General features: G+C 68.1%; 37 protein-coding genes and 4 pseudogenes. 18 read left to right on the forward strand and 23 right to left on the reverse strand.

Going from position 1 to position 46,065, the window contains the following annotated elements:
- The first annotated feature begins 72 nt into the window (after positions 1-72).
- Entirely contained in the window at positions 73-243 is a 171-nt protein-coding gene (locus ACYUD3_RS37790; RefSeq protein ID WP_470980807.1) for a hypothetical protein, read from the forward strand.
- Positions 244-445: 202 nt separating this feature from the next.
- Entirely contained in the window at positions 446-1,279 is an 834-nt protein-coding gene (locus ACYUD3_RS37795; RefSeq protein ID WP_470980810.1) for an SPDY domain-containing protein, read from the forward strand.
- A 68-nt stretch (positions 1,280-1,347) separates the two neighbouring features.
- Here ACYUD3_RS37795 and ACYUD3_RS37800 read toward each other — a convergent pair.
- The 3 genes and pseudogenes from ACYUD3_RS37800 to ACYUD3_RS37810 form a co-directional block, all read right to left on the reverse strand.
- Positions 1,348-2,763: pseudogene (locus tag ACYUD3_RS37800) on the reverse strand (IS701 family transposase).
- 205 nt (positions 2,764-2,968) lie between these two features.
- Positions 2,969-3,856 carry a DUF5655 domain-containing protein gene (locus ACYUD3_RS37805; RefSeq protein WP_470980894.1) on the reverse strand — a complete coding sequence of 296 codons (888 nt, stop codon included), beginning with the start codon at positions 3,854-3,856 and terminating at the stop codon, positions 2,969-2,971.
- A gap of 126 nt (positions 3,857-3,982) precedes the next feature.
- Positions 3,983-4,653 (reverse strand): annotated as a pseudogene (locus tag ACYUD3_RS37810) (transposase).
- A gap of 532 nt (positions 4,654-5,185) precedes the next feature.
- Between ACYUD3_RS37810 and ACYUD3_RS37815 the strand changes: the two are divergent.
- The gene (locus ACYUD3_RS37815) at positions 5,186-5,905 is read left to right on the forward strand and encodes a hypothetical protein (protein ID WP_470980813.1); all 720 of its coding nucleotides are present in this window, start codon (positions 5,186-5,188) and stop codon (positions 5,903-5,905) included.
- A gap of 189 nt (positions 5,906-6,094) precedes the next feature.
- On the opposite strand, the gene ACYUD3_RS37820 is transcribed toward ACYUD3_RS37815, so the two are convergent.
- Positions 6,095-8,398 carry an ATP-binding protein gene (locus ACYUD3_RS37820; protein WP_470980897.1) on the reverse strand — a complete coding sequence of 768 codons (2,304 nt, stop codon included), beginning with the start codon at positions 8,396-8,398 and terminating at the stop codon, positions 6,095-6,097.
- A 697-nt stretch (positions 8,399-9,095) separates the two neighbouring features.
- Here ACYUD3_RS37820 and ACYUD3_RS37825 point away from each other — a divergent pair.
- The gene (locus tag ACYUD3_RS37825) at positions 9,096-9,260 is read left to right on the forward strand and encodes a hypothetical protein (protein WP_470980815.1); all 165 of its coding nucleotides are present in this window, start codon (positions 9,096-9,098) and stop codon (positions 9,258-9,260) included.
- Between the two features lie 222 nt (positions 9,261-9,482).
- Here ACYUD3_RS37825 and ACYUD3_RS37830 read toward each other — a convergent pair whose 3' ends face one another.
- From ACYUD3_RS37830 to ACYUD3_RS37870, 9 genes are all read right to left on the reverse strand, one after another.
- Entirely contained in the window at positions 9,483-10,331 is an 849-nt protein-coding gene (locus ACYUD3_RS37830; protein ID WP_470980818.1) for a hypothetical protein, read from the reverse strand.
- A 427-nt stretch (positions 10,332-10,758) separates the two neighbouring features.
- Positions 10,759-11,121, reverse strand: coding sequence for a hypothetical protein (locus ACYUD3_RS37835; protein WP_470980821.1), 363 nt, complete (start codon positions 11,119-11,121; stop codon positions 10,759-10,761).
- A gap of 443 nt (positions 11,122-11,564) precedes the next feature.
- Entirely contained in the window at positions 11,565-12,002 is a 438-nt protein-coding gene (locus tag ACYUD3_RS37840; RefSeq protein ID WP_470980823.1) for a hypothetical protein, read from the reverse strand.
- A 434-nt stretch (positions 12,003-12,436) separates the two neighbouring features.
- A complete protein-coding gene (locus ACYUD3_RS37845) occupies positions 12,437-13,459 on the reverse strand; it encodes a zinc-dependent alcohol dehydrogenase family protein (protein ID WP_470980826.1) in 1,023 nt (340 codons plus the stop codon).
- 58 nt (positions 13,460-13,517) lie between these two features.
- Complete coding sequence (locus ACYUD3_RS37850) at positions 13,518-13,919, reverse strand: (R)-mandelonitrile lyase (RefSeq protein ID WP_470980829.1); 402 nt, start codon at positions 13,917-13,919, stop codon at positions 13,518-13,520.
- Positions 13,920-14,203: 284 nt separating this feature from the next.
- Complete coding sequence (locus ACYUD3_RS37855) at positions 14,204-14,608, reverse strand: cyclophilin-like fold protein (protein WP_470980832.1); 405 nt, start codon at positions 14,606-14,608, stop codon at positions 14,204-14,206.
- 95 nt (positions 14,609-14,703) lie between these two features.
- A complete protein-coding gene (locus ACYUD3_RS37860; RefSeq protein WP_470980834.1) occupies positions 14,704-15,621 on the reverse strand; it encodes an alpha/beta hydrolase in 918 nt (305 codons plus the stop codon).
- Positions 15,622-15,826: 205 nt separating this feature from the next.
- Complete coding sequence (locus ACYUD3_RS37865) at positions 15,827-16,243, reverse strand: (R)-mandelonitrile lyase (RefSeq protein ID WP_470980837.1); 417 nt, start codon at positions 16,241-16,243, stop codon at positions 15,827-15,829.
- A 129-nt stretch (positions 16,244-16,372) separates the two neighbouring features.
- Positions 16,373-16,717, reverse strand: a complete 345-nt coding sequence (locus ACYUD3_RS37870) for a carboxymuconolactone decarboxylase family protein (RefSeq protein ID WP_470980839.1) — start codon at positions 16,715-16,717, stop codon at positions 16,373-16,375.
- A gap of 191 nt (positions 16,718-16,908) precedes the next feature.
- Between ACYUD3_RS37870 and ACYUD3_RS37875 the strand changes: the two genes are divergently transcribed.
- Positions 16,909-17,766 carry a helix-turn-helix domain-containing protein gene (locus ACYUD3_RS37875; protein ID WP_470980842.1) on the forward strand — a complete coding sequence of 286 codons (858 nt, stop codon included), beginning with the start codon at positions 16,909-16,911 and terminating at the stop codon, positions 17,764-17,766.
- Between the two features lie 159 nt (positions 17,767-17,925).
- Positions 17,926-19,509 (forward strand): Na+/H+ antiporter, encoded by a 1,584-nt coding sequence (locus ACYUD3_RS37880; RefSeq protein WP_470980845.1) that lies wholly within the window; start codon positions 17,926-17,928, stop codon positions 19,507-19,509.
- Positions 19,510-19,529: 20 nt separating this feature from the next.
- Here the strand turns inward: ACYUD3_RS37880 and ACYUD3_RS37885 are convergent, their stop codons facing one another.
- The 3 genes from ACYUD3_RS37885 to ACYUD3_RS37895 all read right to left on the reverse strand — a co-directional run bounded on the left by ACYUD3_RS37885 (position 19,530) and on the right by ACYUD3_RS37895 (position 22,579).
- Entirely contained in the window at positions 19,530-20,438 is a 909-nt protein-coding gene (locus ACYUD3_RS37885) for an MBL fold metallo-hydrolase (protein ID WP_470980848.1), read from the reverse strand.
- Positions 20,439-20,550: 112 nt separating this feature from the next.
- A complete protein-coding gene (locus ACYUD3_RS37890; protein WP_470980850.1) occupies positions 20,551-21,402 on the reverse strand; it encodes an SDR family NAD(P)-dependent oxidoreductase in 852 nt (283 codons plus the stop codon).
- 598 nt (positions 21,403-22,000) lie between these two features.
- Positions 22,001-22,579 (reverse strand): TetR/AcrR family transcriptional regulator, encoded by a 579-nt coding sequence (locus ACYUD3_RS37895; RefSeq protein ID WP_470980853.1) that lies wholly within the window; start codon positions 22,577-22,579, stop codon positions 22,001-22,003.
- Positions 22,580-23,054: 475 nt separating this feature from the next.
- Here ACYUD3_RS37895 and ACYUD3_RS37900 point away from each other — a divergent pair, with 475 nt between their 5' ends.
- The 4 genes and pseudogenes from ACYUD3_RS37900 to ACYUD3_RS37915 all read left to right on the forward strand — a co-directional run bounded on the left by ACYUD3_RS37900 (position 23,055) and on the right by ACYUD3_RS37915 (position 26,486).
- On the forward strand, positions 23,055-23,828 hold the full coding sequence (locus ACYUD3_RS37900; RefSeq protein ID WP_470980856.1) for an NADPH-dependent F420 reductase: 774 nt from the start codon (positions 23,055-23,057) through the stop codon (positions 23,826-23,828).
- 29 nt (positions 23,829-23,857) lie between these two features.
- On the forward strand, positions 23,858-24,490 hold the full coding sequence (locus tag ACYUD3_RS37905; protein WP_470980857.1) for a carboxymuconolactone decarboxylase family protein: 633 nt from the start codon (positions 23,858-23,860) through the stop codon (positions 24,488-24,490).
- Between the two features lie 882 nt (positions 24,491-25,372).
- Positions 25,373-26,241 (forward strand): annotated as a pseudogene (locus ACYUD3_RS37910) (MFS transporter).
- Positions 26,214-26,486, forward strand: a complete 273-nt coding sequence (locus tag ACYUD3_RS37915; protein ID WP_470980860.1) for a hypothetical protein — start codon at positions 26,214-26,216, stop codon at positions 26,484-26,486. Before ACYUD3_RS37910 ends, ACYUD3_RS37915 begins: the two are co-directional and overlap by 28 nt.
- 299 nt (positions 26,487-26,785) lie before the next feature.
- Here the strand turns inward: ACYUD3_RS37915 and ACYUD3_RS37920 are convergent, their stop codons facing one another.
- Both ACYUD3_RS37920 and ACYUD3_RS37925 read right to left on the reverse strand, forming a co-directional pair.
- On the reverse strand, positions 26,786-27,610 hold the full coding sequence (locus ACYUD3_RS37920) for a hypothetical protein (RefSeq protein ID WP_470980863.1): 825 nt from the start codon (positions 27,608-27,610) through the stop codon (positions 26,786-26,788).
- A gap of 403 nt (positions 27,611-28,013) precedes the next feature.
- Positions 28,014-31,664 (reverse strand): nSTAND1 domain-containing NTPase, encoded by a 3,651-nt coding sequence (locus ACYUD3_RS37925; protein ID WP_470980866.1) that lies wholly within the window; start codon positions 31,662-31,664, stop codon positions 28,014-28,016.
- A 586-nt stretch (positions 31,665-32,250) separates the two neighbouring features.
- Between ACYUD3_RS37925 and ACYUD3_RS37930 the strand changes: the two genes are divergently transcribed.
- The 3 genes and pseudogenes from ACYUD3_RS37930 to ACYUD3_RS37940 form a co-directional block, all read left to right on the forward strand.
- Positions 32,251-33,174 carry a quinone oxidoreductase family protein gene (locus ACYUD3_RS37930; protein WP_470980868.1) on the forward strand — a complete coding sequence of 308 codons (924 nt, stop codon included), beginning with the start codon at positions 32,251-32,253 and terminating at the stop codon, positions 33,172-33,174.
- An 867-nt stretch (positions 33,175-34,041) separates the two neighbouring features.
- Positions 34,042-34,653, forward strand: coding sequence for a glycoside hydrolase family 3 C-terminal domain-containing protein (locus ACYUD3_RS37935; RefSeq protein ID WP_470980871.1), 612 nt, complete (start codon positions 34,042-34,044; stop codon positions 34,651-34,653).
- Positions 34,613-34,930 (forward strand): annotated as a pseudogene (locus ACYUD3_RS37940) (fibronectin type III-like domain-contianing protein); the annotation flags it as partial. The gene ACYUD3_RS37935 and the pseudogene ACYUD3_RS37940, both read left to right, overlap by 41 nt.
- A gap of 231 nt (positions 34,931-35,161) precedes the next feature.
- Here the strand turns inward: ACYUD3_RS37940 and ACYUD3_RS37945 are convergent.
- Together ACYUD3_RS37945 and ACYUD3_RS37950 are read right to left on the reverse strand one after the other, a co-directional pair.
- Entirely contained in the window at positions 35,162-35,941 is a 780-nt protein-coding gene (locus ACYUD3_RS37945) for a carboxymuconolactone decarboxylase family protein (protein WP_470980873.1), read from the reverse strand.
- Positions 35,938-36,525 (reverse strand): (R)-mandelonitrile lyase, encoded by a 588-nt coding sequence (locus ACYUD3_RS37950; RefSeq protein ID WP_470980876.1) that lies wholly within the window; start codon positions 36,523-36,525, stop codon positions 35,938-35,940. The genes ACYUD3_RS37945 and ACYUD3_RS37950 overlap by 4 nt, the downstream gene beginning before the upstream one ends.
- Before the next feature lie 352 nt (positions 36,526-36,877).
- On the opposite strand from ACYUD3_RS37950, the gene ACYUD3_RS37955 reads away from it, so the two are divergent.
- From ACYUD3_RS37955 to ACYUD3_RS37970, 4 genes are all read left to right on the forward strand, one after another.
- The gene (locus tag ACYUD3_RS37955; protein ID WP_470980878.1) at positions 36,878-37,495 is read left to right on the forward strand and encodes a (2Fe-2S)-binding protein; all 618 of its coding nucleotides are present in this window, start codon (positions 36,878-36,880) and stop codon (positions 37,493-37,495) included.
- A gap of 14 nt (positions 37,496-37,509) precedes the next feature.
- Positions 37,510-38,490: an FAD binding domain-containing protein gene (locus ACYUD3_RS37960; RefSeq protein ID WP_470980881.1), complete on the forward strand. Its 981-nt coding sequence runs from the start codon at positions 37,510-37,512 to the stop codon at positions 38,488-38,490.
- Positions 38,487-40,682, forward strand: coding sequence for a xanthine dehydrogenase family protein molybdopterin-binding subunit (locus ACYUD3_RS37965; protein WP_470980883.1), 2,196 nt, complete (start codon positions 38,487-38,489; stop codon positions 40,680-40,682). The genes ACYUD3_RS37960 and ACYUD3_RS37965 overlap by 4 nt, the downstream gene beginning before the upstream one ends.
- A gap of 210 nt (positions 40,683-40,892) precedes the next feature.
- Positions 40,893-41,438, forward strand: a complete 546-nt coding sequence (locus tag ACYUD3_RS37970; RefSeq protein ID WP_470980900.1) for a hypothetical protein — start codon at positions 40,893-40,895, stop codon at positions 41,436-41,438.
- Positions 41,439-41,765: 327 nt separating this feature from the next.
- Here the strand turns inward: ACYUD3_RS37970 and ACYUD3_RS37975 are convergent, their stop codons facing one another.
- From ACYUD3_RS37975 to ACYUD3_RS37985, 3 genes are all read right to left on the reverse strand, one after another.
- A complete protein-coding gene (locus ACYUD3_RS37975; RefSeq protein ID WP_470980886.1) occupies positions 41,766-42,143 on the reverse strand; it encodes a DUF2255 family protein in 378 nt (125 codons plus the stop codon).
- Positions 42,144-42,267: 124 nt separating this feature from the next.
- Entirely contained in the window at positions 42,268-43,128 is an 861-nt protein-coding gene (locus ACYUD3_RS37980; protein WP_470980902.1) for a helix-turn-helix domain-containing protein, read from the reverse strand.
- Between the two features lie 399 nt (positions 43,129-43,527).
- The gene (locus ACYUD3_RS37985; protein WP_470980889.1) at positions 43,528-44,925 is read right to left on the reverse strand and encodes an MFS transporter; all 1,398 of its coding nucleotides are present in this window, start codon (positions 44,923-44,925) and stop codon (positions 43,528-43,530) included.
- Between the two features lie 154 nt (positions 44,926-45,079).
- Here ACYUD3_RS37985 and ACYUD3_RS37990 point away from each other — a divergent pair, with 154 nt between their 5' ends.
- Entirely contained in the window at positions 45,080-45,943 is an 864-nt protein-coding gene (locus ACYUD3_RS37990) for a helix-turn-helix transcriptional regulator (RefSeq protein ID WP_470980892.1), read from the forward strand.
- Positions 45,944-46,065: the final 122 nt, after the last annotated feature.

Raw genomic sequence — 46,065 nt, forward strand, 5'->3', positions numbered from 1 at the left:
GCCATACCCGGTGTCTCTGGGCCTCTGGACCTTACGACGGCCCGTCTAACCCACGAACAAGGTAGGACCCGCATGATCCTGGAGGCAGCGGGCTGGAGCGCCGTCGACGACAACCTCCTGGTCCTGGCCCGCATCGACTACGAAGAACCCCACTGGGCCAAGGACACGGCCGAGCGCCTGTCCGCCAGGGGCATCACCGTCGAGGTCACTCCCCGGCTCCAGAAGGCCATGGACGAGGAATGAACCTGGGCCAGCCACCCGATGCCCTGGTGCACCCGCGACGACATCCGCGACGGCCGGCTCCTCATCCACGCCCACGCACACGACGGCCACACCACCGTCGCGGCCGGCACCTATCTCCACCGCGACGGCGCGTCCGTCCACCTCCACGGCGAGGACCACCTGCGCCAGATCGCCGACACCTTTCAGCTCCCCCGCCGCAGCCATGCTCGCCTTCGAGCGGACCCACGGCGCCGGGATGCGCCCCGGCCCGGCGCCCCTGACCGAAACCGAACGCGCCACCGCCCAAGCCCGCACCCCCTACACCGCCGAGGCCCCGCAGCAGGAGACCGTCCCGGTCCACCTCGCCGACGCCGGCGACCACGACGCCGTGCTCGACACCTTCTTCGACGCACACCCCGAGTGGTCGAGGTGGCGGACCTGGTCCGACGACACGACCCACGCCGTCCACGAGTCCCAGACCCTGCGCATCGAGTACGTCCACGACACACCCGCGCACGAGACGGCCTGGACCGTCGCCGCCTACGAGACACCCGTCTCCGACCGCACGTGGGTCCTCACCGCGACCCGCACCACCCCCGCCCCGCTGCTGGAGGAACTGCTCCACCACCTCGCCGACGGCGACGGCTGGAACACCACCCTGGACACACCGGTGGGCGAGAAGGAGATCTCCGCAGCCACCCGGCCTCTCACCGACGCAGGATGGAAGCACTCCGTGGACGGACGACGGATCAGCTGGACCTCCCCCGCCCAGGACACCGGCGTCCGCTTCGACGCCTTCTCCGCCCAGCACCCCGTCCACAACCTCGCCACCTGGACCATCTGGGCCGGACCCGACCCCGACCGGCCCACCTGGGCCGTCACCGCCTCCCCGCACACCCCGAGCTCCCTGCTGGCCGGCCTCTCCCTGACCCTCGCCCACGAAACCAGCACACGCCAGCCCACCACCCCGCACACCACACACAGGACAAACCCCACCAGCCTCCCTCCGGCCGCCCCGACGACCACGGGCAGCCCCACCGCCGGCCGTTCACGCTGACCACCAGCACATGAAAAGGCGGGGCAACCTAGCGGTGGTTTGTTGACGGCGGATCGGGGCGGTAGAGGTCAAGAGGTCTGCCGGTGGCGACGGCGTCGATCAGGGCCTGGAGTTCGCTGGGTGGAGGCTGGGCTGTCCAGGCTCGCCAGCAACGTTGCAGCATGTTCCAGGGCACCAGCCAGCCACGGACGGCCCGGATCGCGCGGGGCCAGCAGGGCAGTTGGGGCGGATGATGTTCTGTCCCACCCCCTCTCTGCCGCTCTTGACGGCGTGTCAGGTTCAGGTGTCGGGTCGACCGACGCCGGTGGCGGTGGGGCGAACCAGGTGTTCCAGCAGAAGCTGAATGCGCAGTTGACCAGGGTCTGATGGCGGCGGATGGCGGTGTCGGAGCGGACCTGGAAGTCGGCCCAGCCGAGTTCGTCCTTGACCTGCTTGTAGCTCTGCTCGACCCAGTGCCGCAGCCCGTAGATCCGCACGATCTCGGCGAGGTCGGCGGGCAGGTAGGGCGAGTCGGCGACGCGCGGGGAGCCGGGTCGGGGCAGGTCCGTGGCCAGATACCAGGTCGCCTTCGCCGGCAGGGTGGCTGGGTCGGTGGTGGCCACAACCAGGCGGACGTTCCCGTCCGGGCCCCACCAGCCAAGCCGGGCTTCAGCGGCCCACCAGGTGGCAGTGTGTCCGTCGCGGAAGGTGCGCTCGATGCGTGTCCAGTCACCTGGGCGGTCGGCATCGGTCCAGGTCAGAGCGTGAGCGACGTCGACGGGGGTGTAGGCGTCGGTGCCGTAGGACCAGGTGCCGTGCCGGGGTTTGAGGGCCATCACGAACGCCAGGCCGGCTGCGTGCAGGCCGGCACGGAAGCTGTCGTGGTCGCCGTAGGCGCAGTCGGCGGCCACCGCCCTGAAGACGAGACCGGCGGCCTTGGCCTGGGCGGCCAGGGCCACCGCGATCTGCAGCTTGGACTGGAAGCCCGGGTCCTTCTTCCCCTGCGGGAAGTGATGGGCAGGGGTGTAGGGGCGGGCGTGCACGGGGTAGTAGACGCGCTCGTCCGCCCAGCAGGTGGTCACGGTGACCACACCCCGGTCGATCTTCCCGACCGAGCCCAGGTACCGCTTGCCCACGTGCGCGGTCGCCGTCCCCGACTTGCGGTCCCCGGAATCATCGATCACCAGCACCCCGCTCCCGTGTGGCGCGGTGGCCGGATCGGCCAGCAGCAGCTCCAGGCGGCGCCCGTTGACCTGGTGGTTGTCCCAGGTCGACTCCGAGAGGAAGAACTGCAGCCGCTGCACCGCCGCATGCTGGGCACCGACCACCGGCTCGGTGCCGACGAGGCAGGTCAGCGTCTTGTTCCGGTCCCGTGGAAGCAGCAGCCCGGCCAGATATTCGCGAAACCCACGCCGCTGCGCCAGGGTCTCGAAGAGATCATCGAAGCGGGCGGCTTAGGCTTCCAGCGGACCGGGGGCGGGCGGGCATGGCAGCCGCTTCGTCATCTGAGGCTCCACGAAGGCGAGTTGGAACTCTCACTTCCGACTACTACCGCCCCGATCCGCCGTCAACAAACCACCGCTAGCGGGGGATCGCCGGTTGGCCAAACCGGCGATCCCCCGCATCATTGGCAGTCCACCGCCGCACCCGGCCCACACGTCGAAAGGCAGCATCCCACGACCGGAAAGACGCCCGGAGACCATCCCCGGATCACGCCGCCGCATAGCCGGCCCGGAACAGATCCCGCGCCCGCTCCACATCACGCGCCGTACGCAACTGCACCTCCAGATCACCCGTCCCGTGATGACCGAGACCGGACACGTCACGCGTGAACCCCGTGACGAGATCGACCTCCGCAGGGTCGACCCTCAGGTAGACCAGCAGCTTGCTGCGCTGCGGCGGACACAGGCAGGCGAAGTTCCGCAGCCTCCGATAGGCCCGGTACTGCTTCCGCTCGACGCGGTTCACCCCGCCCCCGAGCCCGAGCAGAACCTCGTCGACCGCACCCGCCAGCTCCACCATCGACGCGCCTCGGACATCGGCCACCGCCACCCGCCCAGGAGCCCAACGCGCCAGCCGGACGCCGCCGCTCACCGACGCCACGGTCTCCAGTCCCAGGAGGTCATCGCCGAAGAGCCGGTAGCGGACCAGGTCGATCGACCGCCGGTGCTCACGTACGGCATGCACGTCGTAGCGCGTGAAGTCCCCGGCGACGCAGATCAACCGAGGGCCGCTCCACAAGACCTGGGACGCTGCCGTCGCCCCGAGCCGGTCGCGGACCAGGCGCTCGAACTCGGACCGATGGTCCATCAACCACGAGAGATAGAAAAGGCCCTGGTTGATGACCCCGGCGTCGACACCACGCTTGTACTCGACAATCACGGGCGACCCGTTCTCATCCAGCCCCAGCGAATCGATCCGGCCCCCATGAACCGGCCCGGTACCGTACTCACTCGCCAGGAACCGAACACCCAACAAGGTCTCCATGTCCGCCTCGACAAGACCTTGCACATCTGCCTCGACATCAGCAAGACGCGGCACGACCTCGGTCATGCCGCCTTTCACCATGCTCGTACGGAACAACTTCAGACCAACCACCCCCGCTATGGCATCGGAGACCAACAACGCCATGCGGGCAAGAAGTTATTTCCGCAACAGCCGTCAATCACGTGAAAACGCGTACTGGCTGAGCGTTTGGTCCGGTGGTTCGCGTTTTGTCCCGGGTCAGGTTCCGCGCCAGTTCAGGGTGGCTTCGCCGGTGAGTCTGCGGGTCATGAGGCCGGTCATCACGAGGTGGATCACGGCTTCAGAGCGGTGTGGGTGTGTCTCGTGGTCGCGAGCGAGGCAGCGGCGGTGCATGAGCCGGCCGATGCTGCGTTCGATGGTCCATCGTCTCGGGGTGATCGTGAACCCGTGGGTGCCGGACGGGCGTTGGACGGGTGGACGTCAATGCCAGGGCGGGCGCCGTGGTCGATGGCGGTGGTGCGGTAGCCCGCGTCCGCCCAGGCCTTCGTGATGTGCGGGTGCGCGGCAGCGATGCGGGACGGCAAGGTCACGTCGGCGGCGGTGACCAGCACGGTCAGCAGCAGGCCGAGGGGGTCGCAGCCGGGGTGGCGCTTGCGCCCGATGATCCGTTCGCGGACCAGGCGCCGCGGCAGGCCGGTGAGTTGCTCATACTGCCACTTGGCGAAGTACCCGTACACCGTGGCCCATGGGGCGGAGCCATGCGAGAAGCAGCGCCAGGGGATACCGGTGCGGTCCACTTACAGGATGGCGTTCGTGATCTGACGCAGGTCGCGCTCGGGAGGTCGGCCGATGTCCAGCGCGCGGGCGCGGTGCTGATCTCGCCAGGCCGCCAGGACGGGCTCGATCAGCTCCCACCGCGCGTCCGACAGGTCGCCGACACAGGGCGCGTGTGGGGAGCAGACAGAAGCAGCCGAAACGAAACGATTCGCAGGCGTCGCCTGGCGCCGCAGCACGCTCGCACTCTTTCGCCCTGCATGGGCTGAATCACCTACGGAGAACCACCGAAAGAGGCTGACCTGAGGCGGACTACCCAGGAATCACCCGTTTCCCGGAACCCGTAATTTCACGGTGGCGCGGAGATGGCCTCTCGGCAGAAACTGCACCCAGATCACCCCGAGGTGCACGGTCTGGTGCCGTAACAGGGAACTCCTCACACCTTGGGAGTGGCCCGTGCGCAGTCAGCAACCGGACACTGCTCGGCAGTTTCCGCTTTGACGCGCATGCCGTCCGGAAGCTTCGGACGGACTCCGGTCAGCACGATACGACACCGTTTCCGCGCTGACCGAAGGCTCAACAGGGTGAAGCCTTACACCACCCTTCCCCAGTACGGAGAAATTCGTGAAACAAAAATCAGTATCCGCGCGTCCTCTTGCCCGTCTGCGTCGAACGACGTTCGCCGGTATGTCGGTGTTGGCGGCCGGTGCTCTGCTCGGCATGGCCGCCACCAGCGCGAGCGCGGACACAGGGCCCACCGAGGAGCAGTTGCTCTCCCAGTGCGGCAAGGCGGACGTGTGCAAGTTCACCGCCAAGTCCCTCGACCAAGGCGCCGGTCCGGAGCACAACGTCGGCCCCACGATCATCAACTGCGGTGGCACCGTCAGCCGCACGTGGAGCTGGTCGGAGACCACGACGCAGAAGACGAACGCCGAGATCTCCGCCACCCTGGCCTCCGCGCTGTGGGAGCCGATCAACCTGTCGGCGACTGCCGCGTTCGGCAAGAGCTTCGAGAAGTCCCACACCGCGTCCGAGAGCATCACCCAGTCCATGACGCCCTTCACCATGGCATGGACGACACGGGCCACCGGGTTGCAGGTCATCGAGGGAGACTGGGAACTCCACTTCGGGAGCCGCTTCTTCGGCCACTTCATCTGGTACGACAAGGGCTACCAGAGCAAGGTCGAGGACCCGAACGGCGGGTTCGTCGCGCTGCACTACAGAACAATGACCGACGACGAAATCAACCAGCGCTGCCCCGGTGAGAAGCCGTCCGCGAACCGGGCGAGGTTCTCCAGCACCCGCTACCTCAAGGGCTCCGCGCAGGTGAGCACCAACCTCGGCGGCTGGGCCACCGTACGAGACCGAGGCGTCAGCTCCGGCGACACGGGCAGTTCCAGCGGCTGATCAAGCAGCTTCCGGACCCACCGCTCATACGGGACCGGCCCGAGAGGGAAAGAAACCGATCGGGCTGGTCCTGGACGGCAGCGACGCAGCTTCGAGGGAAGCCTGTGCGTCACGGGATTCGCCGGCCGCCGACACCACGCCCAAGCTCTTCCGAAGGGTCCGGCAGATGCTCATACAACAGCTGGGGTCCTATGCCGTCACGGATCCCGTTTGCCGGAGCACTGGACGAGGAGCATTCACCGGCTGGTTCGCCGTCCACCAGGAGGCGATCTGGGCACGGCTACAGAAACCCAGCTTGGCCAGGATGTTCTCGACGTGACCGTCGACCGTACGCGGTGACCGCGCGAGTTCGGACGCGATCTGCCGGTTGCGCAGACCCATGGCGACGAGTTCCGCCACCTCGCGCTCCCGGCGTGTGAGAAGGGCTTCGGAGGTGGCCGACGCAACCGGGTCCTGGGCAGGGTCCAGGGCGTACTGGATGGCCCGGCCGGGGCTGTCGTGCCGGTGGCCTTCTGCGAGTGCCTGAGCATAGGCCGGTCGACCCAGGGCATCGGCAGCCGTTCTCTCGCAGTGCGCATGCTGTTCGGCGATCCACGGGCCGAACACGGAGATGGAGGTGCCCGCGTTCCGCCACAGGACACCGGCTGCTCCAAGCAACCGGGCCGCTCGTGTGTATTCGCCGCCCGAGCCGGTTGCCCAGGCCAACAGCTCCAGCATCCGTGCGACCATCGCGTAATCGTTGAAGCCTCTCATGCTCTCCAGCGCGGAGCACGCGAACGTCTTGGCCGCCCCCCGGTCACCGTCAGCCCAGGCCTTATGGCCCAGCGCCATCAAGACCTGCGCGGTGCCCCACCGCTCCCCGCTCGCTGCGAAGACGGTGGTCACCTGTCTGCAAGACTCCGCCGCACGAGGATCTCCGGCATATGCCTGGACACAGGCCAGCGCAAGCAGCCAGGAGGTCGCCTCGCGCTCGTCCCCCAGCGCCGACAGAGCGGACCATGTCTCCTCGTACCGGGAGATACTCTCCTCCGGTCGCCCCCGGTAATGCGCTGACACGCCGCGGAAACCGCTCACTCGGGCGCGCTGGACCGGGTCACCCAGTTGCTCGGTCAGCTTGTCCGCCTCGTCCAGCCACTGGTCTGCCGCCACCAGATCACCTTGTGTCTGTGCCACCCAGACCGCGGCGAAGAGAGCCCGTACCCGCTCCGGCGTCGGCTCGGGCGGCCCCACCAGCGCGCGATCCAGCTGACGGCGTCCTTCGGTGAGGAAACCACCGACGCACCAGTGAAAGAGCAGCGCCCCGGCCAGCGCGAGCCTAGCCCTGGGATCGGCGTCGCAGTCCAGGGCCGCCAGCAGATCGGTATGGTCGGCGCGCAGCCGTGCCAGCGCCTCTACCTGGCCGGATCCGTGCCAGCACACGTCGATGCGCTGGGCCACGGTGAGGAAGAAATCACGGTGACGCCCCAGCAGCCGCCCCTCTTCTCCGGAGGCGGCGAGCGCTTCCCGCCCGTACCGCCGGACGCTTTCCAGCAGGCGGTAGCGCACCGTACCGTCAACGTCGCTGGTCAGGACCACGGACTGGCCGACCAGTCGATCCAGCAGATCCAGTACCTCGTGCTCCGCGATCCCGTCTCCTGCGCAGACGCCCTCGACCGCATCCAGCATGAATCCGCCGGCAAAGACCGACAGCCGGTTCCACAGCAGCTGCTCTACCGGGGTGCAGAGCCCGTAGCTCCATTCGATCGTCGCGCGAAGCGTGCGCTGGTGGGGCGGAACGGTCGGGCTGCCGCCGGTGAGCAGCCCGAAGCGGTTCTCCAGCCGTTGCGTGATCTGTTCCACAGTGAGTATGCGCAGGCGGGACGCCGCCAGCTCGATCGCCAGCGGCAACCCGTCCAGGTCGGCGCACAGCTGGGTGATCTCGGCCCGGTTCCGCTCGTCGACCTCGAAGCCGGAGCGGACAGCTGCCGCCCGGTCCTCCAGCAAGCCGGCCGCGTTCTCGGGAGACAGCGGGGAGACTGCGAAAAGGTGCTCGCCCGTGATGCCGAGTTTGTGGCGGCTGGTGGCCAGAACGTGCAGCCCTGGGGCGGCGCAGAGCAGAGTCTTTGCCAGTTCGGCGCAAGCGTCCACCAGGTGCTCGCAGTTGTCCAGCACGATCAGCGCCCGCCGCCCTGCCATGTACCCCGCGAGCTGTTCCAGGACGGGCCGGGCGCCCAGGTCCGGAGCGCCCAGTGCGGCTGCGGCCACACCGGCCACCGCCGCCGGCTCCCGCACCGGAGTCAGGTCCACCAGCCGCACCCCGTCCGGAAAGTGATGTGCCAAGACGGCCGTTGCCTCCAGCGCAAGCCGGGTCTTGCCGACCCCGCCCGGGCCAGTGAGTGTCACCAGCCGTGCCGTCCGCAGCAGACCGCAGATCTCGGCGACCTCGGGCTGGCGGCCGACGAAGCTGGTGAACAACGCGGGAAGGCTCCCCGCCTGTGGCGCCACGGCATCCATCACTTCTCACTCCCAACCGGTTTCCGGGCCGACGGACGGACCGGGACTGCCGGCGCGCTCTGGACCACGAGCCAGCCTGTCCAGACAGCACACAGGCACCGCGCGGTAGCGGCCCGATGGCCTCTGCCTGCTGCTTGAGCCGGCGATGCACCGTCCGCAGCCCCCTTCGCCCCTGTCGAAGACCGTCGACGGACGGGACCGGACTTGGGGCCCGTCCGTGCTCGGCAGATCCGGGGAACTGGATCGAGTGGCTCGGCTGCGGCTGCCGGACCATGCTCGCACCAGGGGCTGCGGGGCACAGGGTGCGAAGGTGGCACAGTTTTTCCCAGGTTCTACCGGTGAAGGAAAAATGACTGGACGGTCCAGCAGTTCCCACGGAGGCTGCCGTGCCGACTCGCAGAGAAACATCCGCACGGCCCTCGGGCGACGGCCGACCTGCGTGGGGAAGTCGGTCCTGCGGCAAGGCTTCGTCGACCAGACGCCCTGTCGAGCGAGTACGCCCGCTGGGGTCCCGGAAGATCCGACGAGCGTGGGGAACAACGGGGCAGGAAGAAATGCGCTTCCCGCCCCTGACGCGTCGTTGCCGACGACGGCGGTCAGTCCAACCGCAACTCGGCCGGCGTCAAGGAACCAGCGCCCATCGAGTTCCATCTGGACTCGTGCCGTGGTCGATCCCCTGGGGCCGTGAGGCCGACAGGTGGTACCCGTCGGCCTCACGGCCGACCATGCGTTCGTCTTCGGCTGCTACCGCCTGGCCAGGAACGGCACCACGTCGGCGGTACGGTCCATCCATGAGCAGACCGTCCGCGACGACAAGCCCGCCGGGATGCACCGGGTCGCCCACAAGGCGTGGAGCGGCTGAGGGAACATGCCGTGAGCCAAGGAAAGACACGTTGTAGCCCCTGCCGCAGCCGTGTATGAGCACCACCACTGCCGCGTCCTGGATACCGGCGGCCCCCTTAGACCCGGTGGCGGCCACTCCGTGTTCCGCTCGGAAACCTTGCCTTCACCGCGCCCTCCCCTTTGCGGGCCAAGTACCTCGGTCCTCAGGCCCTCCCTGAGCCCAGCTCCCAGCGCCAGCGGCTCAGCCGTTTCCGCTCCTGCAACGGTCGGCCGCGTTGCAACCTCGGCTGGGAGGGTTCACCGCGATGGGCGGAATGTGCAGCGGCGTGTTGAAGAGGGAGAAGTGAGCGGCTGAATCGGATGCGGCGTTGTAGTGGAAGTCCCGGTTGTAGTTCGGATTGGCCACCCAGCGGTCGTAGCGGAAGGTGACACTCTGCGGCTCAAGCAGCTGGCCGGCCGCCCTCCCTTCATTCTCGTAGATGTGGACGCCAGTGATCGCCTGGGGCGGAATCCTGTAGAAGAAGGCCCATTCATCCTGGACTGCGTACGTGCTGTGCAGGCTTTCGTCCCCTCGGATCTGGTCGGGAACATGCAGGATGAATTGCGCGAACTGCGGGTTGATCGTGTAGACGAAGGTCCTGGCGGTGACAACCGCGTGCTGGCAGCTCGACGTCAGGAACCATCCGACCCCCGGGAGGGACTGGCCGATCGACCACCCTGCTCCCTGGCAGCGCGGCTGGGCGGCGGCGTCCATGAGGAGGTGCTGTCCCCCTCCCCGTGCGAAGACCTCCGCCATGTCGCGCGAACCCGAGGTGGACACGTAGCCACTGTCCATCGCCGCACGGCCTCCGCGGACGTGGGTCACGAGGTTGTAGTCCGTTCCCCGGGCCGTGAAGCCGTTCGCGAAGATGTCGTTCGGGGTCCGCGTGTCTCCCCGGTACACGATGCCGGGCAACGACCCCTGGGACAGTGCGGCAGGGGGTTCATCCTGCGCGCTGGCGGTACCGGTGTTCGTCACGAGCGCCCCTGCGGCGATCATCGTCACCACAAGCAGCTGGAAAACGAAGAGTACCGGCTTCCAGCGAGGCATCCGTGATCCGGCCATGCGGCGCCGGGATGGGCCAGGCATGTATCCGGGCTGCGATACCGATGGCCGGGGTGCCCCCTGCTGGGGGCCCGCCGCTGTGTACGAGTGGAACATAGATGGTTCTCCAGTGCTCGGTCTGCCGGATTCCGGCTGGATATGACCGAGACTCGTGGCCTGGAAGTTGATCGGCAACCCTCTCTCATCAAAAAAATCAATTCTGTGAAGGGTCACCGGAACCTCCATCGCCGGATTCTCCTCGGACAGCGGGATCTTCCGCTGCCAACGAATGTGAGACAAGGCCGTTCGTGAGCAGCCAATTGAGTACAGGTGTCTGGCGGCAGTAGCCTGTACATGCGCCGGAGGGTCGGCCAGCGAATACGCTGGCCGACCCTCCGGCCTCACTGCATCGTGAGCTGGCTTTCCCGAAGACTCAGACGATGTTCCAGGGATTGGTGTTCGGGGCAACATACGAGTTCGTGCTCAGCGTCGACTGGGGACCGCAGCTGTTGTTGTGCCATTCGAAGCGGACGGTCTCACCAGTGTTCACGGCGAAGCTGCTGATCTGGAAGCTGCCGCCGGTGCTGAAGGAGTAGGGGCCACCGATCCGGCCCGAGCCGGACGAGGGCTCCGCCGTGATGTAGACGCAGTTCGCCCCGCGAGGAATGGCTGATGTGCTGACATTGATCTGGTTGATAGTCACGGCGGATGCCGGCGAAGTCGCCAGCATCACGGTGGAGACTCCCGCCAAGAAGGCGGCCGGAACAGTGCGGCGTGCGCAAGTGAACAAACTCATGGGAGTTTTCTCAAATCGTTTCTAAGAGATGTGGATTCTGCCGGACGGGACCGTCGTACAGCCGGTACGCGAGGCCGATGTCGATCCGGAGGTGCCAGGATTCCTTGTCCATGAACGCCCCCGGCAGAGATGGCAGACCGCCTCCGGGACATGGCAGCGCCTGTTGTGGTGGCCTCACGGATCGCGCAGGACGCCGCTGGCTCGGTCAACGGACCTGGCGGCGCCGAGACTCATTCGCCGACGGACATCGGGCGCAGAACACAGTGCAATGCGGCCGAGGTGAATCAGCAGGAGGCAGCGGGGGTGCCTAATACAGGAGTACCGATGACCAGCAGTAAAAAGGAGTTTCCAGGCAGCGCCTCAGGGGACTGCCAGCAGTGACATGACAAACGGGCCGTCGCCCGCCGAGAGCTGCTCGGCAGAGATCCGGCGATGCGGAGAAATCAGACGTGGCAATTGATCCAGGCGAACCTCTGGGTGTTGACCCAGAGCCGGACAGCGTCGCAGTTCAAGTTCCCCATATCGGCACGGTCACGATTCGCCTGGAACACGTAAGTGATGGATGCGGTGCGCGATCCCTGGCACTTCGAGTCGCTGAAGCCTGTCAGCGTGGTGCGTGACTCGGCGTCCATACGTCCGCTCGGCCGGGTTATTTCGCCGCTGACGGTGTAGCAGGCGGTGGGAAACTTCCCGTCCGGCGAGGAGACCTGCACACTGCCACCGCCGACGGAGCTGTTGGTTATCTCAACAGCCCAGCTGCTTGCGGCGGCGGCTGTGCCGGTACCTGCAATTGTGGCGCCGATGGCCGCCACTCCCGCCACGCCGACACAGAGGCCGACGCGGAATGCACGTTTGTGGGGGAAACGCGGGATGAATGACATGAAGGCGTCAGCCTTTCTGAGGTGTGGGGGATCTCAATGGGCGACATGGCCCGGGAACCTCTAACCGTTGTCGTCGTATCCGGCGCTTACCCGGATACGTCAGACCTCGGCCGCCCCTCAGGATTTTGATACCGGTCCTGCCGGGTACCGCTGGGTTCCTGGTGCCGACTCTACAACTTATTGCCACTTGCGGGCAACAAGTCCGTTGATGGCAAAAACCTTTGATCCGGCCTCGCGCTTCCACAAGCGTGCTCGTCCGCACCTTGATCAAGGCAAAAGCAGCAACGGGCGCTGTCGGCCCGTATCAGGTGGCATCCCGGAGGAGTTTCCGGGATGCCACCGAGCCGAGCTGTTCGGCTCCCGTCGTCCGTACCTGTAGCTGTACCTGCCACGATCCGGATGCACGGTGGGACGGGGCAGGCGCGACAGTCGTGTCAGGGGCGCAGCAGGGTCTTGATGGCGCGGCGTTCGTCCATGGCCTGGTAGCCCTTGGCCGCCTGTTCCAGGGGCAGGGTCAAGTCGAAGACCTTGCCCGGGTTGATCCGGCCGGTCAGCACTCGGTCGATCAGGTCGGGCAGGTAGGCGCGTACGGGCGCCGGGCCTCCGCGCAGGGCGACGTGGGAGTAGAACAGCTCCTCGCCGTCGACCGCCACGTCGTGCGGGACGCCGACGAAGCCGACATTGCCGCCGGGACGGGTGGAGTGCAGGGCCTGCCGCATCGACTGCGCCGTGCCGACGCACTCCAGGACGGCGTCCGCGCCGATGCCGCCGGTCATCTCCTTGATGCGGGCCACGCCCTCGTCACCGCGCTCGGCGACGATGTCGGTGGCGCCGAACTCGGTCGCCAGTTTCTGCCGGGGCTCGTGGCGCGACATGGCGATGATCCGCTCCGCGCCGAGTTCCCTGGCGGCGATGACCGCGGACAGGCCGACCGCGCCGTCGCCGACCACGGCGACGGTGTCACCGGGCTTGACTTCGGCGGCCTTGGCGGCGTACCAGCCTGTGCCCATGACGTCGGAGCAGGCTAGCAGGCTGGCGATGTGCTGCTCGTCGGGCTGGTCGGGGGTAGCGACCAGGGTGCCGTCGGCCAGTTGGATGCGGACGTACTCGGCCTGGCAGCCACCGGCGCCGACGAACTCGCGGTGCAGGCAGTTGCTCTGGTAGCCGTTGCGGCAATTCAGGCAGGTGTTGTCGGAGGCGAAAAAGGAGCCGACGACGAACTGGCCGGGCTTGATCCGCGAGACGTCGCTGCCGATCTCCTCGACGATGCCGACGTACTCGTGCCCGATCGGGGTGGGCCCGTTGACCGGGTTGATGCCCCGGTAGTCCCACAGGTCCGAGCCGCAGACGCAGGTGGCGACGGTGCGGATGACCGCATCGGTCGGGTCGATGATCTTCGGGATGTCGCGGTCTTCGACCCGCACGTCCCCGGGTGCGTGGAGAACAGCTCCTCGCATGGTGTTTCCTCACTGTCGTGCCGCCCGTGCGGGCGGCAGGGTGTCCGGGTCGGGCCGGTCAGGCGCGGGTACTGCGGCGGAGGCCGTCGTACTCGCTGTCGGTGACGTGGTCCAGCCAGGCGGTCTCGTCGGTCTCCCACAGGGCGAGGTGGGTCATGAACCGGTCCGGGGCGGCACCGTGCCAGTGCTCCTCGCCCGGCGGGGTCCAGATCACGTCACCGGGGTGGGCTTCGATGATCTCGCCGCCCCGGGACTGGATCAGGGCGATGCCCTCGACGATGTAGAGGGTCTGGCCAAGACTGTGGGCGTGCCAGGCGGTGCGTGCGCCGGGGGCAAAGTGAACCGCGTTCATGCGGGCCCGCGAGGGGTCCTCACCGCGGTAGATGACGTCGGCCCAGGCGTCGCCGGTGAACCACTCGGCCGGCAGCTTCATCGTCGGCTGCTTCTTCAGCAGTTCCATCGTGGCATCTCTCTTTCTGTTGTGCGTGTCTGGTGTTCCCGAAGGCCATGTATGCCGGGTTTCCCTGGAGGCTTCGCCGGTGGAAACGTCCAGCTCATCCTTCGCGATGGAAGCGTCCATACCCGCTAGGCCCGGGCGTGAGGGGATGAGCCGGACCTGGGTGAAGACCTGCCGGTGGTCCATTGCGGCCACCGCGACGGACTGTGCGCCGAACAGGCCAGCCTCCGGGTGCCCGACCGGGTCGTCCTCGACACTGCCGGATCCCCCGCCCGATAACCGGACGGTCACGTTCCTTCTGCCGCTACGGCTGACGCTGACGAGGCAACGGTGACGGTGATCGAGCTGCCCAGCGCGCGGACGGTCTCAAGGTGGCCGTCGTCGATACGGCCGATGACCATCACCCCGGTGTGCGTCCGGGAATGCTCCTCGCCGTCGAAGAGAACGGTGAACCAGCCGCCGAAGTAACCGATGTCGCCGTTCTTCCATCCGGCCTGCTGCTGGGTCTCGTCGGCTTCCAGCGGTGCGGCGGTACCGCAGTAGTCGTCGGCGTATCGCTGGAGGGTGATGGTGAAGGGCAACCCGTCTTTGAAGCGCCGGGCGGTGAGGGTGTTGTTCAGGGTGGCGGGGATCATCGTGGTGCCGACGGTCAGCGTGATCGGGACGCCGCCCTGTGCTGTGTGTTCTGGCATGTCATCCGGTTTCCCTCGGTGAGCGTCGTGGCGGCGAATGTGGACGGCCTGCAAGGCGAGCAGGCCGTCCGCACTGGGAGTTCACCCGCCAGGTTTCACAGCCCCAGGTGCTTGCCGAAGAACTCCGACAGCTTGGCCACCGCGGGGGTCACGTACGCGTCCTTGTCGTACAGGTCGATGTGGGACGCGCCCTCGATCCAGAACAGTTCCTTCGGCTCGCCGGCCCGCTCGATGGCCTCCTCGGTGAAGTAGCGGGTGTCGGCCTCGGTGCCGGCGATCATCAGAAGAGGGCGCGGGGAGATCCAGTCCTGGTGGGCGAAGGCGCTGTACTGGGCCACCACGTCCGCCCGGATCAAGGACCAGTTGGCGGAACGCGGGTGGTTGCCACGCGGCGTGCGGTAGTACTCGGAGCCCTCCCGGTACATGCTGCGCTCTGGGAACCCGGCGGCCTCGGCCTCGGTGGGCGGCACCAGGGTGAGGGTGAGGGCGCCTTCGCCGCGGGCCTCGGCGTTGCGCAGCACGCCGGCCTGGTTCAGCAGGAAGTCGCGGATCTCGGGGCCGTGTACCCGGCCCACGCCCTCGAACAGGCCGCTGCCGGTGTCGAAGGCGCTGACCGTGGCCACGGCCTTCATGCGGCGGTCGGTCTGCGCGGCGAAGGACAGGTAGCCGCCGGAGGCGCAGATACCGAGGCCGCCGATGCGTTCGGAGTCGACGTCGCTGCGGGAGGCGAGGTAGGAGACGGCTGCGCGGAAGTCCTCGGCACGCTGGAAGGGGTCCTCCAGGTTGCGCGGCTGGCCCTCGCTCTCACCCTGGTGGGCGGCGTCGAAGACGAGGGCGGCGAAGCCCTCGCGGGCCAGGCGCTCGGCGTAGACGGAGGCGGTCTGTTCCTTCACGCCGCCCCAGGGGTGGCCCACGACCACTGCGGGCAGCGGCTGCCCGGAGTAGGTGTCCGGTGCGAACAGTATGCCTGCGAGGTTCAGGCCCCTGCTGGGGAAGTTCACCTGGGTCTTCATGGGAGATCTCCGATTCGGTACGGTCTTGCGGGTTGTGTGCTGGTCGCGTCCAACGGCAGCGCCGGTCAGGTCACGGCTGCTCACCAGTTGACGGATTCGGGGTCATGGTGGTCGGAGACGGGGCTGGCGTCCGTGTACAGCGTCGCGATGTGAGCTATTCACGGAGGGCGTTGCAGGCCGGTCGGGCCGTGTCGGGAATCCCGGGTTATGACGACCGTCGGCCGTTGTACTCCTCGTCCGTGACGGGCTCGGCGAGCTCGATCTCCGGGCCTTCCTGACCATCGAGCAGGCCGTCCCAGATGGCCAGGTAGGTCAGGAAGCGGTCGGGGGCGGCGCCGTGCCAGTGCCATACCCCGGCGGGGCACCACACCGTGTCGCCGGGGCGCATGACGACGATCTCGCCGCCGCGGACCTGTGTCAGTCCGACGCCATCGGTCACGTGCATCAACTGGCCGTTGATGTGCCGGTGCCAGGTGGTGCGGGCCCCTGGCGAGAAGCGCACCGAATTGCAGCGGGCCTGCTGCGGTCCGTCGTACGGAGCGATGACGTCGAGCCAGACATCTCCGGTGAACCACTCGGCCGGGCCCTTGGCGGTCTCGGGCCTTTTCAGGATCTCTGACATGGGTGCCTTCTGGGGATGTGCGGTGCGAGCAAGGGGAGCCTCGACGCAGTCGCCGCCGACGGCGGACCGCGGTGAGGACTGCTCCAGCTCGGCGGTTCTCAAAGGGGTGAGCTGGTGAGTCTGGGGTGATCAGTTCCCGGACGGCGCCTCGGCGGCGGTCTCGGCGAGGATGCTCTTGAGGAGGGTGGCAGCGCTCATGGCGTTGGGCCAGCCGGCGTAGAAGGCCAGGTGTGTGACGGCCTCCACCAGCTCCTCCTTCGTGAGCCCGTTCTTCAGCGCGTTCTGCAAGTGGAAACCGAGCTGGTCGGTGCGGTACAGCGCCATCAGCGCGGTCACGGTGACCAGACTGCGGTCACGCTTGGACAGACCCGGGCGCTCCCAGACGTCACCGAAGAGGACGTCGTCGGTCAGGTCCGCCAGCTTCGGGGCGATATCGCCGATGAGCTGCTGCGCTGCGGACTGTGATGCTGCCATGGTGGGGCTCCTGCCGTGCAAGTAGCTGAGTGCGGTTGCGTTCCGGTGCTGGTCACAGACCGTCCGCCCCGCTCCGTCTACGTTCACACGCTTCCAGGCGTTCGCAAATGGGAAAGATTCATCCTGGGAGCCGATAACCGTAGGAGAAACTCTCCCACCCACCTCGCCGGACGCCGGTGCACACTGTCCTCATGACCAGCCACTCGCCGCTCAAGGAGCTGGGCGAGTTCCTCAAAGCCCGCCGTGGCGAACTCAGCCCCCGCACCGTCGGTCTGCCCGACACCCCGCGCCGCGTGCCGGGGCTGCGCCGAGAGGAAGTCGCCCAGCTGGCGTCCATCAGCATCGACTATTATGTCCGCCTCGAACAGGGCCGTATGCAGCCTTCCGGCCCTGTCCTGCAAGCGCTCGTGCGGGTCCTGCACCTCAGCGACGACCAGCGGGACTACGCCTTCGAACTGGCCGGAAGGGACGCCGCCCGACCCCGCAGACATGGCGTTCAGAGAGTGCAGCCCCAGCTGCAGCGGGTGCTCGCCGACCTCACGTCCACCCCGGCGGTCGTGCTGGGCCGCCGCTTGGATCTCCTCGCCTGGAACGCCCTCAGCGCCGCCCTGGTCACCGACTTCTCCCGGATTCCGGACAAGCACCGCAACTACGTACGAATCCTGTTCACCGACCAGGCGATGCGCACCCTGTACGCCGACTGGGAGAGCGTCGCCCGGCTCTGTGTGGCCATGCTGCGCATGGAAGCCGCCAAGTACCCTCGGGACGCGCGGCTGGCGGCCCTGGTCGGCGAGTTGTCCGTGCAGGATGAGGACTTCCGTACCTGGTGGAGCAGCCACCAGGTGACCGCCGGGAGCGTCGGTACGAAAACCCTGCACCATCCCGTCGTCGGAGAGCTGACCCTCGACTGGGACAGTCTCAGCCCCGGTACCGACCGTGACCAGCACCTCATTGTGTGGACCGCCGAGGTTGGGTCTCCGAGCCATGACGGACTGCGTCTACTCGCGTCCTGGGCTGCCAGCATTCAGCTCAGCGCCTCGGCCACCTGACCTGCCGCCCGGCACACATCGTCCGACGTGCCGTCTCCAGGACGCGGCCACATCCTGTTCCTCAAGGAAGCAGCACAGCGGTGGGCGGCCCGGTCATGCGGCCGGGCTGCCGCAGTGTCCTGGCCGACCTCTCCTTCTGACCTGTCTGGGAGAACCACCATGCTCGGACTCGAACTTGTCGTCGTCCTGGGTCTGGCGGTCCTGGCAGGCGAGGGCATCGGACACCGACTGGGCGTGGCACCGCCGGTGCTGCTGCTCGTCCTCGGCGCACTCCTCGGCTTCGTCCCCGCGCTGCGTGAGGTCCATCTGCCGCCCGAGGTGGTCCTGCTGCTCTTCCTGCCCGTCCTGCTGTACTGGGAGAGCCTGACCACCTCGCTGCGGGAGATCCGCCGGGACCTGCGCGGCATCCTGCTGCTCAGCACCGCCCTGGTCATCGCCACCGCCGCAGCCGTCGCAGCTGCGGCGCACGCCCTGGGCCTGCCCTGGGGACCGGCCTGGGTGCTCGGCGCGGCCGTCGCTCCCACCGACGCCACCGCTGTGGGTGTGCTCGCCCGGGCCCTGCCACGTCGTAACGTCACCATGCTGCGCGCGGAGAGTCTGGTCAACGACGGCACTGCGCTGGTTGTCTACGGGCTGGCCGTCGGCATCACGGTCGGTGGGGAGCACCTCACCGTCCCGCACGTCACCTGGCTCTTCCTTCTCTCCTACGCCGGCGGCGCGGCGGCCGGAGCAGTCGCCGCATGGCTGGGAGTCCGGGCACGCCGTCTCCTCGACGAACCGCTGCTGAGCAACGTGGCCATGATCCTGACCCCGCTCACGGCATTCCTGCTGGCGGAGGTGATCCACGCCTCGGGCGTGCTCGCGGTCGTCACGGCCGGTCTGATCATGAGTCAGGCCGGCCCGCGCACGGGAACGGCCGATGCTCGCCGCCAGGCGGAGAACGTCTGGTCGCTGGCGACCTTCCTGCTCAACAGCACCCTGTTCGTGCTCGTCGGCGTGGAGGCACAGTCGGCCGCACGCGGCCTGGACGGTGCCGACCTCACCCAGGCTCTGGCCGCCGTGGGGGTGGTCTCCGCGGTGGTGATCGCCGCACGCTTCGCCTTCCTGTTCACCGTGCCCTACCTGATCCGCCTGCTCGACCGCCGGCCCCAGCAGCGGCTCCGCCGCACGGGCTACCGGCCCCGGGTCGTCAGCGCCATGGCCGGATTCCGCGGCGCCGTCTCGCTGGCCCTGGCGCTGTCGGTACCCACCGCTCTCGACTCGGGCGCCCCCTTCCCCGACCGCGACACCATCGTCTTCGTCACCTCCGGAGTCATCGTCACCACTCTGGTGGTACAGGGCCTGCTCCTACCCGGTGTCGTGCGCTGGGCCCGCCTGCCGCACGACACGGCGGTGGAAGAGGAACAGCTCCTCGCCCAGACCACCGCGACCGAGGAGGCTCTCAAGGCACTCCCGATCGTGGCGGCCGACCTGGGCACCGACCTGGAAGTCGCAGAACGCATGCGGGAGGAGTACGAGGCTCACCTCCAGGTGCTGCGCGCGAACGGCGGGGAAGCCGATGCCGCGCAGGTGCTGCGTCATCACCAGCACTACACCGCCCTGCGCCTTGCCCTCCTCGACCGCAAACGCGCCACCGTGCTGCGCCTGCGCGACGAGCGTGCCATCGACGACACCGTGCTGCGCCAGGTACAGCGCCAGCTCGACTTCGAAGAAGTACGGCTGTCCCGGCTCCAGGCCGAGTGACGCGCCGGGCCCGTTCTCTCTCAGGAAGAGGATTCGGGAGTGCCGTAGAAGGCCAGGACGGTCGCTGCGATGAACTCCCCCCTGTCCCACGTCGTCCAGAGGGCACCCGCCTCGCTGCCGAGTCGCTGTACGGCCTCCTCGAAGGGCACACCGTCGGCCTTCAGCTCCGCGACGCGGTCGCGGACGAAAGCGAGGAAGGCCCGGTCCTCGTGAAGGACACTCACGTCGGTGACCTCACCGTGTCCGGGCACGACAGTCCGGGGAGCGAGAGTGAGCAGCTGGTCGAGGACCTCGATCCAGTGCTTGCCGTCCGCGTCGGTGTCGTGAGGGCCGTGCATCATGTACGGCACGATCGGGAACATCCGTGTCACCGCCAAGTCGCCGCTGAAGAGCACGTTCCCGTCGACCAGCACTGTCTGGTCTCCGTGGGTGTGCGCCGGGCCCCATTCGCGCAGTACCGCGGTGCGGCCTCCGAGGTCGAGGTGCAGCTCACCGTCGTAGGCGATGTCGGGGTCAACGAACTCGACGTCCGCGAGTTCGGCGGCGATGCTCTCGGCGAAGCCCTTGAACATGGCCAGGTCGTCGGCGCCCTTGCGCAGGAGTTCCCTGTGCTGTGTGCGGTTGTAGACGATCGTCGCCGAACCGCGGAACGCCTGTGCGCCGAACCCGTGCTCGGGGTGGTAGTGCGTGACGGTCAGATACAGCTGCCGGTCGCCGGCCAGGCGCCTGGCCTGGTCGAGGACGTAGGCGCCGTTGCGGGGGCCCATGCCCGTGTCGATCACGAGGGCGGCACGGTCGCCGACGACGATGCCGATGTTGGGGACAGCCGGGTTGCGCTGGTCGGGGATCACGAAGACGCCGTCGGTGACTTCACGGGGCTCTCCCTGCACGAGGGGTGCCGGGATCGCGCTGACGTCAGGAGTGGTCATGGAAGTTGCTCCGATCTGAGGAACTGCGTTTGCGTTGGCGGGTTGTGGTCTCGTCTCGGCCCGGGGCCCGGCGGCGTCCGAGGAAGGCTCATGCGTCGGCGGCGGGAAGGGGCTACAGGCCCGTCAGCTGGGCGGAACGGTCCCAAAGGCGCCGCGCCAGATCCAAGTCGCGGGCTTGCCCGGGGGCGGGGTCCTCACGTTTGAGGCGGTTGAAGTAGGCGCCGTTGACCGCCTGCGGGTCGGGCAGGGTGGCCAGCTGGAGCAGAGGTTCTGCGCCCTGCTCGGGGGTGTACAGCACGGCCCTGCCGAGGGGTGAACCCATGATCAGCCGGAAGAGGGCGCTGTCGCGGCCGATGTCGGTGGCGATCGCTCCGGGATGGAAGGACGAGGTGGTGACGCCCGTGCCCCGGGTGCGCCGCGCGAGTTCCTGCGTGAACAGGACCGTGGCGAGTTTGGAGGCCGCGTACTCCCGCTGGCTGCGGTAGCGGCGGCGGGTCCCGTCGAGGTCGTCCAGGTCCAGGCGCCCGCGCCGGTAGGTACTGCTGCCGGTGTTGATCACCCTGGCTCCGTCCGGAGCGGTGGCAAGCCTCGGCAGCAGCAGGTTGGTCAGCAGGAACGGTGCCAGGTGGTTGACCTGGAACGTCATCTCGTGACCGTCCGGGCTGAGCGTGTGTCTGGTGAGCATGCCGGCGGCGTTGTTGGCCAGGACGTCGATGTGCTCATAGGCGGTCAGCAGGTCGGCCGCGAGCCGCCGTACATCGTCCAGCCGGCCGTAGTCCACCAGGTGGGCCCGGGCCCCGATCTGCTTCGCGACGGCCTCGGTCTTCTCCGGTGACCGACCGACGACCGCGACGGTCGCCCCCAGCTCACCGAACCGGCGCGCCGCCGCTGCCCCGATCCCAGAACTGGCACCGGTGATCACGACCGTCTTGCCACGCAGGTGCTGAGCGTCGTTGTCCGGCATCGCTTTCGCTCTCATATCTGAGGTTCGGTTACACGGGACGGCTCAGGCCGGGCGGCGGCAAAGCGCCGGCGCCCTTTCCGTATCCCGCGCGGTGTGGGACGGACAGCGCCGCCAGAACACCTGTCACGGCGACCGCGGTGCGACCCAAACCCCCGTAGTGAAGGCAGGCGCTGCGGGAGACGCAGCGAGTGGTCCGGAATCGACCTTACAACTTTTTGCCTGAAATGGACAACAGGTCAGGCAATGGCGAAAACTGAAGTCTCTACCGTCGCGTCAGCAGTGAATGAAGCTGCACGACGGGAGCGCGCACGACGGCGAACGGGCCGGCCACCCCGTCGATCGAGACGAAAGGCGGATCCCGCACAAAGGGGTGTTGCGCCGCGAGGCGGTGGCCGTTTCGCGGCACCGGCCACTCCCTGCGGAGGAGAGGAGGGGAAATGCCTCGCGCTCGGGAAACGGACCGGGGGCACACCATGGGGCGACCGGCACGAGGTACTTCTGCCGCAGCCGACGAGGCACGCCCGCGGCACAGTCACGGGCTCATGGCAACGGCCGTCGCCATCACCTGCACGGCGGCCGGGAAGAGCGGGGTGGATGGTCAGCCGAGGCTGACTCCCTCGGCCGCGATCTGGAGCGCTGTGCTTGTGGCAGTCCACAGCACGTCGGTGCCGGGGCGCCCGGGAAGGCCGTCGGCCGGGTGCTGGGCCGCGTGCTCGGCAGCCACACACAGGGCTGCGATGATCATCGAGGCCCTGACCTTGATCTGAAAGTCGTCCACCGACGTGCCCGCACAGGCGGCGAGGACCTCAGCGATGGCCGGTTCGTGGTCGTGCTGGAATTGCAGCCAGACGGCACGCAGGCTCGGCTCCGTGCGGGTAAGGCGGACAAGGGTCAGCGTCATCCCCAGGTCCGCCGAGTATGCGCCGGACACGGAGTCCAGGGCTGCGAGTCTTTCGACGACCTGATCGATGGTGTCACCCGGCTGCCAGTCGCCCAGAACTCGCGTGACCTTGGCCAGGCCGGTAGTCAGCAGCGGCTGGACGCAGGATTCCTTGGTGGGGAAGTAGCGACGCAGAGTACGCGTCGAGATGCCCACTCCGTCGGCGATCTCATCGACGGACGTGGCCGCCACGCCCTTGTCGGTGAACAGCCGCACCGCCTCGTGCGCGATCTCCATACGGGTAGCGGACTTGCGCCGCTCGGTCAGCGGCGGGCGGCCCATTCTCCGATCCCCGACCCGCGCGATCCCGTCAGCAGTTCGCCCCTGCCCGTCACCCACTCGCGTTCCTTCCGTCGAACCACCTGCCCGTCGTTCCATGGTAGGGCTCTCCAAGATTTTTTGCCGTGAAGAGACTTACTGTCCATTCAAGGCAAAAAGTTGTAGGGTCGGCACCGGGTCGCCAGCTCCGCTCCTGGTTCCTCTTTGCCGAAGCGCGACAGACCGAGAGCGGAGACCCGGCACGGCAAGTGCCTGCGGCACGCGGCGGACGCGGCTACGCCGGCGAGCGAGCCCCGGCTGCGCGGACCACGACCCGGTGTCCAGGAGGCACCGATCGGGCGACGAGGGTCGCCCCGTCCGGCCCTGCCGGTCCCGCGAAATGCGGTCCCGGCCGCCGACGGATCGAGTCCCTAACGAATGGAGTCACCACCCCATGAGCAAGACTCTCGCACTGATCGGCAGCGGCATGATCGGGGCGACGGTCGCCCGCCTCGCTCTCGCAGCCGGCCTGAACGTCGTCCTGAGCAATTCCCGCGCTCCCGAGACGCTCGCCGGTCTTGTCACGGAGCTCGGCGAGCGGGCCCTGGCAGCCACCCCTACCGAAGCCGCCCAAGCGGGCGACCTGATCGTGGTCTCGATTCCACTCCTCACCTACGAGCAACTGCCCGCTGCGGCCCTCGCCGGCAAGACCGTCATCGACACCACCAACTACAACCTCGAACGCGACGGTGAGATCCCGGAACTGACCTCCGGCGAACTGGCCTCCGGCGCGCTCCTCCAGCGCCACCTGCCCGGCTCCCGGGTAGTGAAGGCATTCAACACCATCGTCTTCACCCACCTGCTCACCCTCGCCAGGCCCCCCGGAGCCGAAGACCGCAGCGCCCTGCCCATCGCAGGCGACGACACCGCCGCCAAAGCGGAGGTGCGCCAACTGCTGGACCTCCTCGGCTACGACGCGGTGGACATCGGCGGCCTCGCGGAGAGCTGGCGCTGCGACCCCGGAACCCCTGTCCACGTGCGTCCGTACCTACAGGACATCCCCCAGGGGATGAGCCCGGAAGCGGCCCGGCAATGGATCTTCCAGGCCCCTGGCGTGCCGGCATCTGCCGACCGCATCAAGGGCCTTGTCGACGCCGCCGTCCATGTACGGCCGAGCGACGTCTTCGAGAACCTCTTCGCCGCCCGTACCCGGCCAGCGGTTTCCTAATTTTCTGACCAAATACGGAGGAACACAAAATGCCGATGCAGCCTGCCGCTTCATCTGCGGAGTCGATTGCGCCGCGCATAGCACCGCTTCCCTATGATCAGTGGCCCCCCGAGATGAAAGAGAAGTTGGGGGCCGCTTACGAGACCGCCCGGAAAGAGGGCGGATTTCTCGGGACCACCGAAAATATGCCGCTGACTTTCTCCCGGCATCCGGATCTGTTCGCCTCTTGGCTTCCCCTGATGGGCTATCTCGCCTACCAAGGCTCGCTCCCGGCCCGTGCGCGGGAACTGGTCATCTCCCGTACGGGCTGGCTCGGACGGGCTCCGCTGGTCTGGCAGACCCATATCTATCCTGCCAGGCACACCGAGGGCGGTAAGGCGGGCGGGGTCCATTTCACCCGGGACGAGGTCGACCAGATCATCGTCGGTCCGAGCGACGAGCGGTGGCCGCCGCAGGAGGCGTCCCTGCTCGCGGGTGTCGACCAGTTCCACAGGCTCGGCGACATGGACGACGACACCTGGACGGAGTTGCGTCTGCACTACGACGAAAAGCAGATCTTTGAACTGATGTATCTCGTCACCAATTATCGAATGGTCGGCGATATCGTCCGGACCCTGCGTATCGACATCGGCTCCGACTTTCCCGGCCTCCGCCAGCGCTGAGGCACCCGCAGGGAATCAGCAGGGGGCTCGTCAGCAAGAAATGTGTGCGGGCATCGCGGGTGGATGATGTGCTATCAGTTCTACGGAAGGGGCACCCGCTGGTTCACCGAACTGGACAGTGCCCAGATCCATTTCACCTCTGAGAGCACGACAGGCCCCGTACTCTTCTGGCGTGGCACACCGACGCATCCGGGTCACAGTCGGTGTGCGACCCTGGGAAGAGGAAAATCCGTGGGAGGGTGGGAGGGATTCTCCCTCCCACGGACGTTGCCGGTGATGTAAAACTGCCGGTATGACGGCCGCAGTGGTCAACGTGAGGAGGCACGGCTTTCCGGGGCCGGCGGCGATCGCGTCTCCTGGTGCACTCCCCGTACTGAGTCGGCAGAAATCGTCGTGGGCTCAAATATCAGGCCCAGCTGTCCATATGGCGATGTGCTGGTCGGGGACCGCAGGGCGGAGTAGGATACCCCGATTCACCTCCAGGCCGCCGGCGCAGAACTGATTCAGGTCGATGCTGCCAAAAGCGGCGGACCACGCGGCGTGAACGTCCCGCCAACGCTGGAGGCAGGCGAGGTCGGCTGCTTGCTGTCCGGTCAGGCGGGGGCCGTCGGAATACCGGGGGGAATCTGCCGCCTGTCGTAGTCGGCGGTAATCGCGGCGAGCTGCGCGATCTGTTTCTGGCTCAGGTATGACATACGACGCTGGAAGGGAACCTGCGCCTCGGTGTTCTTGGCAGCCCGTGGTCCACGGCGCTGGCGCCGGCTGACCCATTCGCCTGGCCTCCTTCCACCCTCCGCTCGGCAGGAAAGCTTCATGCCTCCCTCTGGCAAGTCTCCGACCAGGCCGCCCGCAGCATCTGTCACGCCAGTGGCACAAGGCGTGATGAATCGTGGGCTGACTCTGCTGTTCTCCATCGCCGGCGGTGCGGCGGTCGCCAACCTCTACTGGGCACAGCCGCTCCTCGACTTCATCAGCCATGACCTGCACGCCTCTGCCACGGCCGCGGGCTGGCTGGTCACCGCCACGCAGATCGGCTATGCCGCCGGCGCGCTGCTGGTCGTACCGCTCGGCGACGTCCTGGACCGGCGCCGATTGTTCCGGCGATGCTGCTGTGCTCGACCGTCGCACTGGTGGCCTGCGGGCTCTCGCCATCGATCGGCGTCCTCATAGTCGCCATCGCGCTGCTCGGCGTTACGACCGTGTCCGGCCAGATCCTCACCCCGCTCGCCGGAGACCTCGCCGACGACGCAGAGCGCGGCCGCGTGGTCGGGACAGTCGTCTCCGGCCTCCTCATCGGCATCCTCACCTCCCGGACGATCAGCGGTCTCGTCGCCGACGCGGCCGGGTGGAGGGCGATCTACTTCGCCGCCGCCGCCATGGCCGTCCTCCTGCACCGCGCGATCCCGCCGCTGACACCCAAGGCGCACCTGTCCTATCCGCAACTGCTCGGCTCGGTCTGGCAGGTGATCCGGAAAGAACGGACGGTGCGCTGGACCCTGGTCCTCGGTGGCACCGCGTTCGCCGTGTTCACCATGTTCTGGACCGCCCTGACCTTCCTACTCAGCAGCCCGCCCTTCTCCTACCCGGTCTCCGCCATCGGCCTGTTCGGCCTCGTCGGGCTCGCCGGCGCCCTCGCCGCGCAGCGGGCTGGCCGCCTCCACGACCGGGGCTGGTCCCCGCACGCCACCGGATGGGGCTGGACCGGGTCCTGGTCGCGTTCATCGTGGCGGCGCTCGGCGGCCACTCCGTAGTCCTGATACTGGTTGCTGTCCTGCTGCTGGACATCGCTGTCCAAGGCGTGAACATCCTCAACCAGACCAGACTGTTCGCTGTCTCTCCACAGGCCCGCAGCAGGCTCAACACGGCCTTTGTGACCTGCAACTTCGTCGGTGGAGCTGTCGGCTCCACCGCCGCATCGTTGTTGTGGTCCGCCGGCGGCTGGACGGCCGTCACCCTCACCAGCGCCGGCCTCGGTTGCTTCGGCCTCGCCGTATAGGCCCTCGGCCGCCGAGGGCCGCTCGGGCCGAACACCGCCGGGTGAGCAAGCGTCTGCCGGTCACGCTGTCGCGCCGCGTCTGATGCATGAGAACTGCACCGAAAACCTTTCTGGGCAGCGGGCACGGCCCTTACCCGTCTGAAGTGACTCTTCTGTCCCCAGCCCGAGCAGCGCGACTAGGAACTCCCGGCCTGGCCGGCTACCTCGCTTCAGAAGAGTCACGCCCTACGAGGCTGGGGCACCCGAGTGATCGGACGCCCCAACCCCGTGTCCGCGTGCCTGAGCCGCGCGGTGCGTGGTCAGCAGCGGTCGCCGGCGTTGGTGTCGCGGTCGCGGCCGACGTAGTCGCCGGTCGGTTTTCCGTCGCTGCCAAGCACGTTGCCCACCGCGTCGTAGTAGGCGCCGTAGGACGTGATGTCGGTGTAGGCGCTGCCGCGTCCGCGCCAGTTGCTGACCGTGGTCTGATTCTTGCCGTCCCCGTTGCCCCACGTGTACGAGTCGATGTGGAAGACCGGGTTGCTGCGCACCGTGCGCATGGTCGGGCGCAGCGCGATCCAGCCCACCTTCTTCGTCGGCACGCTGATGCCTATGGTCTTGGACCAGCTGGAGGCCTTCGCGTACGACCAGGAGTGGCTGTAGCTCGCACCGGCCTGGAGGCTGAGGACATCCTTGATGACCGTCCAGTCGATGCCGCCAGAGATTTCCACGCTGTTGGTGGTCGTCGTGGTGGTGGAACCGCCCGTCTGGAGGTTCTGGTTCATCGTGGAGGCGGAGCTGCAGTTGGTCAGGGTGTCGCTGACTCTCCTCTCCGATCCCTTCCAGGTCCAGGAGGAGGACTGCGGGTAGAAGCAGGTGCCCTGGAAGCGCTCGACGGGGTAGGGCAGCTTGTCGGCGGGGATGCCGTGCGTGGAGTCCGCCGAGACCGCGCCCGTCTGCACGTTGATGAAGAAGTACTGCCTTGCCGTCGAGCCATGGCAGAGGGCGAGCAGCAGCTTGTCCGTGTTGAACGGCTCCTGGCCGCGGATGTTCGTCTCAGCTCCGGCCGGCGACACGAGGGCGGCGCCGGCGGCGAGGCTCAGCGCCCCGACGACCACTGCACGCCTGACGGTAGTGCGCTTTATCACGTAAGTACCTTTGCCTTCCCAGGACCGGCGTGGCGTCCGGAGTTTTCCGGGAGTCCCGCCGGCTTTCTCATCAGCGGACGACGCGCACCGGAGGAACTCACCGCCGGTACACAGCCGGTGGCGGTTCACCCAACCTCCGGCTGCGGCCCAATCTCAGCCCCCCGGAGTTGAACTGCAAGCCCAAATCATCGCGCCGATCAATTCGAAGGCGCAGGTCACGGGGTTCTTCTTCGCCGGGGTGTTCTTGCCGGGGCAGGGGCACGCCGCCGCAGCGCCTTCCCCGGACCGGAACGGGCATGGGGATTTGGTGCAGGTCACGGCAGTTACGGACCGGGGGCAACGATGATCGCGCCGCCCTCCGTATCTGTCTTGCCGGGCGGTCAGGGGAATCCCGCCCGTCGACTCACGGGCTCTTGCCGCCGCAGACCCGGCGGTACGGCGCGTCCGGCGCGTAGACATTCCACTGGGTCTGTGTCAGATCTGCGCCAGCACGGGCACAGACCTGTGTGACGGCTTTGCCGGGAGCGATGGTGTAGTGCTGAAGCGGGACGTGGGCGCTGCCCGCGTACAGGGTGCTGTTGTCGTCGCTGAAGGCGAGTGTGTCGATACGCTCGCCGGGTGTGGTGACGGGGCCGCCCAGCGGCTGCTGCGTGGCGGTGTCCCAGAGCTGGAGCGTGCCGGTATCCCCGCCGACGGCCAGCGTGCGTCCATCGCGGCTGACGGCGAGCGCGCTGACCCCTTCCGGGGTGTCGCCGAGGGGGGCGGGAAAGACGTTCCGCAGGACACCCGTGCGGTGGCGGAGCGTGCCGTCCCACAGCGCGACTCGACCGGTCTGGTCGCCTGCTGCGAGGCGGGAGCCGTCGCGGGTGAAGGCGAGCGCGCTGACCTGTTCTCCCTGGACGAGGCCCTGTCCGGTGACCGTCCCGGAGGGAAGGGAGGCGATGCTGCTGTCGCCGACGAGGAGGCGACCGTCGGGGCGGACGGCCAGGTGGATGCTGGTGAGACCAGTGAAGAGGGCTGTCCTGCGGCCGGAGGCGGTGTCCCAGGATTCGTCGGTCACCTCGCCTATGGCCGGAGTGCGACCGGAATACAAGGTGCGCCCGCCGGGGCCAGTCGCCAAGGAGATCACCTGTCCCGCGGACTGAGGCCCCGCCAGGTCCGGTACGGCGCGGCTGCGGTCGCGAGCCAGGTCCCAGACGACGAACCGCTGAGGCGAGGCGCCGTAGCCGGATGCCGTGACGCCGTACGTGAGCGTGCTGTCGTCCGGGCTGAAGGCGAGAAGGGCCAGAGTGTCCTGCGCGGCGACCGGATCGCTGGAGACGGGCGGGGGAGGGGACGGCAGCACACGGATCAGATGTCCGTCATCGGTGGCGCGAAGCTCGAAGCGGTAGCGGGCCCCGGTGCGTTCGGCCGTGGCGAAGGTACGGCCGTCCGGGCTGATCTGTACGGCATCCAGCGGGTGGCTGTGCCACGCAGGAGTGACAGCCGCCCCGAGGTCCAGACAGTGGACGGTGCCGCCTTCCAGGTAGCGCAGGACGGTGCGATGCCCGGGGTCCCAGGCAAGTCTGTACAGGTTCTGGTTGTTGAGGGGGTGGCGGAACACCGGAGCCGCGGGGTCCGACAGCCGCCACACTCTGATCTCTTCGGCGCCGGCAGTGGCGAGGAAGGTGCCGTCCGGGCTGAAGGCAGCGTCCTGTGCGCCGGATTCGTCGAACTCGGCGACCTGGCGGCCGGAGCCAGTGTCCCAGACGTGTACGCCCGAGGCCGAGACGACAGCGAGCCGTGTAGGGCCGAACACGAGGACCGTTCCCTCCTTGCACAGGCCGCGGGCCTGTTCCCAGGCACCGGACACGGTCCTGCTGTGGTCGGCGTCCCAGAGCTGCGGTGCCCCGCCTTCCGGGCAGACCGCCAGCAGCCGTCCGTCGGCGCTCAGGGCGGGGTGTACCGGACCGGGCGCGCGGCTCTCGAACAGCACCCTGCCGTTCTCGACAGACCGCAGCCGCACCCGGTCGTCGGTGAGGCCGTCCACGACGTAACGTCCGGCACCAATGCCGGTGTCGGAGGTGTTGGGGAGAGGATGCGGGTCGCCGGTCCACTGTCCGGTACTCCTGTCCCACAGCCGGACACCGGCGTTCCCGTCGATGGCCAGGAGCCGGGCGTCCGGGCCTGCCGCGATCACCTCTCCGGCCGGCAGCTGTCCAGAACCGGTGCGGCGGCCTCTGACCACGTCCCAGGTGCGCCAGGTACGGCCGTCGATGCTGAGCAGCGTGCGGCCGGAGTCGGCGAGGAAATGTGTCGGCTCGTCGCCCGGCACCGGGTCGGTGAAGACCGTCTGCTCCGGCTGGTCGAGGGAGCCGAGCAGGGCCCGGCGGGCCTCCGGCAGCGGCGAGACACTCCAGGCGGCGACGCCCAGCAGCAGCGCGGTGCGCGGGTCGGTCGTCCGCAGCGCGTCGGCGACCTCCGCGATCCGCCGGGCAGCGGCGTCGGTACGCTGACGCTGGTTGTCCCGGTGCTGCTGCCACGCTGCCAGCCCCGCCACCAGCGACACCGCCACTACAGCGGAGAGCGCGGCGACGAGCACCCGTGCCCTGCGGGTGATCCGCGAGGCCGCCCGGCGCTCCGTTTCGCGCGCGCGGAGCGCGGCACCGAGGAACTCCTGTTCCAGCCCTGTCAGTGCGGAACTCCCGCCACGCTTCGGACCACTGTCCTCGCCGTCGTGGATGTCGTCAGCGAAGAGCTCCTCCGCGTGGGCCAGGCGGGCGCCTCGGTACAGCGAGCCGGGGTCCCGTTCGTGCTCCGTCCAGGCAGATGCCGCCTCGGTCAGCCGCCGGTGCTGGCGCAGTTGCTCGCGGTCCTCCTCGATCCACCAGCGCAATCGCGGCCAGCAGGTGATCAGCGCCTCGTGTGCGAGCTGTACACCGTCTTCGTCGATAGTGAGAAGCCGGGCGTCGGCCAGTTGTTCCGCCACCAGGAACACGCCGGGATCCGTGTACGCGTCCAGTTCGGCCCGGGCGAGCGGGCGCCGGGTATCGGCGGTTCCCTGGCCCGGTTCGATGAGCCGGAGCAGCAGACGCCGGGCGGTGACCGCCTGTTCCGGGGACAACTGCCCGTACACCTCCTCGGCGGTCGCCGCGATGGCGCCCCGGACCCCTCCCGCCGCCTCGTACGCCGCCAGGGTCAGCAGCCGGCCGCGGCGGCGCTTCCACGTCTCCAACAGAGCGTGCGAAAGCATCGGCAATGCTCCGGGCTGGTCCCTGACCTCCTCCACGATCCGCGCGGTCAGGTCCCGCTCTACCAGAAGGCCGACGGCCTGGGCCGGGCCCACGACAGCTTCCCGCAACTCGTCCGCCGACATCGGACCGGCCAGAAGCGACGCGCCGGCCAGCGCATCCGCCAGACCCTGGTGTTCGGCACACCGGGCATAGAAGTCCGCCCGTACGGCGACGACCACCCGCAGTCGGCTGTCCGGGTTCCGGGCAGCCAGCAGCATGTCGATGAACCGGACGCGTTCCTCCCGGTCCCTGCACAGAGTGAAGACCTCCTCGAACTGGTCAACGAACATCCAGCTCTCCGGCCCGTCCTGCGCCGCGGCCAGCAGATGCCCGAACCTGGTCGCGGGCCGGGCGCCCGGGGTCAGAACCCGAACCACCGCCGGACGCCCCTGCCGCTCGATGTACTCCCGCAGGCGGGGGACCAGCCCGGCCCGCAGCAACGACGACTTACCGCTGCCCGAGGAGCCGAACATCACCGCGAAGCGGTGCCCACAGACCAGTTCCCGCAACGCCTCCACCAGCCGGTCACGCCCGAAGAACAGTTCACGGTCGTCCGGCTCGAACCGCGCAAGGCCCCGATACGGCGGCGCCGAATCATCCTCCGGCTCCTCCCGTACAGTGCCCGCGGCCTCCGCTTCGGCTTCTCTCCACCGAAGCTCCCACCCCGCCCACTCACCCCCGCACGCCCGAACATACCCCTGGACGACGGCGAGCGAAGGCGGCCATTTCCCCGCCGCCGCGCTGGACAACGTCGTAGCCGAGAAACCCGCCGATTCGGCCATCGCCCGGTACGAGGGGCTGCCCGCCGACTTTCGCAGCTCACGAAGTTCATGAGCCAGACGTTGTATGGGACCGGCCTCAGGGTCCACGGGCTTCTCGGGGCGCCCCACAGAACCACCACTCTCATCCACGCGGGGAATAAAAACGACGTTCGGGGCGTCAATATATGTTCCTCATAGATGCGGCGTAAACAGTTTCCGCCCAGAGTGTGGCGCTGATGACAGTGAAGACATGAATCCATGCCCAACAGCCCGGTGAGATCCAAACGAAGATTCACACCTGATCCGAAGATCTGGAGTTCTGGGTCCTCCCAGTCCGGACCCAGAGGTGCACGGCACTTCCGGGCCCGATGCGGACTTGGCCAAAGCTCTCCTCCAGCTTCCGAAACTCAGACCGGCCCCATATAGGAATCCCACCTCAATCGCAACCCATCCGGGGGGGGCGAGTTTCTTACCTGTTCACCCGCTCCCTGGATTCAGCGCGCCTCTTTGCGCCAGCGCACTGGCACGGAAAAGATACAGGGGCTCAAGAACGCAGAAATGCATGCCCGAGATCCCTAGGAGTAACTTTCCTATGAAGGCTGTAGGAGTGACTGAGTTCGGCGGCCCCGAAGTACTGCGGGTCCTGGAGCTGCCAGAGCCCGAAGCCGGTCCCGGCGAGATCCGCATCCGCGTATATGCGGCGGCCGTCAACCCGATTGACACACTGGTACGTCAGGGGCTGGTCTTCGTGTCCGATGCCGAGCCGCCGTACGTCCCCGGCATGGACGCGGCCGGCGTCATCGAGCAGATCGGCGATGGAGTCGAGACCGAACTCAGCGTCGGCGACCGTGTCATGGCCATCGCAGTCGTTTCCGGTACGCACGGTGCCTACGCGGAGCAACTCGTGATCCCCGCCGACTCGGTGGTCCGCGTCCCAGTCGGCCTCACCGACATCCAGGCGGCCACACTGCCCATGAACGGTTTGACCGCCCGTATGACATTGGACCTGCTTGAGCTTCCCGCCGGCGCCACGGTGGCCGTCACCGGAGCAGCCGGTGCCGTAGGGGGCTACGCCATCCAGTTGGCCAAGGCCGACGGGTACCGAGTGATCGCCGACGCGGCACCGAAGGACCAGCAACTCGTGAAAGACTTCGGCGCCGATGTCGTACTGCCCCGTGGAACCGACTTCCCGGAACTGGTCCGCAAGGAGGTACCCACCGGTGTCGACGGTCTCGTTGACACCGCAGGCATCGCCGCACTCGCCTCCCACGCAGTGCGTGACAACGGCCGAGTGGCGTCGACGGTCAGCGGCGTCCAAGTGCCGGATGACCGCGGCATCATGACCCGCATCACCTTCGTGCCGCAGTACGCACGTGAACACACCAAACTCGACCGGCTCCGGGAACTGGCCGAGGAAGGCCGTCTCATCCCGCGCGGGGTCGCACAGACGCTGCCGGCCGATCAGGCCTCCGAGGCGCACCGACTGCTGGAGGCGGGTAGCCTTCGCGGACGTGTGGTGCTCACCTTCTGAATCACAGTCGGCCAGCCCTCGAAGGCAGCGGAAGCGCCGCAAGAGTCCACGATGCCGTACCTTAGCCGTTCGCTCCGCAGATGGTCGGCAACCCGGTGACGCTCGGGGTGATCGGGTTGCCGGAATCTTGCGGGGACTCTTGCTCGCATCCTGTTCCTGAAGACGCTGCGCACCTACCGCAGAGCCGCCGCACCTGCCCGCATGCACCAGGACATCACCCGCAAGTAGCCGGTCGCGAACTGGCCGCCTCCGCCAGCAGGTCGCGCTTCAGCTCCACGGAAAAGTTCACGCCCCTCGTCGGGGTGGCACCGGTCGACCATTTGCTGCGGCGACGGATACAGAGAGCCAGGAAGACGCCACGCGACAGCGACCGGACAATGTCCGCGATCCCCGCAGAATGTGGTCATCGATCGGAAAGCGCCTTCAAGCGAGCCATAGTGCACGCGCCCAACCACTGCCGGAAGGCCGCAGTCGGCTGCCTGCCGACGACCAGACAGACAGGCCGGTCACGGTCCGGCGCCCGCACCGGCGGTGATCCGCTTCCAGCCGATGACGGCAGCGATGACGAGGGGGGTCGTCGGGGTCGGTGCTGTCGAAACCGCAGGCCGTCCCACGCCCTGCGGGGCCTGGGGTAGGGGTCGCTTTTGACTTTGGTGGTGCGGTCGAAGATGAGCGTGGAGCACCGGGTGGTGTCGTAGCGCGGCCAGGCCACGCCGGTGGAGGTGCCGGTGGCGGCGAAGGAGGTCCACAGCTGCTGGGCAGTGTCCGACAAGCGGGCGTTGGTGGATCGGTGCCGATGAAGTGCCGGGCCCGGTCGGTGGTGAGGGTGGTGGAGATGCCGCTGGCAACTATTTGGACGCGCCGCTGATGAAGGCCATCACGGATGGCAGCATCCCGCAGCGCGACGTCGACGCCTCCGTTACCCGCATCCTCACGCAGATGCACCACTTCGGGCTGCTGCGCTGTGCCGATATTAACGGGGCGCAGGACGGATACTCGCTGCGCAAGTGGCCCGAGCCGGCCGGACCCACGGGTGACCGGATCGCTCAGCAGGTCGCTGAGCAGGGTGCCGTGCTACTGAAGAACGAGCACGACACACCGCCGCTGAACCGCCGCTCGGTCAGCCTCGCTGTGATCAGTCAGCCGGCCGAGAAGCCGGCGATCGGCGGTGGGGGCAGCTCCGAGGTCAACCCGAACACCGTCACTGTCCCGCTCGGCGAGATTCGCAAGCGGGCCACCGGGCCGGTCGCCTACCGACCCGGCCTCGACCTGACCGGCTCTCGCATCGCTGCGGATGCCCTCGACCCGGCGTTCCCCCGGTCGCCAGCGACACCTCCGCTTACCCAGGGCGCGACGACGTGGTCACCTACCGCGAGAGGAACGATGTCGGCTACCGCTGGTACGACAAGACCGGCACGCGGCCCCTGTTCCCGTTCGGATACAGCCTGTCGTACACGTCGTTCGCCTACAGCCAGCTGAAGGCCCAGCCCACGAGAAACGGGCTGACCGTGACGCTGCGCGTGCGCAAAACCGGCGAGCGCACCGGGTCGGACACTCCGCGCAGGTCTACCTCGGCCCGGACGCCTCCTGGCACGGCAAGCAGCCCACCAAGGCACTGGCGGGCTGCACCAAGGTGACGCCGAAGCCAGGGCATCAGCGTACCGTCCGCATACACGTCGGTCAGGACAGCCTGTGGCACTGGAACACTGCCACACGCTGGTGGGATGCGGACAGCGGTACGCGCACCGTGCGGGCCGGTCCCTCGGCCATGCAGCTCCCGCTGCACACGCACGTCAAACTGCACCGACCTGACAGGGACGTGGTGCCGGTGGCGGTCGGCCGCCCCCGGCACCCACATATTTCGGCGCACCGGGGCAAGCAGTTGAAGTCCCCATCGTGCCGCACGTCGGCGCTGCGCGCAGCAGTGTGCCCTGGATCGTGGAGAAGGTGTCTCCTTCTCCACGATCCAGGGCCGCGCGCCAATCTGTCAGCGGGACTTCAGCACGTCGCTGATGACGGGCATGGCGGTGAACACCTTCGGCCAGCCGGTGAAGTACACCGCGTGGTGCAGCATGGCGTCGACCTGGTCGTCCGTGAGCCCGGCGTCCATCGCCTTGTTGAGGTGCACAACAATCTGGCCGCTCTGGCCGATCGCGATGAGCGCGACGACGGTGGCCAGGCTCCGGTCGCGCAGCTTGAGGTCCGGGCGCAGCCACAGGTCGTCGAAGAGCACCTTGTCGGTATCGTCCACGACGCCCTGGGACACGCTGCCGTACTGCTCCTGGACACGCTTCTCACGGGCCCGCTCGGCTTGCTGGTCCTGCGGGAGCAGTTCTGGATCGCGCTCGGGCAGTTGGTCGGCGTCGATCCGGTGCGCGGCGAACACCTTGGCGATCACTGGCACGGCGGTCTTGGCGTTCTGCCAGCCCGAGTAGAACGCGAGCTGGGTGACCGTCTCCGAAATTTCTGCCGCGGTCAGGCCGTCCTCCAGAGCGCGGTCGGTGTAGCGGCCGAGTTCCTGGGTCTGCCCGCTGGAGATGAGCACCGCGAGGGTAATGAGACCTCGGTCGCGGCGCGAGAGGCTGTCGTCGTTCCAGAGTTTCTGGACCTGCTCCTCGTCGTACTTGGCCAGGGCCGGGGAGACCGATTCGACCTGGTGCGAGCGGGGAGCGAGCTCCGAGGTGGTCTGTGCCTGGGCGGTGTAGCCGACCAGAAGGGTACCCGCAGCGAGTGTGCCGATGAGGGCGGGTGTCCTGGGCTTCCTCATGCCTGCCGCCCTCGCTTGTGGCCGTGGTACTGGTCGTCGCTGACGTGCTCCATCCATTCCTGCGTGACACCGTCCACCGCGTAGGTGACGACGAGGTGCGCCATCGCGCTGGTGCTGGTCGCCCCGTGCCAGTGCTTGACACCCGGCGCGAACCAGACGATGTCCCCCTCGTGGACGGTGATGCGCTTCTTGCCCCACTCCTGCACCCACCCGGTGCCCTTGGTGATGATCAGGCGCTGTCCTTCGGGATGGGTGTGCCAGGCAGTGCGGGCTCCGACAGCAAACCGTACGTCGGAGATGCGTTCGGCGTCCCCGTCACTGATGTACTGCGACTGGATCGACACCTTCCCGGTGAAGTTCTCCGGGGCACCCGGCACCGTCTCGCGGTCCGCGTCGCGGGAGACGACGATGCCCGGGCTCGGGGCCACGTTGACGGGCGCGGCCTTCGCGGATCCTGCGGCGGCACTGGTGGAGGCCGGTGCCGAGCCGGTGGAGCAGCCTATGAGAAGCAATGCGGAGCCCGCGACGCCGGCGAGCGCGGCCGCTCCGGTTCGTCGATACGCCTTGGCCATCGATACGTCCATTCTCTGCTGGGTTTCCGGGGTCAGGCGGCATGCTCGGAAAGTCGGCTCAGTCTGGGGATGGAACTCGGGACGAGCCGCCGCCTACGCCCACCGGGGCCATGCACGCGCCGAGCGGACGGTGCCTTGCACGCTGTCAGTGATCACTCAGACCCGTAAGGGACAGGCTCTCTCAGGGAGAAACCCTCCCTGTCTCCCCCGGGAAGGTTTCGGGCACAGTCGCCACAGCAGCGGGCATGCTGCACGGGACCGCACCGACACGGCAGCTCGCCTGTGAGCGTGCCCGGCGGTCACTTCCGCCTCGCTCTGCGGCCGTAATGAGAAATCCCGACGCTCTTGTCCAGGGGAGATTCCAATGAGCTCCGAGCCCGCCACCCCGCCCGGCACCGGCCGGCGACGCCCGACACGGCGCACGGTGCTGGCCACCGGCGCCGCCGCCGGGAGCGCGCTGACCGTGGCTGGCCTGCCCCAGCTGACCGCCGGCACCGCGCGGGCCGGGGAGCAGGCCCCCAGCAGCGAAGTGACGGTCACCGTCAACGGCACCCGGCACACGCTCACGGTGGACAACCGCACGTCCCTGCTGGACTTGCTGCGTGAGCACCTGCAGCTGACCGGTACCAAGAAGGGTTGCGATGCGGGAGCGTGCGGCGCGTGCACCGTCCTGGTTGACGAACGGCGCGTCAACAGCTGCCTCACCCTGGCCGTGCGCCTGGACGGGCGCGAGATCACGACCATCGAGGGCGTCGCCGAGGCAGACCAGCTGCACCCGCTCCAGCAGGCGTTCATCGACCAGGACGCCTTCCAGTGCGGCTACTGCACCCCCGGGCAGATCATGTCCGGCCTGGGCTGCCTACGAGAGGGCCGGGCCACGTCCGCCGACGACATCCGCGAGGCGATGAGCGGCAACATCTGCCGCTGCGGCTGCTACCCGAAGATCGTCCGCGCGGTCGAGCAGGCCGCCCGCCACACCTGAGCGAGGCCCACGCCATGTATCCCTTCACCTACCGCTCCGCCAGCACCGTTCCGGAGGCCGTGCACGCCGCAGAGCGCGGCGCACGATACATCGCCGGCGGTACCACGCTGGTCGACCTGATGCGCGAGAGCGTGGAACGGCCCGACACCCTCGTCGACATCAGTACTCTGCCCCTGGACAAGATCCATGCCGCCGACACCGGCGGGCTGCACATCGGCTCACTGGTCACCATGGCTGAGGCTGCCGCGCATCGCGCGGTGCGCGACCGCTATCCGGTGATCAGTCAGGCGCTGGAGGCCAGTGCCTCCGCGCAGCTGCGCAATATGGCCACGGTCGGCGGCAACCTGCTGCAGCGCACCCGCTGCTCCTACTTCCGGGACGTCAGCGCCGACTGCAACAAGCGCCGTCCCGGTTCGGGCTGCGCTGCTCGGGGCGGCGCCAACCGCGTGCACGCCGTCTTGGGCACATCCGACTCCTGTGTGGCCACCCACCCCTCCGACCTCGCGGTCGCCCTCGTGGCGCTCGACGCCGCCGTCCAGGTGCGCGGCCCCAGCGGTGAACGGCACTTCCCCTTCGCCGAGTTGCTGCTCAAACCCGGCAACACCCCGCACCGTGAGCACGCGCTGAAGCCGGCAGAGCTGATCACGGAAGTGGACGTGCCCGAGCATCCCAAGGGGCTGGTCTCCGGCTACCTCAAGGTCCGTGACCGGCAGAGCTACGAGTTCGCCCTGACCTCGGCCGCGGTCGCCCTGCACGTCACCGGCGGACGCATCACCACCGCCCGCGTAGCGGTCGGCGGCGTCGCCACCGTGCCCTGGCGGCTGGATGCCGTTGAAAACGCCCTCATCGGGCAGCGGCCCCGCCCCGGACTGTGGTCCGAAGCCGCCCGGCACTCCATCCAAGGCGCCCGCCCGCTTGCGCACAACCGCTTCAAACTCCCGCTGCTGACCCGCACTGTGGAACGGCAGCTGGCGGAGATCGGAGGCACGCTGTGAGCCAGCCGTCCGGCGCTGTCGGCGCCCGCGTCCCCCGCGTGGAGGGCCGCGCGAAAGTCACCGGCACTGCCACTTACAGCGCCGAACACGATGTCCCCGGCACCGTGCACGCCGTCATCGTGGACGCGGCCGTCGGCCGCGGGCTCATCACCGGCATCAACACCGGAGCCGCGCTCGCCCTGGACGGCGTCCTCACCGTCATCAGCCACCTCAACGCACCCCGCCTGCCCTACCGGGACAACGAGAGCAGCAACAATCCGCCCGGCGGCCGGCGTCTGCGGGCCTTCCAGGACGACACCGTCCACTTCCGCGGCCAGCCCGTCGCCGTCGCCGTGGCCACCACCCTGGAGCAAGCCCAGCACGCTGCCCGCCTGGTGCGGGTCTCCTACGACAGCCAACCCACCGAAACCGATCTGGAGCGGGGCACGCCCGGAAAGGCCACGACGTACCAGCGGGGCAACGCTGCCGACGCACTCGCCGACGCACCCGTACGGATCAAGGCCACCTATCAGCTGGCCCGCAACCACCACCATCCGATGGAACCGCACGCCACGATCGCGTCCTGGAAGAACGACGAGCTGACCGTACGGGACAAAACGCAATGGGTGGTCGGCGTCCAGACCGAACTCGCCGCCGTCTTCGGCCTCGAACTCGACCAGGTTCATGTCATCTCCCCGTACGTCGGGGGCGGTTTCGGCAGTGCGCTGCGCGCCTGGCCACATGTAGTGATCGCGGCGATCGCCGCCCGCGCCGTGAAACGTCCGGTCAAGGTCGTCCTCACCCGCAAGCAAATGGCCTTCGACACCGGCTACCGGCCTGCCTACCGCTACCGCCTGCACCTGGGCGCCACCCGACGGGGCCGCCTGCTCGCCGCCGATCACGACATCCTCGCCGAGACCTCCCGCTACGAGGACTTCACCGAGGCCGTACTCAGCAGCGGCCAGATGCTCTACACGACCCCGCACGTGCGCCAGAGCTACCGCAAGGTGCCGCTCGATGTGAGCACCCCGCTGTACATGCGCGGCCCCGGCTACGCCACCGCGGCGTTCGCCCTCGAATCCGCCGTCGACGAACTCGCCCACAAGCTCGGCATCGACCCCCTCGAACTGCGCCGGCGCAACGAACCGGACGCCGACCAGTCCAACGACCTGCTGTTCTCCACCCGGCGACTGGCCGACTGCTACACCACCGGCGCGAAGGAGTTCGGCTGGCACCGGCGCCCCACGAAGCCGGGCACCCGCCGTGAGGGCCACTGGCTGATCGGCATGGGCATGGCCGCCGGCGTCTACGACACGCTGCGCAATCGGGCCCAGGCCCTCATCCGGCTCGACGCCGACGGCAGCGCCCTCGTTGAGGCCGCCGCCAGCGACATGGGACCGGGCACCTACACCTCACTGTCCCAGGTCGCCGCTGATGCGCTCGGGCTGCCCCTGAAGCGCATCACCACCCGGCTCGGCGACTCCACCATGCCGCCCACCCCGCCGCACGGCGGCTCCCAGACCATGGCCAGCGTCGGATCCGCCGTCCAGGCCGGCTGCGACACCGTCCGCCGCACCGCCATCGATCTCGCCGTGAGCGACCCCGACTCCCCGCTTCACGGAGCCGACCCCGAGAAGGTCGTCGTACGCTCCGGCCGCCTCCATCTGCCCGGTCAGCCCGCCCGCAGCGAGACCTACCGACAGCTGCTGGAGCGCAACCGGCGCACCCACCTGGAGACCACGGGCACCTTCGCCCCACCCACCGGCGCCAAACGACACTCCATGTACGCCTACGCCGCCACCTTCGCCGAAGTCGCCGTCGACGCCCGCCTCGGGCGGGTACGGGTACGACGTCTGTTCGGTGTCTACGACGCGGGCCGCATCATCAGCCCCACCCTCGCCGACAGCCAAGCCATCGGCGGCATGATCGGCGGCATCGGCACCGCCCTGCTGGAACACTCCGTCACCGACCACCGCGACGGCCGCATCACCAACGCCAACCTCGCCGACTATCTCGTCCCGGTCAACGCCGACATCGAAGACCTGCAAGCGATCTTCCTCGACGGCAGCGACACCGTCGCCGACCCGATCGGCGTCAAGGGCCTGGGCGAAGTCGTGCACGTGGGTGTCGCCCCGGCCATAGCCAATGCCGTCTTCAACGCCACCGGACGCCGCATCCGGCAACTGCCCCTCACCCTCGACGCCCTCCTATAACCCCTGAACCCCTCCTGCCGACCGCGCCCGAAGCAGGGTCGGCAGAAGGCCCCGCGCACAAGAAGAGCCCAACATGCTGAACATCGCCGACACCCTCACCCACTGGTGCCGCACCTGCCGCACCTGCGCCGTTGCGACCATCACCACCGCCACCCCGGCAGCACCCCGCTGCCCGTGGGTACCTCCATGGCCGTCGACACCGACAGCAACGTGGCGGGCAGCATCTCCAGCGGCTGCGTGGACGGCACCGTCCACGACCTCTGCCCGCGCATGCTGGCGGAGAACGGTGCACCCGAGCGGACTCGCTTCGGCTCCTCCGATGCTGATGCCTGGGCCGCGGGACTGATGTGCGGTGGCAGCATCACCTTGTACGCACAGCACATCCACCCGGCCGACCACGATCATCTGGCCTTCGCCCTGGCCGCCGCTGCCGCCGAGCAGCCCGTTGTGCTCATACAGATCACCGAAGCCGACGCCCCAGTCCTGACGGGTCGGATTCCGCTGCTGCCCCAAGACGGAACTCCCGCCCAAAGCCCACCCGTTCCTGCATCACTGACGGCGCTCGCCGCAGCCGCCCACCGCATCGGCGCCAGCATCCTCGTCCAGAGAACCCCACGGGAGACGGCTGCGTGTCCGCCAGCGCTCTGGTGCGCACCTGCCGCCCGCACCGGACATGCTGATCTTCGGAGCGCTGGAATTCGCCGACGCACTCAGCCAGGCCGGCCACTTCCTGGGCTACTGCGTCACCGTGTGTGACGCCCACCATGTCGTCACCGACAGGCCGCACCGCCCGCTCGGCTACATCGGCGCCATGGGCTCACACCGCGCCCACGCACGCCGGCTCGAACTGCTACGCGCCCACGGCGTCAGCGACGGCGCCCTGACACGCCTGAACGCGCCAATCGCCCAGACGTCGGCGCCGCTATCCCGCAGGAGACTGCAGTCTCGATCACCGCCGAAATCCTGGCTCACACCCGCAAACAGCCGGGCACACCGCTCACGGACACCAGCGACCCCATCCGCCCGCGCGCCATCCAGGCAACGACCGTGCCCTGAGCCCACGGGCACAACCTGCGCGATGGACTACTGCGGGATCAACTTCAGCGTGGCCTGACGCGCAGCGTCGGCAACCATCGGATCCACATAGCGGGCCCCGTACCGGCCGTACTTGCTGCGGTAGGCGGTATCGATCTCGTCGTTAAGCGCCCGGTCGGGCTCATCAGCAAAGGCCACGTCCCTGTTCACTCCGCCCGAGGAAATGTGCCCCTGGTGCCGTTCCTGCGCGGCACGGAACCAGACCCCGCGCCGGCCTCGATGGGCACGGACATAGAGGTGGTCCCCAATCCTGACGACCCAGATCGGCGTCGGCGAGCGGTACCTGCCGTCCGCACGCAGCGGCGCAATCTCCAGTTCCTCGGCATCCCCGATCCGTGACAGCTCCGGGGCGCTCCAGTACGTCATACTCCTCGTCCCTTCATGATCACGGAGCGCACATCGCCCCTGCTTTGGTTCAGTGAGCCGGCACACCGCAGCCGTGGCGTGCGCAGACGGGCCAGACGGGTTCACGCGCGGCAGAGTGCCGCGGTCAGGCAGCGACGGGAGCAGCCTGAGCGGCCTCAGCCGACAGCTGCGACAGTTCTTGCAGTCGTCGGCCGGCGCTGCTGCCGGGCCGGGCGGTCCAGCTGACCAGCCGCTGGTCGGGATCGACGGTGCTGGCCAGGGTGCTGCTCTCCAGCTTCAGCGTGCCCACGATCGGATGCTCGATGGTGGTGCCGCGCACTTCGATAGCCACCTGGTACGACGACCACCACTCCCGGAAGGCGGCGTCGCGTTCGGTGAGTTCGCCTACCAGCGCCTGAAGGCGCGGACTACCCATGTGCACCGACACTTCCATGCGCAGCTGGGCGACCGCCTGTTGTGCCACGTCTTCCCAGTCGGCGTGCACCTTCCGCATCCGCGGGTCCAGGAAGATGAGCCGTACCCAGTTGCGTTCCCACCGCGGAACCCTCGCGAAGTCGGCGACCAGGACTGACGCCAGGTGATTCCAGGCCAGCACGTCCATATAACGGCCCAGCACGAGCGCCGGGATGGCAGTCAGACCGTCCAGCAGCTGCCGCAGCTGGGGCTGCACGGACTGAGCCCGAGGCCGTCGTTCCTCGGTACCTTGCTGGCTGAGCAGGCAGAAGACATAGTGGCGCTGCGCGTCGTCGAGCCGTAGCGCGGAGGCCACTGCGGCTAGGACGCTGGGGGTGACCGCGATACGTGCCTGCTCGATGCGGGTGTAGTAGTCCGTGCTGATGGAGGCCAACTCCGCGACCTCCTCGCGCCTCAGCCCTGACACGCGGCGCGGCTCGTCCCAGGCCGTAAGACCAACGGCTTCGGGGCGCAATGCGTTGCGGCGGGCCCGGAGGAAGGCTCCGAGTTCTCTGGCGCGTCCCCTAAGCATCAGCAGCCTCCCAGGAAGGAATACGTGCACGGCCGGCCCATTGCGGGATCGAGCGGGGGAAGAGTGCCATCTGTCCGACTGCCTTTCGTTCACAGGGCGAGCGATTCCATCGCGACCCCGCCGCATACTCACGATGTGCTCATAGCTATGCAACAGGGATCGGCACACGCTGGGGAGAGACTGTCGGGCGAGGTACTCGCAGGGGCTCCCCGAGCCTCTGCGCCACCCATAGGCTGGCAATTTTGCCGAGGTTAGAGATATTATTGATCATTTAATGACTATCGAGTCGTCAGCAGCGCAGCCGGGGCTACACCTCGCCGCTCTCGCGCCTGGAGGGCCCTTCCACCCCGGGCGCTCTATATCTTCAGTCGCTATGTGCGCCCTGGGCCAGCTCGGTGATCACACGTCGTGGCCTCCGGCGGCGCCGAGGCGTCCGGTGGCCAGGGCTGCCATGAGCGCGATGGCGGCGACCAGAGTGAGGCTGATGCGCAGCCCGTGCTGAAAGCCCGCCGAACTGGAGATCAGGGCGCCGAAGACGGCGACGGCCAGGGCGCCGCCGATCTGGCGGCTGGTGTTGAAAACGCCGCTGGCGGTGCCGGTCTGCTCGGCGGGCACGTGCTCCAGCAACAGGGCGGTGGTCGTGGGCATCACCAGCGGGCCGGCCATGCCCACGGGGATCAGCAGCAGCGCGCTCGCCCATATCGGGACCGAGGCAGGTACGAGCGCCAAGGCGATCGAGCCGACCGCGATCAGGACCAGTCCGGCGATCATCGGGACGCGAGGCCCGGTGCGCTCGGCGATGCGCGCGGAGAACGGCGTCAGCAGCGCGCTGAGCAGCATCATCGGCAGGAAGGCGACCCCGGCTTCGAGCGGGGACAGGCCGTGCTGCTGCTGGAAGTATAGGGAGAACAGGAACGGCAGTCCGTAGAAGCCGACCATGAACGCGAATCCGATACCGGTGGCGACGACCACGGTCGGCGAGCGGAACAGCGTGAGCGGCACCATCGGGTGGGTCACCTTGGCCTGCGCCGTCACAAAGGCGACCAGCGAGACGACAGCGATACCGAGCGAGGTCACTACCTGGGGGGCGGTGAATCCCGCGCCCCCGGCATCGATCACCCCGAACGTCAGACCGCCCATCGCCAGGATCGCAGTGACCTGTCCGATCCAGTCGAACGGAGCAGGGCGGGTCGGCGACGGCTGAGTGCGAGACAGCAGGAGCAAGGTGAGAATGCCGACTGGCACATTGATCCAGAAGATCATCCGCCACGACACCAGGCTCAGCACGCCGCCGAGCACGGGGCCCGCGGCAGCAGCCACTGCGCCGCCCATCGCCCACACCCCGACCGCACGCGCCCGGCGCGCCGGATCAGGAAACGCCTGACGCACCAGCGCCATCGACGTCGGCATGGTGACGGCCGCGCCGATCCCCTGCACCATGCGCGCCGCAATCAGCACCGGCAGGGACGGTGCCAGCCCGCACACCACCGAGGCGACGATGAACAGCCCCAGACCACCGGCGAACGCGCGGCGCGCCCCGATCCGGTCCGAGAGGGACCCGGCGGACAGCAACAGAGCCGCGAACATCAACGTGTAGGCGTCGACCACCCACTCCAGACCAGCGATCCCGCCGCCCAGCGCATCCCGGATCGAGGGAAGGGCAACATTCACGATCGTCGCGTCCAGCGTGATCACGAAGAAGCCCAGGACAGCAGCGGCCAGCGTCGCGGTGGCGTGCCGGTTGGTCTCAGGCGCGTCCGCCTTCGACGACCGATGCGGCGAAGCGGTGAGAGGCATGACGGTACGTGGTCCTTCCGGGGGACGGAGATGCCGACCCAGATGGCCCGGGCACCCATCCACAGAACCACGCACCCCATCTGACCTGGGAGTCCTTTTCCGGAGAGGTCCTGCCAGTGCCCCTCCCGACTGCAGCGTGTCCTAGGCTGAACACGTGCCAGCCGACACCGTCCGCGAAGACATCCGCCACTTCCTCACCAGCCGGCGGGCCCGCCTCACCCCGCAGCAGGCCGGCCTGCCCGACTTCGGCGGGCGCCGCCAGGTCAGCGGCCTGCGCCGCTCGGAGGTCGCCCAGCTCGCCGCGATCAGCGTCGAGTACTACATCCGCCTGGAACGCGGCAACGTCGGCGGCGTCTCCGAAGAAATCCTCGACAGCGTCGCCACCGCCCTCCAGCTCGACGACGTCGAACGCGCCCACCTGGCCGCCCTCATCCGCGCCGCGAACGCACCGCACCGCACCGCCGACCACGACGGCGGCACCTCACACGTACGCGACAGCGTCCAGCAGATCCTCGACGCCATGACCGGCGCCGCCGCCTTCGCACGCAACGCCCACCTCGACGTCCTTGCCACCAACCAGCTCGCCCGGGCGCTGTACCAAGAAGCACTCGACACCGACGACCAGCCGCCGAACCTAGCCCGCTTCGTCTTCCTCGACCACCGGGCCCGCCGCTTCTACCGCGACTGGCATCGCATCGCCCACGACGCCGTCGGCAGCCTGCGCACCCAAGCCGCCCGCGCGCCCGGCAACACCGACCTTGCCGACCTCATCGACGAACTCAGCACCGGCAGCACCGAGTTCGCCCTGCGCTGGGACGCACACGATGTCGAGTACTACCGCAGCGGACAGCAACGCTTCCACCACCCCGTCGTCGGGGACCTCGACCTCGACTACGACGCCCTCGAAATCCCCGCCGATCCGGGCCTGACCATCGTCACCTACACCCATGGCGCCACATCTCCCTACGCCACCGTGTTCTCCCAACTACGCGCATGCCTTCCGCAACGTGACACATAAGTGGTACCGATAAACCCACGCTGGAATGTGAGTAAACGTCAGAAGCGCGTCACTGAGCTTCTTCGAGTTGGCTACCGATCGGGTGACGGTCGGCGAAGCGCAACGAGCGAGGCCCCCGGGCT

Source organism: Streptomyces sp. AMJ-169 (genome assembly GCF_055597585.1).

What these genes read in the sequence shown, in the direction of transcription:
- ACYUD3_RS37790 (WP_470980807.1), top strand. Translation starts at nt 73, where the DNA reads ATGATCCTGGAGGCAGCGGGCTGGAGCGCCGTCGACGACAACCTCCTG.
- ACYUD3_RS37795 (WP_470980810.1), top strand. Translation starts at nt 446, where the DNA reads ATGCTCGCCTTCGAGCGGACCCACGGCGCCGGGATGCGCCCCGGCCCG.
- ACYUD3_RS37815 (WP_470980813.1), top strand. Translation starts at nt 5,186, where the DNA reads ATGTCGGTGTTGGCGGCCGGTGCTCTGCTCGGCATGGCCGCCACCAGC.
- ACYUD3_RS37820 (WP_470980897.1), bottom strand. Translation starts at nt 8,398, where the DNA reads ATGGATGCCGTGGCGCCACAGGCGGGGAGCCTTCCCGCGTTGTTCACC.
- ACYUD3_RS37830 (WP_470980818.1), bottom strand. Translation starts at nt 10,331, where the DNA reads ATGCCTCGCTGGAAGCCGGTACTCTTCGTTTTCCAGCTGCTTGTGGTG.
- ACYUD3_RS37835 (WP_470980821.1), bottom strand. Translation starts at nt 11,121, where the DNA reads ATGAGTTTGTTCACTTGCGCACGCCGCACTGTTCCGGCCGCCTTCTTG.
- ACYUD3_RS37840 (WP_470980823.1), bottom strand. Translation starts at nt 12,002, where the DNA reads ATGTCATTCATCCCGCGTTTCCCCCACAAACGTGCATTCCGCGTCGGC.
- ACYUD3_RS37845 (WP_470980826.1), bottom strand. Translation starts at nt 13,459, where the DNA reads ATGCGAGGAGCTGTTCTCCACGCACCCGGGGACGTGCGGGTCGAAGAC.
- ACYUD3_RS37850 (WP_470980829.1), bottom strand. Translation starts at nt 13,919, where the DNA reads ATGGAACTGCTGAAGAAGCAGCCGACGATGAAGCTGCCGGCCGAGTGG.
- ACYUD3_RS37855 (WP_470980832.1), bottom strand. Translation starts at nt 14,608, where the DNA reads ATGCCAGAACACACAGCACAGGGCGGCGTCCCGATCACGCTGACCGTC.
- ACYUD3_RS37860 (WP_470980834.1), bottom strand. Translation starts at nt 15,621, where the DNA reads ATGAAGACCCAGGTGAACTTCCCCAGCAGGGGCCTGAACCTCGCAGGC.
- ACYUD3_RS37865 (WP_470980837.1), bottom strand. Translation starts at nt 16,243, where the DNA reads ATGTCAGAGATCCTGAAAAGGCCCGAGACCGCCAAGGGCCCGGCCGAG.
- ACYUD3_RS37870 (WP_470980839.1), bottom strand. Translation starts at nt 16,717, where the DNA reads ATGGCAGCATCACAGTCCGCAGCGCAGCAGCTCATCGGCGATATCGCC.
- ACYUD3_RS37875 (WP_470980842.1), top strand. Translation starts at nt 16,909, where the DNA reads ATGACCAGCCACTCGCCGCTCAAGGAGCTGGGCGAGTTCCTCAAAGCC.
- ACYUD3_RS37880 (WP_470980845.1), top strand. Translation starts at nt 17,926, where the DNA reads ATGCTCGGACTCGAACTTGTCGTCGTCCTGGGTCTGGCGGTCCTGGCA.
- ACYUD3_RS37885 (WP_470980848.1), bottom strand. Translation starts at nt 20,438, where the DNA reads ATGACCACTCCTGACGTCAGCGCGATCCCGGCACCCCTCGTGCAGGGA.
- ACYUD3_RS37890 (WP_470980850.1), bottom strand. Translation starts at nt 21,402, where the DNA reads ATGCCGGACAACGACGCTCAGCACCTGCGTGGCAAGACGGTCGTGATC.
- ACYUD3_RS37895 (WP_470980853.1), bottom strand. Translation starts at nt 22,579, where the DNA reads ATGGAGATCGCGCACGAGGCGGTGCGGCTGTTCACCGACAAGGGCGTG.
- ACYUD3_RS37900 (WP_470980856.1), top strand. Translation starts at nt 23,055, where the DNA reads ATGAGCAAGACTCTCGCACTGATCGGCAGCGGCATGATCGGGGCGACG.
- ACYUD3_RS37905 (WP_470980857.1), top strand. Translation starts at nt 23,858, where the DNA reads ATGCCGATGCAGCCTGCCGCTTCATCTGCGGAGTCGATTGCGCCGCGC.
- ACYUD3_RS37925 (WP_470980866.1), bottom strand. Translation starts at nt 31,664, where the DNA reads ATGGCCGAATCGGCGGGTTTCTCGGCTACGACGTTGTCCAGCGCGGCG.
- ACYUD3_RS37935 (WP_470980871.1), top strand. Translation starts at nt 34,042, where the DNA reads ATGAAGGCCATCACGGATGGCAGCATCCCGCAGCGCGACGTCGACGCC.
- ACYUD3_RS37945 (WP_470980873.1), bottom strand. Translation starts at nt 35,941, where the DNA reads ATGAGGAAGCCCAGGACACCCGCCCTCATCGGCACACTCGCTGCGGGT.
- ACYUD3_RS37950 (WP_470980876.1), bottom strand. Translation starts at nt 36,525, where the DNA reads ATGGACGTATCGATGGCCAAGGCGTATCGACGAACCGGAGCGGCCGCG.
- ACYUD3_RS37955 (WP_470980878.1), top strand. Translation starts at nt 36,878, where the DNA reads ATGAGCTCCGAGCCCGCCACCCCGCCCGGCACCGGCCGGCGACGCCCG.
- ACYUD3_RS37960 (WP_470980881.1), top strand. Translation starts at nt 37,510, where the DNA reads ATGTATCCCTTCACCTACCGCTCCGCCAGCACCGTTCCGGAGGCCGTG.
- ACYUD3_RS37975 (WP_470980886.1), bottom strand. Translation starts at nt 42,143, where the DNA reads ATGACGTACTGGAGCGCCCCGGAGCTGTCACGGATCGGGGATGCCGAG.
- ACYUD3_RS37980 (WP_470980902.1), bottom strand. Translation starts at nt 43,128, where the DNA reads ATGCTTAGGGGACGCGCCAGAGAACTCGGAGCCTTCCTCCGGGCCCGC.
- ACYUD3_RS37985 (WP_470980889.1), bottom strand. Translation starts at nt 44,925, where the DNA reads ATGCCTCTCACCGCTTCGCCGCATCGGTCGTCGAAGGCGGACGCGCCT.